Origin of the sequence: Microbispora corallina, assembly GCF_016863035.1 — a bacterium.
Taxonomy (GTDB): Bacteria; Actinomycetota; Actinomycetes; order Streptosporangiales; family Streptosporangiaceae; genus Microbispora; species Microbispora corallina.
Genome location: NZ_BOOC01000048.1, coordinates 1 through 56,449, shown reverse-complemented (window position 1 = coordinate 56,449; position 56,449 = coordinate 1). Strand labels below are relative to the sequence as shown.

Here is a 56,449-nt window from a genome sequence, read left to right as displayed (position 1 = left end):
GCCTCCCGATGGGGACAGACGGCCTGGAACGCCACCTCAGGGGCCGTGAGATCCGCCGGGAACACGGCGCGGAACGCCGGTGGCGCGGTGCGGAACACCGCCACCAGCGTCTGGCACCACATCGGATTCTGACCCTCCGGGTCCCCGGCACGGCCAATCCGTGCCGGGGACCCGGACCCCGCGCGCACCGCGACAGGAGGAACGACATTGAGTCCCACCCGCCCGTCACACGCCGGCCCCGGCTTATGGCGGCTGCTGTGGACCACGGGGCTGGTCCTCGGGCTGCTCGGCGGCACCTGGTTCGGCGCGAGCCCCGCACATGCCGCGTCGGGCATCACACCCGTCGACGCCGGCCACTTCGCGCTGACACCGGTGACCGACCACAGCTCGCAGATCTCCGGCCTGTCCGGAAACTCCGCGCTGACGCCGCAGGATCTCGGCGAGCTCGCGGGCACAGGGGCGACGGGCAAGGCCGGGCTGTGTTACCCGACGCCCTTCAACCCCGGTGTGGACGCCACCGGTTACTGCTGGAACAACCCCACCGACGACGGCGGCCGCGACGCCTGGGCACCGCAGGGCCTGTCGGTCCCGCACGACGCGGCGGGCGACGGCAGCTGGCACGGTCACCGCTGGGAGGTGGTGTCCTGGCACTACGGCGACGGCAACGCCCTGGCCAAGCTGCGGTTCGTCGACCGCGGCGGCAGCACACCACGGTACTTCGACGTGCTGATGGCGACCGCGGGCGGCGGCACGGTCGCCCCACGTGCGGGCCATGCCGACAGCGTCGTGTGGTACGGCGACAACCTGCTGGTCGGCAGCGGCGGCGGGCTGGACGTCTACCGGCTCGGCGACCTCATGCGTGACACGGACGGGCTCGAGGGCTTCACCTATGTTCTGCCGGTCCGTTACACCTACCGGACCACCACCTCGTTCGAGGTCCCCTGCACCTCTGTCACGGGCTCGGCGCCGTGCCTCAACGGCATGAGCTTCGACCGTGCGAACTCCGCGTTGACGACCAGCGAGTACGTTCAGACCGACGCCGCCGGCGGCCGGCTGATCCGCTGGCCGTTCGACATGACCAGCGGCCTGCCGCGGGCGGACGACGGCACCCTCTTCGGCACGGCCACCGCCCGCGCCGCCTGGGCCTCTCCCGTGTGGCACATGCAGGGCGTCGTGTTCGCCGCTGGGTCGTTCTTCATCAGCGGCGCCTGTCCGAGCAGGTTCGACACCGGCTACCGGGAGAGCGCCTGTGTGCACAAGGGTCTGCCCGGCGGGTCGACGTCGGTGCTCACCGCGGTGCCCGACATGACCCAGAACCTCGACTGGGACGGCAGCGGCGGCCGCGTCCAGGGGGTCAACGAGGTCGCCCAGTCCACCCGGCCATACCCGCAGCGGCTGGTGTTCGACTTCGCCCCGACCGCCCGCGACATCGCCACCGTCCGCTTCAGGAACGTCAACAGCGGCGCGTGCCTGCTGCCGGCCGGCGCCGGGCTCGACAACGGTGTGGCCGTGGTACAGCGGGACTGCGACGGAAGCAGCGCGGAGAACTGGTACTGGAATGGTTCCGAGATCCGCAACTTCCAGAGCGACCGCTGCCTGACGGTCAACGGCGGTTTCACGACACGGGGCGCCGGCATCGTGCAGTGGGTCTGCAACGGCAGCCCCGCTCAGTCCTGGATCCGGGTGGCGGGGGGCGCGGGCGGCGGCTCGATGCTGGTCGACGGCAACGCCGGGATGTGCCTGACGATCGACGGCGCACGCACCGACGACGGCGCTCCCGCCACCCAGTGGCCGTGTATCAGGACCAGCACCGCCCACTCCTGGGTCGGCAGCTCCTGAAGGCGGCCGGTCGAGCCGGCCGCAGACGCGGGGGTCGTCCCATGGGGGAGGGCGTCGCTGCGCCGGCCGTGGAAGCCGGCCGTGGAAATCGGCGGATGAGCGCCACGCGCGCCGGCCGACGAGCCCGGGTGCCGGGGCCGATCCTGGCCGAGTCGACGCCGGCCGTGCCGTCCGCGGTGCCGATCTTCACGACGGTCATGTACTCAGAGAGCCTCCGTCACGGGACGGCGGCCGCCGAGGCGGGCGGGAACGGCGGTGAGCGCCGCCACCACGAGCACGGTCGCCAGCACCACGGTGAGCAGTTGCCAGAGCGAGGGAAGAGTGGCCCTGTCACCGTCGCCGCCGGTGATCGCGTTCAGGGCGGCGAACAGGGCGAAGCCTCCTGGGAAGGCGCCCAGGAGGGCGCCGGCGAGCGCGGGGAGCACCTGCGCGGCCGCCAGCGCCGTGCTCACCTCGCCGGGGGTCGCGCCGAGGGCGCGCGCCAGCGCCGACGAACGCCGGTTGTCGAGCACCGTCGCCCAGGTGATGACGACGGCGTTGACCGCCGCCAGGCAGAGCAGGATGACCATCCAGACGAGGAGCACCTGGCGCAGCAGTTCCACCTGGGCGGCGTCATATCCGCCGGCGAGTGGCTGGGTGGAGAGGAAGGCGTTGAGCACCAGGACGACGTAGATCCCGCTGACGGTGATCGCGACACCGGCCACAGCCAGCACGACCCGTCGCGGGCGGCGGGCGGCGACCCGCAGGGCGAGAAGCAGCGGGACGGGCAGTCGCGCCGAGATCGCGATCAGCCAGCCGACGCGGCGGGGCGGGCGCGGCGAGTCGGCCAGTGCCTTGACGGTGCTGGAGCGGGCGGCGCGCACGGCCGGGACAACGGTCGCGACCACCGCGACCGCGAGTGCGACGGCCGTCACCACACCGGCCGTGGAGACGGTCATCGACGGCGTGCCCGCGCCGCCGACGAGGCCGGCACTCGACTCGGTGAGCGACGGGGCCGTCACCGATCCGACCGCCAGCCCGGCCGCGGCCGCGACGACGGCCACGAGGACGTACTCCGCGAGCAGCACCGCGGCGACCAGGCTCGGTGTGCCGCCGACCGCCTTGAGCAGTCCGACGCGTCTGGTCTGATCGGCCATGCGGCCGCCGACCAGCACGGAAAGAGTGGCCACGGCGAGCAGACCGAGCAGCCATGCTCCGATCAGCAGCAGGATCTGCGAGTCTCCGGCCACCTCGGTGGCGTCTTCGAGGATGTCCTGCCAGGCCGTCAGGCGTGGAGCGTCCCTGCCCGCCGGGGGGTTGGCGCCGACGAACGCCCGGGCCTCGTCCGGGTGGGTCAGCTTCAGGTTCATCACGTAGGACAGGGAGCCGGGATCGGAAGTGAGGCTCCGCACATCCGCCTGGGTGAGCCAGACCAGTCCGGGATTGTGCAGCAACCCCGGCGGCAGTCCGGCGGCAATGTCGCCGGAGACCGCGCCGCTCATGCACCCGACGGCGACAAGGCAGGACGTTCCCGGGTAGGGCGCCATGGCGGCGGTGACCGCGACGCCGACGACCCGGAACGACCGGCCGTCCAGGGTGACGGGATCTCCGACGCGTACGCCGAGTGCCGTGGCGAAGGCGGCTTCCACCACCACGCCGCCATCGCCGACCCAGCTGCCCTGTGTCACCTCGGGCTGATCGACCGATGCGGTCGCGGCGTCGCGCCCCACGGCCTGTACGTCCGACACGCGGCCGGAGGCCTCAAGCTTCGCCGGCGCGACCGGGTACGGCCCACTGTGGCCGGCGACGCCGTCACCGCGGGCCAGGTCCTCGAGACCGGGAAGCTGTGCGAGCCGGCCGACGCCGGCGACCACGTCGGGTCCGCTGGTCGCCTCCCGGGTGCTGACGTACGGGTCGCCGGCCGCGTCGCGCAGGACGAGCCCGAGCGTCAACGTCGTGGTCGCCGCCATGATGGCGAGCAGCAGGAGCGCGGTCTCGGTGGGGCGCCGCCGCAGGTCGCGTACGGCGAGGCGGCCAACGAGCAGGACTCGGCCCATCGCTCTCAGTCCTCCAGACCGGCGAGGGCGCCGAGCCGGCCGGTGGTGCCACCGGTCAGCCTGGTCTCGTCCACGAACGCGCCGTCCCGCATCGAGATCAGCCGGTCCGCGGTGGCCGCGATCCGCGTGTCGTGGGTGACGATGACCAGCGTCTGACCGGACTCGTGCAGGCTCTCGAAGAGGTGGAGGACGTCCAGGGTGGCGGCGCTGTCCAGATTGCCGGTCGGCTCGTCGGCGAGGACGACCAGCGGTTCGTTGCTCAACGCCCGGGCGACCGCCACCCGCTGCCGCTGGCCGCCGGACAGCGCGGAGGGCAGGAAACGCGCCCGGCCGGCGAGCCCGACCTGGTCCAGCAGTTCCTCCGCACGCCGTCTGGCGGCCCGCGGCGAGCGTCCGGCCAGCAGCGCCGACAGCTCGACGTTCTCGAGGGCGGTGAGCTCCTCCATCAGGTGGAAGGCCTGGAAGACGAAGCCGACGGCGGTGCGCCGCATCCGGGCCAGGGCCTTCTCGCCGATGTCGTCGATGCGGCGGCCGTTCAGCACCACCTCCCCGCCCGACGGCCGGTCCAGCCCTCCGAGAAGGTGCAGCAGCGTGGACTTCCCGCAGCCGCTGGGCCCCATCACCGCCACCGTCTCTCCCGGGCCGACGTCGAGATCGACCCCGTCGACGGCGCGCACCAGTCCTTCGCCCCTGCCGTAGTCCTTTCGCAACCCGCGGGCGCGCAGCACGGACGTGTCGGCGGCGTTGCTCACGATCCACTCCTTCGGGGGGTCCAGTTCTTCTCACATGCCTCGAGCCAGCGCAGGTCCGCCTGGAGCCGGAGCACGATGCCCTCCAGCAACAGCGCCGCGTCCGAGCGGTCCGGCTCGGCCATGGCGGCGCGCTGGGCGTCACGCAGCCGGCGCAGCAGCTCGCGGCGCTGGGTGTCGACGATGGTGAGCGGGTCGGCCAGCCCGGCAGCCGCGGCCGCGATCAGCTTGAGATGGAACTCCGCGAGGTCGGGTCGCGGCCAGGCCACCTCGGCGATCCACTCCGCCACGCGCTGCTGGCCCTTGGGGGTGAGCGCGTACACCTTGCGATCCGACCGGTCGGCGCCTTCTTCGGAGACCGCCAGCAGGCCGGCTCTTTCCAGCCGCGCCAGCGTGACGTAGACCTGCCCGGCGTTCATCGCGTCGCCGAGGGGGCCGAGCGCGTCACGCAGCCGCGCACGCAGCTGGTAGCCGTGCGACGGCTCCTTGGCCAGCATCGCCAGCACCACTTCCTGCTGCATCGAGGCCCCCTAACCGTTAGCCCACAACATCTAACGGTTAGCCCCTCGCTGTCAAGCCCGGGTGGCACCAGGTGCGGGAACCGCCGCGGCATCCCAACGCCGCGCGCAGCCCGAGAGGCATCAGTTGTCGGCGCCTGCCATTCGGCGCCACAGCGCCACGTACCCGCGCAGCAGCCAGGGGATGAGCAGCCAGAATGCGATGCCGGCGAGCGCGTGCACGGCCCAGGCGCCGGCGAGCGTGGGCCCACCCCACGAATCGCGGTACTCCCCGCTCATCCCGAACAGCGGCCGGACCGGGTACACGACGTTGACCAGCACGCCGAGCCAGCAGTACCCCACCACCATCAGCGACACCGCGTCCAGCGGCACGGCGGCAAGCCCGCGTACGCGCGAGAACGGGGTCGGGTGCGCGAGCAGGAGGGCCGCTGCCCTGCGCTGCGCGGTGCCGTGGTCGAACAGTGACCAGACCGCCAGCGGGAGGGAGAGCAGAAGAAAAAGCGTGTGACGGTACGGCGCGCCTGAAAGCGGGAGCTTCCACCATCGCATGCACGACAGCATACGATCACGCCGCAGACCGTCCGGCGTGGCTACGTGGTCGTGTGCGGCGTTGCCACGGCCGGTGCCGTGGGCCTCGCCCTCGCGCAGGGCTCGACGATAGTCGGATCGTCCAGGTGGTTCGCCGGTTCCACCATTCCTATCGCCTCCGAGCTGGGCTCATAGTTGCCTAACCTGAGCGGTTGCGCCCCGGTGAAGTCCAGTCCCTGCCGATCGGAGGCCAGATGCCGCAACGTTCCAGGCGGCGATCCCCCGCCCTGGTCGCCGCCGTCGCCCCCGGGGCGACGTTCCTGCCCCTTCTCCCGGCCGTCCCCGCCCTCGCGCCGGTCACCCGAGGCGCGAGCTTTGACCGGTTCGTCCGTAACATGCTCGGCGGCATGGACTGCACACCCACGATGATCTCGGAAAACGCGCCCGTCCAGGCGTACACCGCGTGGAGGATCTGATGAGCGATGGCCTGGCGGCGAGCGTCGGCGTGACGGACACCGGCGTGCGCCTGTACGTCAGCCGGGACGGCGAGCGCGTCCTGGACGGGGTGCCGCTCGGGTTCACGGTCGACGGCGTGGAGCTCGGCACCGCGGCCGAGCTCGTGCACGTCGCCGAGCGCACGGTCCGCGACCGGTTCCGCGCCCACTCCGGCAAGGCCGTGGGCGAGCACCGGTACGAGCACCGCGAGGTCGTGCACACCCTCCGCGAGGCCGGCGTCGAATGGCAGGTCGTCCTGCGGGTCGCCCGCGACGGCGTCGCGGTCCGCTACGCGATGCCCGCCCTGGACGGCACCGCCCGCGTCACCGCCGACCGGACCGCCGTCACGCTGCCCGCCGGGTCGCGGAGCTGGGTGCTCGACTACCAGACCTGGTACGAGACGCCCCGCTACGGGGCCGGCACGGCCGAGCTGGCGGGCGGCGCGTACGGGCTGCCGTTCCTCGCCCGGCTCGACGGCGACCTGCACGTCCTGATCACGGAGTCGGGGATCGACGGCCGGTTCGCCGGCGCGCACGTCCGGGCCGGGGAGCCCGAGCCGGACGGCGGGCGGACGCTGCGGTTCACGCTCGCCGACGAGGCCGTGGAGGTCACCCGCGGCCCCGTCAGCCCGTGGCGGGTCGTCCTCGTCGGGACGCCGCCGGAGCTGGTGGCCTCGCTGCTCGTCGACGAGCTGGCGCCGCCCGCATCTCCCGAGCTGGAGGAGGCGGCGTGGGTCCGGCCGGGGCGCGCGGCCTGGTCGTGGTGGTCGGACTTCTACTCCGGCGCGCAGCTCGACAAGCAGAAGCACTTCGTCGACGTCGCCGCCGGTCTCGGCTGGGAGCACCTGCTCATCGACTGCGGATGGGAGGAGACCTGGGTGCCGGAGATCGTCGCGTACGCGAGCCGCCGCGGCGTCCAGGTGCACCTGTGGACCATCTGGCGCGACCTCAACAGCCCCGAGGACCTGCGCAAGCTCGCGCTGTGGCGGTCGTGGGGCGTCGCCGGGATCAAGGTCGACTTCATGGAGTCGGAGTCGAAGGACCGCTACCGCTGGTACGACACCATCCTCACCGAGACCGCGCGGCTCGGCCTCATGGTGAACTTCCACGGCTCGGTCATCCCGCGCGGCTGGGCCCGCACCTGGCCCCAGGTCGTCGGGTACGAGGCGATCCGCGGCGCCGAGTACTACGTCTTCTTCGAGAACCAGGCGCTCACGGCCGCGCACAACGTCATCCAGCCGTTCACCCGCAACGTCGTCGGGGCGGCCGACGCCACGCCGGTGGCCTTCGGCGCCGCGGGCCGCACGACCAGCGACGGCCACGAGCTCGGGCTCTCGGTGGCGTTCGAATGCGGCATCACGCACTTCGCCGACCACGTCGACGCCTACGCGGGCCGCCCGCTCGCGGCCCGGTTCCTGGCCGAACTGGCCCCGTTCTGGGAGGAGACGGCGCTGCTCGCGGGCGACCCCGACAGCCACGCCGTCGTCGCCCGCCGGTCCGGCGACCGCTGGTTCGTGGGATGCGTCGCCACAGGGGAGGCGCGGGCGATCCACGTGCCCCTCGGCGCGCTCGGGGTGGGGCCGGACGCCCAGGTGTGGATCGTCGGCGACGCCTCGACCGCCACCGTCGAGGGCGCGGTGACCGGGCTCGCGGAGACCACGACGACCGCGGGCGACGGAGTGGAGGTCAAGATCGCCCGCGACGGCGGCTTCGTCGCCGTCGTCGCGCCCGCGGGCGCCGACCTGTTCCGGTCCGCGCCCCGGCCGGTTCTCCCCGCGCCCGCCGTGCATCCGGCGGTCGCCGAGGTGGGAGCGGACGGGACCGCGTCGCTGACGACCGACGCCGACGCCCGCCTGCGCCTTCCCGCGGGCTGGACCGCGCACCGCGACGGCGAGACCGGCTGGACGATCCGTCCCGCCGTCTCCCTGGCGCCCGGGCGTCTCGGCGTGGTCACGGTGGAGCGGGACGGCGACGACGGCGTCCCGGTCGTCGCGCACGCGCGCGTCGTACGCCCGCCGACCGGCGGGGAGTACGCGCTCTCGGACCTGCCGATGATCGCGTTCGTCAACGCCGACGGGCCCGTCGAGCGCGACATGTCCAACGGGGGAGGCAACCCGGGCGACGGCCGTCCCATGCGGGTGGCCGGCCGCGGGTTCGAGCGCGGCCTGGGCACGGCGCCGTACTCGGAGGCGCGCTTCCACCTCGGCGGGCACGCGGACACGTTCACGGGCGCCGTCGGCGTGGACGACGAGTCGGCCGGCGCGGCGAAGGTCGCCGTACTGGCCGACGACCGGGAGTTGTTCACCGCCGTCGTACGCGCGGGCGAGCCGGTCACCCCCTTCAGCGTGGACGTCCGCGGCGTGCGCACCCTGTGCCTGCGCGGCGAGGCGGCCACCCCCGACGACACCGGTGTGCACGTCGACTGGGTCGACACCACCGTCCACGTCACGCCCATCAGCCGGTAACACCCCGCCGGCCCGCGCGGGCCGGCGGACAGCACGATTGAAGGAACACCATGAAACGCAAGTGGACGGCCGCCGCCGCGCTGGCCGCGGCGGCGGCGCTCATCACCGGCTGCTCGGGCGGGTCCGGCGGATCCGGCGGATCCGGCGCCGCGCCGGGGGAGAAGGTCACGCTCACCTACGCCAACTGGAGCGAGGACCAGTCTCCGGCGATGGAGCAGATCGCCGCGGAGTTCGAGAAGGCCAACCCGAACATCGACGTCAAGATCCAGACGTTGCCGTGGCCGGAATACTGGTCGACCCTCCAGGTCGGCGCCGCGGGCGGCACCGCGCCCGACGCGTTCTGGATGCTCGCCGACCACTTCCGCGAGTACGCCAAGGGCGGTCAGCTCCTCGACCTGTCGGACACGGTGAAGTCCGCGGGCATCGACATGAGCGTCTACCCCAAGGCCGTCTCCGACTCCTACACCTACGAGGGCAAGATCTTCGCGCTGCCCAAGGACTTCGACACCAACGGCATCTGGTACAACAAGGCGCTGTTCGACGCCGCCAAGGTCTCCTACCCGGACGACACGTGGACCTGGCAGAACGTGCAGGACGCCGCCAAGAAGCTGACCGACAAGGCCAAGGGCGTGTGGGGGATCGCGGCGCCGATCGACGCGCAGGGCGGCTTCTACAACACGATGCTGCAGGCCGGAGCGCAGATCATCAACCCGGAGGGCACCGCCTCCGACTTCGCGAGCCCGGCCGGCGTCGCGGGCCTGAAGTTCTGGACCGACCTGCAGGCCGCGGGCGTCTCGCCGACGCTGAAGCAGCTCTCGGACACCGAGGCCGTCTCGATGTTCGAGAACCAGAAGGTCGCCATGTACCTCTCCGGCGCGTACTGGGCGTTCCGCTTCCACAACAACGCCAACCTCAAGGGCAAGGTGGACGTCGCGCCCCTGCCGCAGGGCGTCAAGCGGGCCACCGTCACCAGCGGCATCGGCAACGCCGGGTACGCGGGCAGCAAGCACCCCGAGGAGCTGAAGAAGTTCCTCGCCTTCCTCGGCGGGACCAAGGCCGCCGAGATCCAGGCGGCCACCGGCACGGTGCTCCCGGCGTACAAGGGGACGCAGCAGCCGTGGCTCGACGCCATGCCCGAGTTCAATCTGAAGGTGTTCATCGACGCCATCGACTACAGCGTGCCCCTGCCCGTCGCCGGGAACGCCGCCGAGTGGCAGGGCCTGGCCGCGCAGTACCTCACTCCGGCCTGGAACGGCGAGAAGCCGGTGGAGCAGGCGGCGAAGGAGTACCAGGACGCCGTGGACAAGGTGCTCGCGAAGCAATGACGTCCGTGACGAGCAAGCCCGTGCGGCGGCCGGCCGGCCGCCGCACAGGCGTGACCGACCCCGGCGGCCGCCGGGCGGGCGTCAGCGAGCCCGGGGGCCGGTGGGCGCTCGTGTTCGTCGCCCCCGCCGTGCTCGGCCTGGCCGCCCTGTACCTGTGGCCGTTCCTGTCCACCTTCACCAAGAGCTTCCAGGACGTCCCGGCGTTCGGGCCCGCCACGTTCGTGGGCCTGGACAACTACCGGGCGCTGCTGAGCGACGAGGAGTTCTGGAAGGCGTTCCGCAACTCCGCCCTCTACACGGCGATCATCCTGCTCGGCATCCCCGTCGCCGTGGTGCTGGCCGCGCTGGTGGAGCAGGTCGGGCGGGGGCGCGCGGTGTACCGGGTGCTGTTCTTCCTGCCGGTGGTCACCCTGCCGGTCGCGATCGGCATGGTGTGGCGGTTCATCTACAACGGCGACTTCGGGCTGCTGAACACGGTGCTGTCGTGGTTCGGCGTCCCCGCGCAGTTCTGGGTGGCCGACGCGCGGTTCACGGTCTACGCCTTCGGCGTCGTCGGCATCTGGATGAGCCTGGGCATCAACATGATCATCCTGGGCGCCGGCCTGCAGGCCATCCCGAAGGCCCTCTACGAGGCGTCGTCCCTGGACGGCGCCGGGCGGATCAGGCAGTTCGTCCACATCACCGTGCCGCTGCTGACACCGAGCATCTTCTTCGTGACGATCCTCAGCGTGATCGCCGCCCTGCAGATGTTCGACCTGATCTTCGTCATGCTGCGCGGCGTGAACAACACCGCCCTGGCCGATTCCAAGACCATCGTCTACCTCTTCTACGAGAAGGCGTTCGTCCAGTTCCACCAGGGATACGGCGCCGCGATCGCGATCGTGCTCCTCCTCGTGATCATGATCGCCACCGCCCTGCAGTTCCGGCTCCAGCGATCGTGGGTGTTCTATGGCTGAGCTCGTGCGGGGACGGGCCCGGAGGCGGCGCGGGGCGGCACCCCGCACCTGGCCGATCCACGTGGTGCTGACCGTCGCGGCCGTCATCATGGTGGTGCCGTTCGCCTGGCAGATCCTCACCATGTTCAAGACGACCGCCGAGGCGACCAGGATCCCGCCGACGGTCCTGCCAGAGGCCTTCAGCACGCGGGCGTTCGCGACGTTCTTCTCGACCGTGCCGTTCTGGTCGATGTTCGCGGTCTCGGTCGGCGCGCTGGTGCTGCGGGTCGCCGGGCAGCTCGCGGTCGCCGCGCTCGCCGGGTACGCCTTCGCCCGTATCCCCTTCCGCGGCCGCAACGCGCTGTTCGGCCTGTTCATCGGCATGCTGATGGTGCCGAGCCAGCTCTTCCTCATCGGCCAGTACGACCTGATGAAGGGCCTGGCGCTGCTGGACACCCTGCCGGCGCTGGCCATCCCCGGGATGTTCTCGGCCTTCGGCACGTTCCTGATGCGCCAGGCCTTCCTGACGATGCCGAAGGACTACGAGGAGGCGGCGCGGCTCGACGGCGCCAACACCCTGCAGGTGTTCTGGTACGTCATGCTGCCGATGGCCAGGCCCACGCTCGCGGCGCTCTCCGTGCTGACCGGTCTGTACTCGTGGAACGACCTGCTCTGGCCGCTCATCGTCTCCCCCTCGGGGGAGAACCGGCCGCTGCCGGTGGGCCTGGCAGGGCTGCAGGGGCAGTTCGGCACCGACTACCCGACGCTCATGGCGGGCGCGTTCGTGTGCTCGATCCCGCTCGTGATCGTCTTCCTGGTGATGCAACGGCAGTTCTTCGCGGGCATCGCGAGCAGCGGACTCAAGGGATGACACAGATGACCACAGGCCACGACCCCCGGCCCGTTCCGGTCCACCTGCGCGCGGGCGGCACGAGTGTCGTCGTCGCCGTCGACGGGGGCCGCCTGCCCCGCATCCTGCACTGGGGGCAGGACCTCGGCGCCCTGGACGAGGACGCCCTGGCCGGCCTGCATCGGGCCGCGCTCCCCGCCATCGGCGACAGCGCCGTCACCTATCCCCAGCCCGTCCCGGTGCTCCCGCAGCTGGCCGAGGGATGGCTCGGACGGCCCGGCCTCACCGGTGACGCCGAGGGCAGCCGCTGGGCGCCGAAGTTCCGGGAGGCCACCTGCGACCTCGACCCCGGCGCGGACGGCGGGCCCGTCCTGCGCGGCACGGCCCACGACCCGGAGTACGGCCTGACCGTCGAGGTCGAGATCCAGGTGCTCGCCGCCGGCGGCCTGGTCCGCCAGCGGGCCCGCGTCACCAACGTGGCCGCGACGCCCTACCGCGTCCAGGGCCTGGAGCTCGCCCTTCCCGTGCCGCCGAGCGCCTCGGAGGTCCTCGACCTGACGGGCCGCTGGTCGCTCGAACGCGTGCCGCAGCGGCGCCCGTTCCACGTGGGCGAATGGGTGCGGGCCTCCCGCGGCGGCAAGCCCGGTCTCGAACACACCCTGCTGCTCGTCGCCGGCGAGGAGGGCTTCGGCTTCCGCCACGGGACGGTGTGGGGGACACACCTGGCCTGGAGCGGCAACCAGGTGCTCGCCGCCGAGCGGACCCCGGCGGACACCCGCCACCTCGCGGCCGGGGAGCTGCTGCTCGCCGACGAGGTCGTGCTCGGGCAGGGCGAGTCGTACCGGAGCCCGTGGCAGTACGGGTCGTGGGGCACCGGGCTCGACGATCTCGCCGCGCGCTTCCACCGGCACCTGCGGGCACGGCCGGGCCACCCCCGCTCGCCGCGCCCGGTCGTGCTGAACACCTGGGAGGCGGTCTACTTCCGGCACGACCTCGCCACCCTGACCGCGCTCGCCGAACGCGGGGCGGAGATCGGCGCCGAGCGGTTCGTGCTGGACGACGGCTGGTTCCTCGGCAGGCGCGACGACACCACCTCGCTCGGCGACTGGAGCGTGGACCCCGCCGTCTGGCCGGACGGCCTGGAGCCGCTGGCCGCGCGCGTCCGCGAGCTCGGCATGGACTTCGGGCTCTGGTTCGAGCCGGAGATGGTCAACCTCGACTCCGAGCTGGCCCGCGCCCACCCCGAGTGGATCTTCGACGCGGGACACGGGCCCGGGCTCCCGTCCCGGCACCAGCACGTGCTCGACCTGGGCCATCCCGACGCGTACGCCTGCCTCTTCGAGCGGATGAGCGGCCTGGTGGGGTCGCTCGGCATCGCCTACATCAAGTGGGACCACAACCGGTACCTGCTCGACGCCGGGCACGGCCCCGACGGGCGCCCGGGAGTGCGCCGCCAGGTCGAGCAGGCCTACCGGCTGATGGCGGAGCTCAAGGCCGCCCACCCGGGACTGGAGATCGAGTCGTGCGCCAGCGGGGGCGGGCGGGTCGACCTCGGCGTGCTGGAGTTCGCCGACCGGGTCTGGCCGAGCGACTGCAACGACCCCCACGAGCGGCTGGAGATCCAGCGCTGGACGGGCCTGCTGGTGCCGCCCGAGATGCAGGGCACGCACATCGGCGCGGGGGAGTCGCACACCACACACCGCGTTCACCCGCTCGACTACCGGGCGGAGAAAGCGCTGTGGGGACACCTCGGGGTCGAGGTCAACCTGCTCGGCGTGGACGACGAGACCCGCGCTGCCCTCGGACGGTGGGTGGCGTTCCACAAGGAGCACCGGGCCCTGCTGCACTCGGGCGAGGTGGTGCACGCGGATCTCGCCGATCCGGCCCTGCGCCTGGAGGGCGTCGTCGCGGCCGACAGGAGCGAGGCGCTCTACGCGTTCAGCGTGACCGAGCGGCCGTCGACCTGGCCGCCGGGACGCGTCCGGCTGCCGGGACTCGACGACGAACGCCTGTACTCCGTCCGGGCCGTGTACCCGGGGTCGCCGCCCCCGGCGGGGGCGGTTCTCCCGCCGTGGCAGCGCGACGGGGTGACCCTCCCCGGCCGGGTGCTGCGGCTGGTCGGCGTCGAAGCGCCCTCGCTGGACGTGGACCGCTCAGTGCTGCTGCGTGCCGTCAGCCCGCCGCCGGCGTCCTGACCGGCCGGGAGGTCACCCCTTGGCGCGGTTGCGGTACTCGGTGGGGCTGGCCTCGTGCAGTCGTTTGAAGTGGCGGGAGAAGTAGAACGGGTCGGTGTAGCCGACCTCGCGGGCGATGCCGGCGACGGTCGCGTCGGTGGTGTCCAGCAGGTTGCGCGCCTGCGCCATCCGCAGGGCCGTGTGGTGCGCGAGCACCCCGCCGCCGGTCGCGCGGCGGAACAGCGCGGTCAGGTGGGACGGCGAGACGCCGACCAGCGCCGCGAGGTCGGCGACCCGCACGTTGCTGTCCAGCCGCTCGGCGAGGTAGGCCATCGCGCGCTGCAGCGGGTCGCCGGGCGCGGGCATGGCGCGGTCGACCACGATCTGCGTGAGGAGCTTCCACGCCGCGCCCGCCGCCCCCATCAGGCTCGCCGGCGAATGGTCGCGTTCGAGGATGGTGACGATCTCGTCGAGCAGCGCGATGGCGCGGTCGAGCCGGCGGACCGGGATCACCGGCCGCGCGGCGCTCACCCCGATCTCCTCGACCAGCTCGGGCACGTCGCCGCCGCGCAGGTGGCACCACCAGATCGTCCAGGGCGCGTCGGCGGACGCGCCGTAGGAGTGGGCGGCGCCGCGCGGGATCACCAGCGCCGCGCTCGGCCCCACATAGTGCCGGACGCCCTCGACGTCCGCCCATCCCGTGCCGGACGCGCACACGATGACGATCGTCTCTCCGGTGCCGTCTGGCCTGCTCATCAGATGGTCCGCGGCGGCCGGGTAGTAGCCGCAGTCGGTGACGAGCAGGCGCCTGGTCACCGGGCGCGCCTGCGCCTCCGTGAGCACGCGGCGCGGGACGACGGTCAGCCGCTGGTCGCGGAACCCTTCCTGCATCGGCATGGGCCAAGTATGGCGACCGATCATCGGATCGTCCATGCGCCGGCGCATGGACGGGCGAGGACGCCGAGGATCAGCCGCCGGGAGTGAGCATGATCTTGATCGACTCGCGGGACGCCATCGCCGCGTAGCCTCGTGCCACGTCCTCCAGCGGCAGGACGGTGTCGAACACCGGGCCGGGATCGAGCGTCCCGGCCGTGATGCGCGCGACCAGGTCGGGGAGGTATCGGCGGACGGGGGCGATCCCCAGGTTCAGGCGCAGATTGTGGATGAGCGGCTGGAACAACGGCAGCGTCGGCGCCGTGTGCGGCACGCCGACCGCGCCGATGGAACCCCCGTCGCGGGCCATGCCGACCGCCATGGCCCAGGACTCCGGCGTGCCGACCGCCTCGACCACGTGCCGGACCCCGAGCCCGCCGGTCTGCTCGCGCACCGCCGCGATGCCCTCCTCGCCCCGCTCGGCGATGACGTCGGTCGCCCCGAACGCCTTGCCGACGGCGGTCCGGTCCGCATGGCGGCTCATCAGGAAGACCCGTTCGGCCCCGAGGATCGTGCCGGCCGCCAGCACGGCGCACAGCCCGACGGCTCCGTCCCCGATCACGGCCACGGCCGACCCTTCGGTGACGCCCGCCATGACCGCCCCGTGCAGGCCGGTGCCCATCACGTCCGAGGCGGCCAGAAGCGCGGGGTACAGAGACGCGTCGACGCCCGCGGGGCCGCCGGGCACCGTCACCAGGGTTCCGTCGGCCCACGGCACGCGCACCGCCTGGCCCTGGCCGCCGTCGGCGCCCGGGGCGCCGAAGGTGCCGCCTCTCTCGCACGAGCTCTGGAGTCCGTCACGGCAGTGCGGGCAGGTGTTGTCCGACCACGTGAACGGCGCGACGACCAGGTCGCCCGGGCGGACGGTGCGGACCTCGGCCCCCACCTCCTCCACGACGCCGATGAACTCGTGGCCCAGCCGGGACCGCTCCGCCCGCTTGACGACGCCCCGGTAGGACCACAGGTCCGAACCGCAGACGGCGGCGCGCACGACGCGCACCACGGCGTCGGTCGGCTCGGACAGCACGGGATCGGGCACGTCCTCGACGACGACGGTGCCGGCGGACAGGTACAGGGCGGCGCGCACGGAGGATTCCCTTCCTGAGGTGGTGGATCAGATGGAGGCGGGCCGGCGGACGTCGACCGCGATTGCGGCCTCGACGTGGGCGGCGACGGCAAGCAGGTCCATGTCGGTGCCCGGCGGGGACGACAACTGGAGTCCGATCGGGAGCCCGTCGGCGCTCCAGCCGCAGGGCAGCACCAGCGCCGGGGCTCCGGTGAGGTTGTACACGCCGGTGAACATGCCCTCCGCGGCCCCCTCCGGCGTGTCCACCGGAGGAGTCGTGGCCGGCGCGACGAAGGGCGCGGCGGGGGTCAGCAGGACGTCGATCCCCGCGTAGACCTCGGCCGCGGCGGGCAGCAGCCGCTCCCGGAGCGCGAGGGCCTTCCGGTAGTCGGCCTCGCCGACCTCGGAGCCCGAGCGCAGCAGCCGCAGGGTCTCCGGACCGTAGTGACCGGGGTCCGCGCCCACCCGTGCGCCGTGCTCCTGCCACGCCTCGTACAGCAGGATGGGGGGGAACGCCGTGTCGAGCTCGTCGAAGACCGAACCGTCCACCTCGACGACCGTGCAGCCGGCACCGCGGAGGGTGTCCACGGCCTGCCTGACCGCCGCGGCGACGTCCGGCTGGACCTCCACGCGGTCCACCTGGCCGGGCAGCACTCCCACCCGGATCCCGGCGCCGGCTCGTGTCACGGGCCGGGCGCCGGTGAGGGCGGAGAAGACCGTGGTCGCGGTCGCGATGTCGCAGGCGAGCAGCCCCACGTGGTCGAGGGTGGGGGCGAGCGGCTCGACCCCGTCGAGCGGCAGGGCGCCGTGGCTCGGCTTGAAGCCGACCGTGGCGCAGTAGTGGGCCGGGAGCCGGATGGAGCCGCCCGTGTCGGTGCCCAGCGCCACCGGGCAGACACCGGCCCCCACCAGCGCGGCCGACCCTCCGCTCGACCCTCCGGCCGTACGCCGCGGGTCGTAGGGGTTCATCGCCTCCCGCACCTCGGGGTGGACCGCGCCCGCCGCGTACTCCAGCAGCGAGGTGGCCGCGAAGACGTCGGCGCCGGCCGCGCGCAGCGCCTGGACGACCGGGGCGTCGGCGGCGGCCGGCTCCGTGCGCATCGACCAGGGGTTGCCGTTGCCGCGCGGGTGCCCGGCGATGTCGATCATGTCCTTGACCGCGACCGGCACACCGTGCAGGGGACCCTCGGGCGCGCGTGACGGCGCGGGGAACAGCGTGACCACGGCGTCCAGCGGCCGGCCGAGCCGCTCGGCCCGTTCGTACGCCGCGAGCAGCCGCAGGTTCGCGACCTCGCAGGTGCGCTCGCCCCGCTCGATGGCCCTGATGAGCTCACCGGTGTAGGTCGTCAACGGCCCCGCCAGGTCGTGCAGCAGGTCGTCGACCTCGGTCTTGCGCCTTCGCACCATCAGGTCGCGGTAGATGCCGCTGTGCGACTTGGCGCTGTTGCGGTTGAAGGTGACGAGCCGGTCGAGCGAGCCCTCCAGGTCGCCCGGGTCGAACCCGTCGAACGCCTCGGGCTTCACCGGCGCCTGCGCGAGCACCTCCCTGGCGATGGCGAGCATGAGCGGGCGCCACTCGGGCGCCTCGAGCGAGTCGGCGATGGACAGGTCGGAGACGGCGCCGGCGTAGAGCATGGCGCCGTAGGCCTCCTTGCCCCAGAGGAAGCCCATGATGTTTCCGGTGGCCTCGGCGTACGGGAGGGCCGCGACGAGCTCGCGGACCCGCGGCGTGATCTCGCCGCCGGCCGGCTCGCCGACCCGGAACGTGCCGACGTTGCCCTGCATGATCCGGCCCGGGGCCAGCACGTCCGCCCCGAAGTTCACGAAGCTCACGAGGAGGCGCTCCGCGCCCACCGCGGCGGCCAGCCGGTCGGCGGTCAGGCCGTTCTGGAAGCTGACCAGGTAGCCGTCGGGCGCCAGGCGATCGCGGACGAGCTCCGCGGCCGCGTCGGTGTGATGGCTCTTCACCGCGATCGCGGCGTGCTGCAGGCGCTCGGGCAGATCCCCGGGGCTGACCGCGCGCGCCGGCACCGTGAAGTTCTCGACGGGCCCCTCGATGGACAGGCCGTGGCGGTTGATGGCGTCGACGTGCGCGGGGTCGGCGTCGCACAGGAGTACGTCGTGGCCGGCGCGAATCATGTGGGCGCCGATCGTGCCGCCGATGGCGCCGGCGCCGATGATCGTCAATTGCATGGGGGAGGCCGCCTGGTTTGGGATCGATTGGGTGGCTTTGCCGTCGGACACTACCTGAACCGATTTGAATGCTCTAGTCTGCATCTGCTGGTGAACTCGGGACAGCAACCTTACGTATGACAGCTGATCGACGCGTAACCTTTACGAAACGTCGTGATTATCGCCTGCGTCGTTGCCGGACCGGGAGAGCCTTCGCCGGACCCAGCAGGCCGTTGACCGCCCCCTTTCGTCCCCCCCCGTGACCCCAGCGCACCACCGCGAAATCCCGTGAAGGATAGGCATGTCTGACCACAGCACTGACGCTTCGGCCCCATCGGCCTCGCAGATCCTCGCCGGCCTCAGGGTCCCCGACTTCAGCCGGCGCCGGATGCTCCAGCTCGGCGCCCTCGGTATCGGGGCGTTCGCGTCCGCGCCGCTGCTGGCCGCCTGCGGATCGACCTCGGACACCTCCACGGGAACCGCCACCGGCGGCGCCGCCAAGAAGGGGGGTGACCTGGTCATCGTCCGTGACCACGACGCCGTGAACATGGACAAGACGATGGTGTTCAGCAACGCCTCCATCTGGACCTACGCCCAGATGTACGAGCCGCTGGTGGCGATGACGGAGGACGGCCTGGGGGTGCGGCCCTGGCTCGCGGAGAGCTACGAGATGTCGCCCGACAACCTGTCGTGCACGCTGAAGCTCAGGAAGGACGTGAAGTTCCACAACGGCCAGGCGATGACGTCGGCGGACGTGAAGTTCTCCATCGACGAGTCGAGCAAGACCAAGGGCGGCTGGGAGTTCATCAACTCCGCGATCAAGGAGGTGACGACGCCGGACGAGTACACCGTCGTCATCACCACCAAGTATCCGTGGGCGCCGTTGCTGGCCGACCTGAGCTGCCCGAACAACGGGATCATCCCCAAGGACTACGCCGGCAAGAGCCGGGACGAGTTCTACGCCGCCCCCATCGGGACCGGCCCGTTCGTGTGGGGCACCTGGCAGAAGGGCAACGCCCTCACGCTGAAGAAGAACCCGTCCTACTGGCAGTCCGGCAAGCCGTACCTGGACTCGGTCACCTGGAAGGTGGTCGCGGACAGCAACGCCCGCGCGATCCAGCTGCAGGGCGGGCAGGCGCACATCAACGAGAGCCCGCCGTTCTCCAGCCTGACCCAGCTCAAGAGCACGCCCAACGTGAAGGTCGACCTCTTCCCGTCCACGAAGACCGACTACATCATGATGAACCAGACCAAGAAGCCGTTCGACGACGTGCACGTGCGCCGGGCCATCTCGTACGCCGTCGACCGGGAGTCGCTGGTCAAGAGCATCCTCTTCGGCAACGGCACCCCGGCCAACTCGTTCCTGATGCCGTCGACGCCGTACTACGACAAGAACACGCCGGGCCTGCAGTACGACATGGCCAAGGCCAAGGCGGAGCTGGCTCAGTCGAGCGTGCCGAACGGCTTCACCACGACGTGGCTGGCCATGTCGGGCGACGCGGTGGACGCGGCGATCGCGCAGGTCCTGCAGGCGTCGCTGAAGGAGCTCGGCATCACCATGAACATCCAGAACGTGGACCCGAGCGCACAGCACGACCTGACGGGCAAGCTGGACTACGAGATCGCGCACTCGTACTGGACCATGGACCTGGCCGACCCCGACGAGCTGGCGCAGTTCGCCCTCGACCCCACGACCGGCGGGCACTCCTTCGACACCGGCATGAACGATCCGGCCCTCATCGACCTGGTGCACAAGGCGCAGAAGGAGTTCGACTCGGCCAAGCGTCAGGCGCTGTACACCGAGCTCCAGGCGAAGGCCGCCGAGTCGGCGTTCCTGGTGTTCCTGTTCTACACGCCGTTCCCGTACGCGAGCGCGGCCACCGTGCAGGGGTTCAAAGTCCTGCCCACCGGCTCCTACCACATGGAAGACGTCTCGCTCTGAGCAGGCCGGCGCGGACCGATTACGTGGAGCGAGAGCGACGATGAGGTATCTCGTTTTCATCTTGAAACGGCTGGTGTCGTTGATCCCGGTGCTGATCGGGATCTCGTTCATCGTGTTCTTCCTGATCCGGCTGATCCCGGGAGACCCGGCGTCGACGCTGCTCGGGGTGCACGCCACCCCGCAGGCGGTCAAGGAACTGCGGGATCAGATGGGGCTGGACAAGCCGCTGCTGAGCCAATATCTGACGTTCCTCGGCCACCTGCTGCGGGGCGACCTCGGGTTCTCCTACGTGTACAGCAGCTCGGTGATGGACCTGATCACGACCAGCCTGCCGGTGACGATCTGGCTGCTCGTCTCGGGCACCCTGTTCACCGTGGTGATCGCCGTGCCGCTGGCCGTCCTGGCGGCGGCGCGGCGCAACGGGCTCGCCGACAACGTCATCCGTGCGGTGCCCGTCGTGGGACTGGGGCTGCCGGCGTTCCTGCTGGGCATCGTGCTCATCCTGGTCTTCGGGCTGAAGCTGGGCTGGTTCCCGGTCGCGGGGTACGGTCTCAGCCTGGCCGACCACGTGCGCGGCATCGTGCTGCCGGGCGTCACGGTCGCCCTGTCCCTCGCGCCGATCGTGATCCGCAGCCTGCGGGCGAGCATGATCGAGGTGCTGAGCAGTGACTACATCGTCACGGCGCGCAGCAAGGGGATCGGCACCGCACGGGTGGTGCTCGGCCATGCCCTGCGCAACGCCGCCGTCTCGTCCGTCACCGTCCTGGGCGTCAACATCGCCTATCTGACGGGATCGACGCTCGTGGTCGAACGGGTCTTCTCCCTCCCCGGCATCGGGCAGCAGATGATCAATTCCATCCTCGGAAGGGACTTCCCCACCGTGCAGGGAATCACTCTGGCGTTCGCGATCATGGTCGTGGTCGTGAACCTGTTGACCGACGTGACGCACGCGGCGCTCGACCCCCGGGTCCAGCTCACATGAGCGCGGTCGCCGCCGCCGGTCCCGCCGTGTCCGCGGCTCCCGGCGGACGCCGCCGGCGCCGCGGGCGGTGGAACGCGCCGCTCGTCGCCGGGCTCGCGCTGTTCGGCCTCATCGTCGTCCTCGCACTCTGCGCGCCCCTGCTGACCAGCCAGGACCCGCTCAAGCAGAACCTCCAGGACGCCTTCCTCGATCCCGGATCGAAGGGCCACCTGCTCGGGACCGACGCGCTCGGCCGCGACGTGCTGGCCCGGCTGCTCTACGGCGCCCGCGTCGACCTGCGGGTCGGGGTGGTGGCGGTCATCTCGCCGCTGATCATCGGCAGCCTGGTCGGGCTGGTCGCCGGGTGGTTCGGCGGATGGGTGGACGCGGTCATCGGGCGCATCGTGGACATGGTGATCGCGTTCCCCTTCCTCGTGCTGGTCATCGCCCTCGTCTTCGCGATGGGGCCGGGGACGACCAGCATCTACGTCGCGGTCACCCTCGTCGGGTGGGTGGCGTACTGCCGCATCGTGCGCGGACAGGTGCTGGTCGCCAAGGAGCAGGAGTACGCCATGGCCGCCCGGGCCAGCGGCCTGCCGACGTGGCGGATCCTGCTGCGGCACCTCCTGCCGAACGTCGTCCTGCAGGCGATCGTCTTCTCGATGAGCGACATCGTGCTCACCCTGCTGGCGATCGTGACACTCGGCTTCCTCGGCCTCGGCGTGCCCCCGCCGACCCCCGACTGGGGAACCATGATCCAGGAAGGTCAGCAGTTCCTCTTGACCAAGTGGTACATATCCGCGATCCCGGGCCTGGCCGTCGTCGTCACCGGCCTCGCACTGGCCCTGATCGCGGACGGCATCGTGGAGAAGGCGAACCAATGACCCCTCCGCTGCTCGAGGTGCGCGACCTGCACGTCGACATCCCCATGCCGCACGCACGGCTGCACGCGGTCCGCGGGGTGTCCCTCACCGTGGGCGCCGCGGAGCCGGTCGGACTGGTCGGCGAGTCGGGCTCGGGCAAGAGCCTGACGCTGCGCGCGCTGCTCGGACTGCTGCCCCGCCCGGCGCGGATCGTCTCGGGGACCGTCCTCATCGACGGCGAGGACGTGACCGGGCTACCGCCCAAACGGCTGCGGCGCAGGCTGACCGACACGATGAGCATGATCTTCCAGGACTCGCTGACCGCGCTGAACCCGGTCATGCGGGTGGGTGACCAGATCGCCGAGGCGCCGTCGCGCAAACTCGGCAAGTCACGCGCCGAGGCCAGGGCGATCGCCGTCGACCTCATGAGAGAGGTCGGCATCGCCGATCCCGAGCGCCGGTACGAGCTGTATCCGCACCAGTTGTCGGGCGGGATGCGCCAGCGCGTCTGCATCGCGATCGCGTTGTCCACCAAGCCCCGGCTCATCCTCGCCGACGAGCCGACCACGGCCCTGGACGTGACGATCCAGGCCCAGGTCCTCGCCGTCCTCCGGCAGCTCAGGCAGGAGGAGCACGTCGGGCTGCTGCTGGTCAGCCACGACCTGGCGGTGGTCAGCCAGACCTGCTCCCGGCTGTACGTGATGTACGCGGGGAAGGTCGTGGAGTCCGGCGACCTGACGGACCTGGTGACCGAGCCCCGCCATCCGTACACCTTCTCCCTGCTCAGGTCGGTCCCCGACCCGGACCGGCGGGTGGCCAGGCTGCTGACCATCCACGGCCGGCCGCCCGACCTCACCGAGCCCGTGACCGGCTGCTCCTTCGCCCCGCGATGCCCGTTCGCCGAGCACGCCTGCCGCGAGGGGGAACCGGCGCTGGAGCCGGTCGGGCCGGGGAGGCACAGCGCCTGCCGGCGCGTGGACACGGCGGATCGGTGGAACGCGATGGTCGAGGAAGAAGCGGGGAGCGCGCGGTGAGCTCGGGTGACGAGATCCTCTCGGTGGAGGGCGTGGCCCGGCACTTCATCCCTCCCGTGTCGGTGACCGACCGGCTCTTCGGGAAGAAGCCGGTGGTGAACCGCGCCGTCGACGGCGTGGACCTGGTGCTGCGCAAGGGGGAGACGCTGGGGCTCGTCGGCGAGTCGGGCTGCGGCAAGTCGACGCTCGCGCGCACCATCGTGGGCCTCTACCGCCCCACGGCGGGCACGATCCGCTACGAGGGCGCGGTCCTGGACGGCAAGCGCACCCGGGCGCAGCAGCGCGCGATCCAGATGGTCTTCCAGGACCCCTACAGCTCGCTGAACCCGCGGATGACCGTCGGGCAGATGCTCTCCGAGCTGCTCCGGTTCCACAAGCTCGTCCCGCGCAACCGGGTGGACGCCCGCAACCGCGAGCTGATGCACCTGGTCGGCCTGCCGGAAAGCGCCCTGGGCCAGCGCCCGCGGCAGTTCTCGGGCGGGCAGCGGCAGCGGGTGGGCATCGCGCGGGCGCTGGCGCTGGAGCCGACCGTGCTCGTGGCGGACGAACCGGTGTCCGCTCTCGACGTGTCGGTCCAGGCCACCATCATCAACCTGCTGGCCGAGCTCAAGGAGACGCTCCACCTGTCGGTCATCTTCGTCTCGCACAACATGGCGGTCGTGAGGCAGATCAGCGAACGCACCGCCGTGATGTACCGGGGCCGGATCGTCGAGACCGGGGAGACCGGGACGCTGTTCGACGACCCGGCGCACCCGTACACGCGGCTGCTCATCGGCTCCGTGCCCCGCCTGGCCGTCGCGGGGGGCCCGGCACGGACGGCGGAGACGACCGGCGACCTCGGTCCCGTGAGGGAGGAGGTCGCCCGGTCGGCCGCGCGGGACGAGACCCAGCCGTGCCGCTTCGCCGACCGGTGCCCGTCCGTCGTCGCCGCGTGCGCGGTCGAGCCGCCGCTGCTCCCCGATCCCCGCGATCCCGCCAGGCGGGCCGCCTGCGTGCACATCTCCCAGCACACCGAAGGGGTGATCGCGTGAGCGGTCCAGTCGTCGTCGACCGCGAGCGGAGCGAGGCCGGCCTCCCCGCGGCCGTGGACGTACCCGCCCGCCGCGGCTCCGCCCTGTCCGTGCTCCAGAGGAGCGTGCCGCTGTGAAGATCTTCATCTCCTCCGACATGGAGGGGACCGCCGGCGTCGTCGACTGGGACCAGTGCGTCGCCGGCGGGTCGCAGTACCCCTACTACACCGAGTTGCTGACCGGGGAGATCAACGCCGCAATCGAGGGCGCCATGCAGGCGGGCGCCACGGAGTTCCTGGTGAACGACGCGCACTCGAAGATGGCGAACCTGAAACCGGACGCCCTCGCCGGACGCGCCGGCTACCTGTCGGGCCGCTACAAGCCCATGTACATGATGCAGGGGCTCGACGCGAGCTACGACGCCGTCTTCCTGGTGTCGTACCACGGCTCGATGGGCAGCAGGGGGTCGGTCCTGTCGCACACCTACTTCCCCATGGCGTTCGCCGAGGTCACGGTCAACGGAGTGGTCGCCGGCGAGGCGGGCGTCAACGCGCTCGTCGCGGCCGCGTACGGCGTGCCGATCGTGCTGGTGACGGGCGACGCGACGACGGCCGAGGAGACCGAGCGGTTCTGCCCCGGCATCAGGACCGCGGTCGTGAAGCGGTCGGTGTCCAGGTTCTCCGCCGAGGCGCTGCACCCGGAGGCGGCGAGGGACCTGATCCGCGAGCGGGCGCGCGAGGCCGTCGAGGGACTGCCCGGCGCGGCGCCGCCACCCGTCGGCGTCCCCGTGACGCTGGGTCTGTCCTTCCGCAGCAGCGACTACTGCGAGCTGGCCGCGAGGATCGCCGGCGTCGAGCGCACCGGGGACCTGTCGGCGGTCATCGTCGGAGACGACCCGCTGTGGATCTACCAGACCTTCATCACCGTCGTCCTGCTCTGCCGGGGGCTGGTCGAATGAGAATCGTCAGCGTGCTGACCCGCCCGGTCCGCACCGGCTTCTTCGCCGACGACCAGGCGGCCATCAGGGCGGGGGCCGAGCACGACGGCTTCGCCTACTCGGGTGTCCCGGTGACACCGGGCTTCTCCGCGATCCGGCAGGCCGGCGAGGCGCTGTCGGTCCTGCTGCTCCTGGAGGACGGCTCGGTGGCCCACGGCGACTGCGCCGCTGTGCAGTACAGCGGCGCCGGCGGGCGCGACCCGCTGTTCCGCGCCGAGGAGGCCGCCCGGGTCGTCGACGAGCATCTGGCACCGATGCTGGTGGGCGCGGAGCTCGGCTCGTTCCGCGAGCTCGCCGGACGGGTCGACGCCTGCCGCACGGCCTCGGGTCCGCTGCACACGGCCGTCCGGTACGGCGTGACGCAGGCGCTGCTCGACGCCGTCGCCCTGAGCCGCCGGCTCACCATGGCCGAGGTCGTGCGCGACGAGTACGCGACGGGCGTGGACCTCGAACCGGTGCCGATGTTCGCGCAGACCGGCGACGACCGCTACGCCAACGCCGAAAAGATGATCCTCAAACGGGTGGACGTGCTGCCGCACGGGCTGATCAACAACGTCGACGCCAAGCTGGGCCGCCGGGGCGAGCTCCTCGAGGACTACCTGCGGTGGCTGGTGGCGAGGATCGCCGCGCTGCGGCCCGACGCCGCCTACGTGCCGCGGCTGCACGTCGACACCTACGGCACCGTGGGCCTGGCCTTCGGCGGGGACGTCGAGGCGGTCGCCGGCTACCTCGCCCGTCTGGGCGAGATCGCCGGCCCGCACGAGCTGGTCGTGGAGCACCCGATCGACGCCGGTGGCCGGGAGGCCCAGATCGAGGCGTACGTGCGGCTCCGGTCCGCACTTCGGCGGACGGGGTCACCGGTGAAGATCGCGGTCGACGAGTGGTGCAACACGCTGGAGGACATCGAGATGTTCGTCGATCACGGCGCCGCCGACGTGATCCACGTCAAGACGCCCGATCTCGGCGGCATCGGCGACGCCATCGAGGCGCTGCTGCTGGTCCGCGACCGCGGCCTCATGGCCTACTGCGGCGGGACGTGCAACGAGACGGACCGCTCGGCGCAGGTCAGCGCCCACGTGGCGATGGCCTGCGGCGCGAGCCAGGTGCTGGCCAAACCCGGAATGGGAGTGGACGAGGGACTGATGATCGTGGGGAACGAGATGGCACGGGTGGCGGCGATCGCCGCGGCGCGACGGGAGATGGTCCTGCCGTGATGCCGCTGGAGGACGTGAGGATCATCGCGGTCGAGCAGTACGGCGCCGGGCCGTTCGGGAGCGTGCACCTGGCGGACCTCGGAGCCGAGGTCATCAAGATCGAGGACCCGTCCACCGGGGGGGACGTCGGGAGGTACGTCGTTCCCGAGCAGCACGGCGAGGACAGCCTGTTCTTCGAGACGTTCAACCGCAACAAGCGCAGCCTGAGCCTCGACATCTCGGCGCCGGAGGGTCGTGCGGTGTTCGAGGACCTGGTCAGGGTCAGCGACGTGGTGCACTCGAACCTGAGGGGGGACGTCCCGGCCAAGCTGAGGATCCGCTACGACGACCTGAAGCATCTCAACCCCGCGATCGTGTGCAGCTCGCTCAGCGGGTTCGGGATGACGGGGCCGCGCAGCGCCGAACCCGGGTACGACTACGTGCTGCAGGGCATGGCCGGCTGGATGGACCTCACCGGCGAGCCCGGGGGACCGCCCACCAAGTCGGGGCTCTCGCTGGTGGACTACTCGGGCGGGCTGGTGGCGGCGGCGTCGATCCTGGCGGCGCTGCACGCCGCGCGCCGCGACGGCGTCGGCGCCGACTGCGACGTCAGCCTGTTCGACACGGCGATCTCGATGCTGACCTACCCCGCCGCCTGGCAGCTCAACGGCGACTTCGAGCCCCGGCGGACCCACCACTCCGCCCATCCGTCGCTCGTCCCCTTCCAGGCCTTCCCCACGGGGGACGGCTGGATCGTGGTCGCCTGTCCGAAGGAGAAGTTCTTCCGCCGCCTCGCCGAGGCCCTCGGGCACCCGGAGTGGCCGGACGACCCGCGCTACCGGGACTTCGCCGCCCGGCGGCGGAACGCGGACGCCCTGCTGGCCGAGCTTGAGGCGGTGTTCGCCACCGCGCCGAGCGAGCACTGGCTGGACCTGCTGCGGTCGGCCGGGGTGCCCTGCGGCCCCGTGAACACCGTGGCGGAGGCGCTGCGGGACCCCCACACGGCCGCCCGCGGCATGGTCGTCGAAACCGACCACCCCCATTTCGGCACCGTACGGCAGGTCGCGAGCCCGCTGAGGGTGGGCGCGCAGCGACCTCGGCACACCCGTGCGCCCCGCCGGGACGAGGACGCCGACTACGTCCTGGGCGAGCTGCTCGGGTACGACGCGGAGCGCGTCGAACGACTGCGCGGCGCCGCCGCGGCGCGGTGAGGGCGCCCCTGATGACCACGCCGCCCCGAGGTCCGTGACCCGCCTCGCACAGCCGCACGTACCCCCTGAGCGGCCGGGACGCTCAGACCGGCTCGCCGGACGGAGCCGCCAGCAACTCGGCCACCAGGTTCTTCGGCTCTATCTCCACCAGGCTCAGCGCCGTCTCGGTGCGCTGCACGCCCTCGATCTGCCAGATGCGGTCCATGAGCAGTTGCCGCAGGTGCATGTGGTCGCGCACCCGGAGCCGGGCCAGCATGTCGATCGCGCCGGTGACGATGTCGAGCCCCTCCAGCTCGGGGATGAGCGCGAGCTCCTCGACGAGGTCCCGCTGCTGGTAACCCTGCACGGCCGTGATCGTCAGGTACACCGTCATCGGGTATCCCGCCGCGCTCCAGTCCAGACGGACGCCGTACCCGCGGATGACGCCGAGACGTTCCAGCCGGGCGATGCGCTCGCCGACGGCGGGGGCGGACATCCCGAGCTCGCGGGCGAGCGCGCGCTGCGAGCGCCTGGAGTCCTGGCTGAGCAGGACGAGTATCTGCTTGTCCACGTCGTCGAGTGGAACAGGGGGCGACTGGGCCGGCTTTTCGGCGAGATCACGCAGCGGAGCGGTCGAGGTGCTCGGTGCGGGAGAGCGGCGGCGAGGGGGCATGGCGGGAAGGCTACCCGGCCGGAGGAGTGCGGAGAGCGGATCCACCGAAGTCGGCCCTATGACGGCTGCCACATCTCGCGAGGGCCGGGGAGGCGGGGAAGCAGCCGGATGCAACTGGAGTTCAGGGCTGGTATTTGAGCGACAAATGGTTAGTATGTGAGCCAACTCCCCTTACAGTTGACGGCCGTCAAGGTCGACTGAGGTTTCACTTCGCATCGCGAGAAACGGAGCGTGAGGACCGGTGCGGGTCTTCGACAGCAACTGGATGCAGATCGCCGACTACCTCCTACGCGACGATCGCATCGTGCTCCCGGTCGGGTCGACCGAGCAGCATGGGTACCTCTCGCTCGGGACGGACGCGGTGCTGGCCGAGCGGGTGTCGGTGGAGGCGGCCGAGCCGCTCGGGGTGCCGGTCCTGCCGGTCCTACCGTTCGGCATGGCGCCGTACTTCGTGGAGTATCCGGGCAGCATGAGCCTGCGCATGAGCACCTACATCGAGGTGATCCGCGACCTGCTGGACTGCCTGGCCTACCAGGGGTTCCGGCGGATCGCGGTGATCAACGGCCACGGCGGCAACGCTCCCGTCGCCGGCCTCATCCGCGAATGGGTGTGCGCGCCACGCGCCGAACGGGTGGAGGTGCTGTTCCACAGCTGGTACAACGCGCCGAAGACGGCGGAGGCCGCGTCCAGGTTCGACGACGACCAGTTCCACGGCTCCTGGCTGGAGAACTTCGCCTGGACCAGGGTCGACGGCGCCGAGATCCCCGGCGGCAGCGCGCCGGTCCTGCCGAGGTCGCTGGCCGACAACGTGACCGCGCGCGAGATGAGGGAGCTGTCCCCGGACGGCAGCCTGGGCGGGGCCTACCAGCGCAGCGACGAGGACATGCGGGTCGTGTGGGACGCCGGTGTCGCCGAGGTCCGCGAGCTGCTCGAGAAGGGATGGCTCGACCAGTGACGGCGGTCAGGGACAGGGTCGCCGTCGTCACCGGCACGGCCCACGGCATCGGGGCGGCCATCGCCGCCGCGCTCGAGGCGGACGGGGCCCGGGTGCACGGCGTCGACAAGGACACGGTGGACGTCACGGACTCGTCCGCGGTCAACGCCTTCTTCGCCGAGATCGGCGACGTCGACATCCTGGTCAACAACGCCGGCGGGGTGGTCGGCCAGGTCCACCACCCTCTGGAGGAGGTCGGCGACGAGGACTGGTCCGCCGTGGTCGCGGCCAATCTGACCAGCACCTTCCTGTGCACCAGGGCGGCGGTGCCGGCGATGAAGCGGCGCGGCTTCGGCCGCATCGTCAACATCTCGTCGGGCGCGGGCCGCAGCGTCAGCCTCACCGGAATCCAGGCCTACGCCAGCGCGAAGGCCGGGCAGATCGGCTTCACCCGTCAGATGGCGCACGAGCTGGGGCGGTTCGGCATCACGGTCAACTGCATCGCGCCGGGGTTCGTCCTGTCCAATCCCACGACGATCAAGCAGTGGGAGAGCTACGGCGAGCAGGGGCAGGCCGAGCTCGTCGAAGGCATCGCGGTGCGCCGGCTCGGCCGGCCGGAGGACATCGCGCACGGCGTCCGGTTCTTCGTCTCCGAATCCTCCTCCTGGATCACCGGTCAGACCCTCTCGATTGATGGTGGACATGCTCTCTTTTGATTCGACCGACGCCGCCTACCTCGACGAGCTCGCCGAGTATGTCGCGGTGCCCAGTGTCAGCCGGGACGCCGACGAGCAGACCATGCGGACCGCGGCCCAATGGCTCGCGGCCCAGTTGTCCTTCGCCAACGGACGGGTCGTCGCCACGGCGGGTCACCCCGTCGTCCGGGGCGAGTGGCTCGGGGCGCCGGGCGCTCCCACCATCCTCGTGTACGGCCACTACGACGTGCAGCCGACCGGCGATCTCGCCGAGTGGCGCACGCCGCCGTTCGAGCTGCGCGTCGACGGCGACGTGATCCGCGGGCGCGGGGTCACCGACGACAAGGGCCCGGTCTTCATCGTGCTCAAGGTGGCGCAGGCGTTCATCGAGCAGGAGGGCGCGCTGCCGCTGAACGTGAAGTTCCTCTTCGAGGGGGAGGAGGAGATCGGCAGCCCGCACCTTCCCGCATACCTGCGGGAGCACGCGGACGAACTCGCGGCCGACCTGGTCATCTCGGCCGACGGGGCGATGTGGCGGCCGAGCGAGCCCTCGTTGTCGATCGCGTCCAAGGGCCTGGTGACGCTCGATGTCGAGGTCAGCGGCGCCGGCACCGACCTGCACTCCGGGCGTTACGGCGGCACCGTCGCCAACCCGGTGCACGCCCTGAGCGAGATCCTGGCCGGCCTGCACACGGCCGACGGCCGGGTCGCGGTCGACGGCTTCTACGACGGCATCCCCGAGCTGAGCGGCGAGCGCCGCGCCGCCATCGCGGCGGTGCCGTTCGACGAGGACCGCTACAGGGACGACCTCGGTCTCGAGGCCCTCTTCGGCGAGGCCGGCTACAGCACGCTGGAGCGGCTGTGGGAGCGTCCCACCCTCGAGATCAACGGCGTCCTTGCCGGAGGCAAGTACACGGTGATCCCGCACGTCGCGACCGCCCACATCTCCTGCCGTCTCGTGCCGGGCCAGCGCCCGGAACGGGTGCTCCAGGCGATCGTGGACCACGTGCTCGCCCAGAAGATCCCCGGCGTCCGCGTCGCCGTACGGGCCGACGAGGGCGGGGTGCCCGCGTACACGATCCCCGCGGACCACCCGTCGATCCGCGCCGCCACCGAGGCGCTCGCGCACGTCTACCCCGGCCAGGACGTCCTGCTGGCCGTCATCGCGGGGACGCTGCCCGCGACGGCCCTGTTCGAGGAGGTCCTCGGCGCGAAGACGCTGTTCTTCTCCTTCTCCACCGCCGACGAGAACCTGCACGCGCCCAACGAGTTCATGCGGATCTCCCGCCTGCGCGAGGGGATGCGCGCCTGGGAGCACCTGTGGCGGCTGCTCGCCGACGGGCCGCACCGGCTGGCGCAGGTCCGGACGGACGTCACGCGATGACCACCGGGTACGAGTCGTACGGGTACCTCACTCCCGGCGTCGACTTCCCGGCCTTCGACCTGGCGCCCGAGTTCGGCCGCGTGCCGCCGTACGCGGACGGGCTGAGCGAGCCGGAACGGGAACGGGCCGCGCGGCTGCTGCGGGACAACGTCGTGATCAGCCTGCACGACCATCCCGTCCGGTTCCCCGCGGACATGAGGCGGACACCGGAGTACAACCGGACCGGACGCCAGCACACGGCGTTCGCCGGCCTCCTCGCCTCGGGCATGACCGTCGTGTTCGACAACATGATGGACGGCACGGCCTGCGTGACGGGCAACGCGCCGTGGCGCTGGCTCGACGTCGTCACCGACCTCGGCATGCGCCAGGCCGACGTCGCCCACCAGAGCGACGTGATCGTGATCCGGACGATGGGCGACATCGAGCACGCGCACGCGTCGGGCAAGGTCGGGCTGCTGTTCGGGCTGGAGGCGGCGACGCCGATCGAGAACGAGCTCGACCGTCTCGACGTCCTGTACGGCCTCGGCCTCCGGCAGATCGGCATCGCCTACTCCGAGGCCAACGCCCTGGGCAGCGGCCTGAACGAGACCACGGACGGCGGCCTCACCGACTTCGGCAGGCGCGCCGTCGCCAGGATGAACAAGCTGGGCCTGGCGATCGACATCTCGCACTCCTCGGACCGGACCGGCGTGGACGTCTGCGCCGCGAGCGAGCGCCCCGTGTTCATGACGCACGCCGGGGCGCGCGCCGTGTGGGACACGCCGCGGATGAAGCCGGACGACGTCCTGCGCGCGGTCGCCGAGACGGGCGGAGTCATCGGGATGTCGGCGGCGCCCCACACGACGCTGTCCGCGGCCCATCCCCGGCACACCATCCTGTCGGTGATGGACCACTTCAGGTACTGCGCGGACCTCGTCGGCATCGAGCACGTCGCGTTCGGGCCCGACACCCTCTACGGCGACCACGTCGGGCTGCACGACGTCTTCGGGCACCTGCTCAAGGTGGGCGCCGCGGCCCCGGGGGGTCCGTCCTTCGAGAAGGTCGAGTACGTCGACGGGCTGGAGAACCCGACCGAGAACTTCGGCAACATCTGCGGACTGCTCGTGCGGGAGGGGCTGTCCGACAGCGAGATCACGGCCGTGCTCGGCGGCAACATCCTTCGCGCGCTCGGGCGGATCTGGACCTAGGAAGCCGCCCCCCGCGTTTCCCCCTCGCGCACGAGAAGACACAGGAAAGAGGACCAGTGGATCCCGACGACCAGTCCCCGGCGACCACCGGCGCGGACGACCGGCTCGCCCGGCTGAGCGACGAGTTCTTCCAGGTGAAGCACACGGCCGACCCCTTCAGCGCCACCCTGCTCGGCGTCTCGGGCTTCGACGGCCTGGTGCCCGACTGCAGCCGCGCCGGATCGGCCACCGACGCCGCGAAGATCGCGGACATCGAACGGCGGCTGGCGGAGATCGACCCCGCAGGCCTGAACCCGGCCGACCGCATCAACCACGCGGTGCTCGGCCGGCTCGCCTGGGGCGTGCGGTCCGATCTGGAGCACGGGCTGTGGGAGACGGCCGCGTCCGCAGACGGCTACTCCTCACCGCAGGCGATGATGTTCATGTCGGTGCCGGCGGCGTCCCTCACCGACGCGGCGGCGGTCGACCAGTATCTCGGGCGGCTGACCGCACTGCCCGCGTTCGTCGACGCGATCCTCGACCGCTATCGGGCGGCCCTGGCGGACGGGCGGGTCCCGACCCGGGTCGGCGTGGGCCAGGCCGTCGACCAGCTCACCGGTCACCTGGCGCTGAGTCTGGCCGACGACACGCTGCTCAGCCCCCGGCTGCCGGGCGACGTCGACGAGGACGGCGTCAGGGCGCGGGCCGCCCGCGTCGTCGAGGAGTCCGTCCGTCCCGCGCTCCGGCGGCTGCTCGCCGGCCTCCGGGACGAGCTGCTGCCCGTGGCCCGGCCCGACGACCGGGTCGGCGTCCGATTCGTCCCCGGTGGCGAGGAAGGCTACCGGGCCGCGGTACGACGGCACACCACCACCGACCTGTCTCCCGAGGAGATCCACCGCATAGGGCTGGACTGCCTCGCCGACCTGCGGCAGGAATGGGCCGAGCTGGGCGGCAAGGTGCTCGGCACGAGCGACGTGGGGGAGGTCCTGACGCGGCTGCGGGACGATCCCTCGCTCCGGTTCGACTCGGCGGCCCAGATCGTCGACGTGGTCACCGACGCGCTCCGCCGGGCGGAGGAGGCCCGGGACGACTGGTTCCCCTCGTACGACATCGCCGACTGCGTCATCGAGGAGATCAACCCGATCGAGGCGGGCAACGCCGCGCTCGCCCACTACCGGCCGCCGGCCGGCGACGGCTCCCGTCCGGGCGCCCACTGCGTTCTCACGGCCGACCCGCGGGAACGGTTCGTCTACGAGTACGAGGCGCTGGCCTTCCACGAGAGCACGCCCGGCCACCACCTGCAGATCGCCTCGGCGCAGACGCTGACGGAACTCCCCGCGTACCGGCGCTTCCTGGACGCCGAGGTGTGCGGCTACGTCGAAGGGTGGGGCCTGTACAGCGAACGGCTGGCCGACGAGATGGGGCTGTACACCTCGGACGTCGCCCGGCTGGGCATGCTCTCCTTCGACGCGCTGCGCGCCTGCCGGCTGGTGGTCGACACCGGCATGCACCACCTCGGCTGGTCGCGCCAGGAGGCCATGCGGTTCATGTGGGACAACACCGCCACCACCCGAGCCAACGTCCGCAACGAGATCGACCGCTACATCGCGTGGCCCGGCCAGGCCCTGGCGTACATGATCGGGCGGCGTGAGATCCGCCGGCTGCGCGACCTGGCGGAGACCCGGCTCGGATCCCGGTTCGACATCCGCGCCTTCCACGGGACGGTGCTCGGCAACGGCGCGGTCCCGCTCGGCGTGCTGGACCAGATCGTGGCCGCCTGGATCGACTCCGCGGCGGCCTGAGCCGGCACGCCGACGCCTGCCCAGTGAGGAGTGCACATGTTCGTAGAGATCAACGGAGCGCGGCTCAACGTCGAGGTCCTCGGCGAGGAGGGCGCCCCCGTGCTCATCGCCCACCACGGCGGCGGGGGCATCGGCTCGCTGGCGGAGCCCAAAGGCACCTTCGGCCCGCTGTCCGACCTGTTCCGCGTCGTCGTGTTCGACGCCCGCGGCTGCGGCCTGAGCGAGGGCGTCCCGCCGTATTCGCACGCCCAGTGGGCCGCCGACGTCGACGCCCTGCGGGAGTGGGCCGGAGCCGACTCGATCGTGGTCGCCGGCGGCTCCTACGGCGGGTTCATCGCCATGGAGTACGCGATCGCCTATCCCGACCGGGTGCGGGCGATGATCCTGCGGGACACCTCGCCCGACTGGACCAACCTGAAGCTCGCCCATGAGAACGCCCGCAAGCAGACCCGGGTCGAGCTCGACTGGGACAACTACGAGCGGTACTGGACCGGTGCCATCCGCGACGACGCCGACCTGAAGGCCCGCTGGGCCGAGCTGATCCCCCTGTACGACTTCGAGTACGACCCGGTGGAGACGGCGGCCCGGGTCGAGGCCGGCATCTACCGTCACGAGGCGCACAACTGGTGCTTCCAGCACAACGCGCCGGTCTACGACGTCAAGCCGCGGCTTCCGTCCGTCACCTGCCCCACCCTCGTCACCGTGGGCCGCCACGACTGGGTGACCCCCGTGTCGTCGTCGGAGACCATCGCCTCCCTCATCCCCGATGCCAGGCTGGTGGTCTTCGAGAAGTCCGGGCACTCCCCGCAGTTCGAGGAGGCGGAGCTGTTCCAGCGGACGATGCGCGACTTCCTCGCCGACGCGCTCCCGGACCTCGGGGCGGCGGCCCGATGATCGAGCGGCGGACCCTCCACATCCCCGGGCTGGGCCCCGAAGGGCTGGACATCCCGTACTTCGACGTCCGCGGACGCGGGGACGGGCCGCGGCTCACCGTGCTGTCGGGCGTGCACGGCGCCGAGTACGCCTCGATCGCGGCCGTCCGCGAGTTCGTCCGGGACCTCGACGTGGCCGCCGTCCGCGGCCGGATCGTCGTGGTCCCGGTCGTGAACGTGCCGGGGTTCTGGGCCAGGATGCCGTTCGTCGTCCCGGCCGACGGCAGGAACCTGAACCGGACCTTCCCCGGCGACCCCGGCGGGTCGTTCACGGAGGTGCTCGCGCACCACGTCTTCACCGAGTTCGTCCTCGGTTCCGACTACCTCGTCGACATGCACGCGGGCGACCTGCCGGAGTCGCTGGAGCCGTTCACCATGTACGAGGAGTCCCCGGTCGAGGCGGCCTCGCTGGAGCTCGCCCTGGCGTACGGTGCCGGTCACGTCGTCCGGCAGCCCGCGGTGGCGCGGACCGTCGCGGGCAGCACCTGCGCGGCCGCGGCGGACGCGGGCATCCCGGCCGTCATCGCCGAGTCGGGCCAGAACGGCCTGCTCGACCGGGCCGCCGTCGACCGGCACCTTGCCGGGCTGACCAACGTCGCCCGATCGGCCGGAGTGCTGGACGGGGAGCCGTGGCCGGTGCGCGACGTCCGGCGGCACGAGGGATGGCACTGGCTGCGCACCGACCGTGCGGGCTGGTGGGAACCCGCCGTGACGGTGGGGCAGCCCGTGCCGGTCGGCGGGCTGCTGGGAACGATGAGCGACGTGTGGGGTGACGTCTTCGCCGAGGTGCGGGCGCCCGAGGCGGGCACCCCGCTGTTCCTCACGAGCAGTCCGGCGGTCCCGGCCGACGGACTCCTGCTCGGCCTGGCCCGCGACTGAACGCATCCCGCCCACCCGCTCGACGATCCCGGAAGACAAAGGACACCTCGACATGGACGAGAACGCAACCGCCTCTCCCTCGCCTCGGACGCCGACGGTGAGCTGGGAGGGCCGGTATCTGGAGGACTTCGTCGTCGGCGACGTCTACCGGCACCCCCTCGGCCGTACGGTGACCGAGGTGGACAATTCGTGGCTCACCCTGCTGACGCAGAACACGGCGGCGATCCACTTCGACCGGCACTACGCCGGGCGCACGCAGTGGGGCAGGCCCCTGGTCGACTCGACCTTCACGCTGGCGCTCGTCACCGGCCAGAGCGTGCACGACGTGTCGATGAACGTGATGGCCAACCTGGGCTGGGACCGGGTGCGCCTGCCCAACCCGGTGTTCGAGGGCGACACCATCTACTCGCAGTCGGAAGTGCTGGCGGTGCGAGAGTCGGCCTCCCGTCCCGACGTGGGGGTGGTGGAGGTGCGCACCGTCGGGTTCAACCAGGACGGGGTGATCGTGATCACCTTCGAGCGCACCCTCCTGGTCTACCGGAGGGGCCACGGCCCGGCGCGCGCCGAGGTCGGACCCCGGTGGGACGAGCGGTCGCTGAAGGCCGCCGGTCTCGACACGCCCCCCGGCACCCCATGACCGAGGCGTACGGGACGACGGCGCGCACCCTGCTCTTCGTGCCCGCGACCCGGCCCGACCGCTTCGCGAAGGCCGCCGCCAGCGGCGCGGACGCGGTCATCCTCGACCTCGAGGACGGCGTGGCCCCGCAGGACAAGACGCGGGCGCGGGCGGCGGCGACCGCGCACGTGTCCGTCCACCGGGCCCTGGTCAGGGTCAACGGGATCGGCACCCCGTGGCACGAGGGCGACCTGTCGGCGCTCGCCGGCGCCGGAGGGCTGGCCGGAGTGGTCGTGCCCAAGACGGAGTCGGCGGACCACGTCGCCGCGGTGGCCGCCGTGCTCGGGCCGCGGGTGCCGGTCTTCGCGTTGCTGGAGTCCGCCCGGGGCGTACGGGACGCGGATCTCGTCGCGCAGGCGCCGGGCGTGGCGCGACTGCTGTTCGGCGATCTCGACTTCTGCCTGGACACGGGCATTCCCCGGGGGGACGAGCAGGCGCTGCTGTTCGCCCGCAGCAAGGTCGTCCTCGCGGCGCGGGCCGCCGGGCTGCCCGGACCGGTCGACGGGGTCGAGCCCGAGATCGACGACGTGGCGGTCACCCTGGCGGCCGCCCGCCGGGCGGCGGCCCTCGGGTTCACCGGCAAGCTGTGTGTGCACCCGCGCCAGGTCGGTCCGGTCCACAGCGCGTTCGCGCCCTCGGACGGGGAGCTGGCGTGGGCGCGGCGGGTGCTCGACATGGCGGAGGGGACCGGGGGCGCCGCGGTCCGAGTCGACGGCGAGATGGTCGACACACCTCGTCTCGAGCTCGCCCGGCGCATCGTCGCCCGCGCGGGGAAGAGGCCGCCGGGCGGCGGATCGTGACGAGGCGTCCCGGCCGGGTCCGCGCTCGGGGGTTGGACGGCGGACGGGCGGCACTTATGCTCCCGAGTGCGGACGGCGGCGGGCTCCGCGAGGCCTGAGCTGAGGGAGCCTGATGCGAGCGGTATGGATAACCAGGCACGGCGCACCCGAGGTTCTGGCGGTACGGGAGACGGCCGACCCCGAGCCGGGACCCGGTGAGATCCGCGTCCGGGTCAAGGCCGCCGGGCTGAGCTTCTCCGACGTGATGGCCCGCCAGGGGTTGTACCCGGACGCGCCCAGGCCGCCGTGCGTGGTCGGCTACGAGATCGCCGGCGTCGTCGACAAGCACGGCCCATCGACGACCGCCGAGACCGCGCCCGCGGTCGGCGCGCGCGTCATGGCGCTGGTGCGTTTCGGCGGGCACGCCGACGTCGCCTGCCTTCCGGCCGGGCAGGCGGTGGAGATACCCGACGAGCTGGGATTCGAGCAGGCCGCGGCCATCCCCGTCAACTACCTCACCGCGTACCACATGGTGGTCCGGGTCGCGGGCGTACGGCCGGGCGAGCGGGTGCTGGTGCACATGGCGGCCGGCGGTGTCGGAATCGCCGTCCTGCAGGTGTGCGGGACGATCGGCGGCGTCGTCACCTACGGCACCGCCTCCGCCGCCAAACATGACGTTCTGCGCGCGGAGGGCTGCACTCATCCGATCGACTACTGCCGCGACGACTATGTCCGGCGGGTGCGCGAGCTGACGGGAGGCCAGGGCGTGGACGTCGTGCTCGATCCCCTGGGCGGCCGCGACTGGAAGAAGGGACTGTCCCTACTGCGCCCGGCGGGCCGGCTCGTCGCCTACGGCTTCGCCAATCTGGCCGGTGGCGAGCGCCGCAGCCTCGGCCGCCTGCTGCGACAGGCGACCGGCGTGCCGCTGTTCACCCCTCTGGGGCTGATGGATCGCAATCACACGATCAGCGGCGTCAACCTCGGCCATCTGTGGGATCAGGGGACGCTGGTGCGCGAAGGCCTCCAGACCCTGGTCGCCCTGGCACGTACGGGGCAGATCACCCCCCGCGTCGACATGGTCGTCCCGTTCGCGGACGCGGCCGACGCCCATCGTCGTATCACCCAGCGCCGCAACGTCGGCAAGGTGGTCCTGATCCCCTGACCCGGAGGCGGCCGCCGACCGCGAGACGACCGCCCACACGAGCCCGCACCGGCGCCATTGGGGGCGCCGCCCCCTTGTGGGATAGTCGTTCTCGTCATGCGCGCCTCAGTTTCGTTACGGCTCGCGCGGTCGGCCGCGTTCTCGGTCGTCTGCGTGCTGCTGGCCGTGGGCGCGCATCGTTTCGCCGGTGGTGCCGGGCCGACGCCGCGGGTGCTGCTGGTGGGCGGGCTGGCGGTTCTGGCTGGGGCGGCGGCGGTGGCGGGCCGGGAGCGGTCGCCGTCGGTCGTCGTCGCGTTGGTGGTGGCCGCGCAGGTCTTCTTGCATGAGTTGCTGGGGCCGGCCGGGCCGCCCGCGGCGGCGGTGGTGGTGCCCGGGGCTCATGGGCACGGTCATCCGTTGAGTGTGCGGGCCGGGATGCTGGTGGCGCATCTGACCGCGGCGTTGATCACCGGGTGGTGGCTGTCGCGCGGCGAGGCGGCGCTGTGGTCGATCCTGCGCCGGATCGGGGCGGGCGCGTGGGGGTGGCTGGCGCCGCTGCTGGCGCTGCTGCACGCCGGGTCGCTCGTGCCGGGACGCCCCCGCGTCTTCCCTTGTGTTGCGGCCGGGGCGCCTGGGCGTGCCGTCATGCTCCGGCATGCGGTGGTCCGGCGGGGGCCGCCTCGTCTTTCGTCGTTGTGATGTTTTTCAGGCTCTTGTGAGCTTTCCCGCGCGCGGCCGCGTACCCCCGATCGGGACGCCGTCCGTGCCGGTCCGCTGACGCCTGCCGGTCCCGGTCCGCCCTTTGCCGAGGGCGGCCGGGCGGTCCGGCGTGGCCGGCGTGGCCGGATGGGTGTCCGCGCGTTTTGTGGCTTTCACGTTCGACGACGGGAGAAACCCCTCATGGCACTGTCTGCCATCACACGCCGCGCCGCCACCGTGACCGCTGGTGCGCTCGCGCTGACGCTCGGCTTGGCCCTGCCGGCTCTGGCTCATGTCACGATCAACCCGGGGACCGCGGAGAAGGGCGGCTGGACGAAGATCGCTTTCCGGGTCCCGAACGAGCGGGACGACGCCGCGACGACCAAGGTCGAGGTCGATTTCCCGACCGATCATCCGTTGCCGTTCGTGTCGGTGCGGCCGGTGCCGGGGTGGGAGGTGAAGCTGACGCAGGGCAAGCTGCCCAAGCCGGTGGTCGACGACGACGGTGACAAGGTGACCGAGTCGGTGCTGAAGATCACCTGGTCGGGTGGGAAGATCGATCCTGGTCAGTTCCAGGAGTTCGAGGCGTCGGTCGGTCCGCTGCCGACAAACGTGGACTCCTTGCAGTTCCCGACCACGCAGACCTACTCCAGTGGTGAGACGGTCACGTGGGCCGACGCGCCGAAGGCGGACGGGTCGGAGGCCGAGCATCCGGTGCCGACGCTCCAGCTGGTCGCGGCGAGCGGGGACGACGCCGCCGGCGGCCACCACGACGGTGGCACACCCATGCCGGCGGGGTCGGCTGACCCCTCGGTGGCGGCCGTCAGGGAGGACGCGCACTCCTCGGCGAGCGACTCCGACGGCACGGCCCGGCTCCTGGCCGGGATCGGCATCGTCGTCGGCATCGCCGGGACGGCCGTGGGCGTGGCCGGGCTGCGCCGCTCCCGCGCCTGACCCCGGTGGGGCGCGGGGACGCGGCCGGAGCGGCCGTGGCCCCCGCGCCTGAATTCCGCCGTCCAGAGAAAGCCCGGGGGCTGCCACGCGAGGCCCCCGGGCTCCTCGCGCATTCGGAGATCCGATGAAAATCAGAGCGTTTCTTCTGCTCGGCCTGGCATGCACGCTTCTGGCGGTGTGGGGCACACCCGTGTCGGCGCACGACAGCCTGAGAAGCAGCACGCCGGCCAAGAACGCCGTCGTCTCCGGCCTCGATCACATCGAGCTGGAGTTCAGCGCCCACGTCAGCTTTCCTGTCGTGATCCTGCACGACGCCGCCGGACACCGCTTCGAATCGGGCACTCCCAGAACCGACGGGCCCACGGTGACCGAGGCCGTGGCCGGCCCGCTTCCCTCGGGCAGCTACACCGTCGCCTGGCGCGTCGTCTCCTCCGACGGCCATCCCGTCGAGGGTGAGATCCCGTTCACCGTCCGCTCCTCGTCGACATCCCCGGGTCGCGCGGCGCCCTCCGCCGGCGCGCGGGCGACGGCGGCCGCCGACAGCGGCGGGCAGAGTGGCATCCCCGGATGGGTATGGGCGGTTCTCGCGGGGCTGGTCGTCCTCGGGGCGGCCGCGCTGCTGAGCGGGAGGGGAAACAAGCGCGCCGAAAAGGACGAGCCGTCCTGACCCACATGAGTCCGCCGTGCTCCCTGCTTGGGCGCTCAGCCGCGTGTGGTGACGTGCATGGCGACCGGCCGGTAGACCAGGCCGTCGGCCCAGGTCACCGACTCGGGTGACGCGGTGAGGCGCAGGGTGGGGCGCTGGGTGACCAGTGCTCTGATCGCCTCCGTGAGCTCGACCCGGGCGAGGCTGGCGGCCAGGCACCGGTGCGGGCCGTAGCCGAAGGCCACGTGCGGGTTCGGCGGGTGGTCGGTGAACCGGTGGATGTCGAACCGTTCGGGATCGGGGAACGCCTGCGGGTCGTGGTTGGCCGCGTTCAGGTTCGGCATCACGACCGTCCCGGCGGGCAGCCGGCCGCCGGGGAGGTCGGTGTCCTCCGTGACACGGCGCATGAAGGCGCTGGCGGGGGGTCCGTCGAAGCGGAGGATCTCCTCGACGGCGGTGGCCACGAGGTTCGGGTCGGCGACCAGCTCGGCCCACTGGGCGGGGTGCAGGAGCAGCCGGAAGACGCCGCGGGCGATCATCGAGGCGGTGGTCTCGTGGCCGGCCGTGATGAGAGCGAACACGGTGTGGACCAGCTCGCCCTCCGACAGCCGGTCGTCCTGGTCCCTGGCCTGGATGAGCAGGTCGATGAGGTCCTCGCCGGGCTCCGCGCGATGCTGGGCGACGAGCTCGGTGGCATAGGCCATGAACTCGACGTTGCTCTGGTACCGCGCCTGCTCCGTGGCCGTGGAGGTGGTCAGGAACATGTCCGTCCAACGGACGAACCGGGCGTAGTCGTCCTTGGGCACGCCGAGCAACTCGCAGATGACCTGGCCCGGAAGCTGCAACGCGTACCCCTCGACCAGGTCGAACTCGTCACCGAGGCCGTCGAGCAGGTCCTGGGCGAGTCTCGCGATCCGGGGGCGCCACGGTTCGATCCGGCGCGGGGTGAAGGTGCCGTGCATGATCCGGCGGTAGCGGGTGTGCTCCGGCGGGTCCTGGTTGATCAGGGCGTTCGGGTCGTCGTCGATGCCGATTCCGCTCACCAGCCGCGGCAGTCCGGGCAGGCGCAGATTGCGGCTGGAGGTGGGGGAGGCCAGCAGGGCGCGGACGTCCTCATATCCGACGGCCAGCGGGACGCGGTCGCCGCTCGGCATCGTCGCCGGCTCCAGCGGCCCCGACTCGCGCCTGCGGGCGAACTCCGGGGACGGCGTGGCGAGTGGTCCCGGCACGATGTCCGGCCAGGTTTCGCCCGGATTCAGCTCGGCGGTCATCGAAACCCCTTTCGACGGGGCCGGGGGACGATCCACGCGAAACGTATGTAAGGGCGGGCCGCCCGTCAACAGACGGGTTCCGCCCTCGTGGCCGGCACCGAGCCGTCAGCCGCGCAGGCGGGCGAGCGACTGTGGTGTCAGGTGCCGGGCCCGCCTGCCCTCATGCTGGGTTGCAGCCTCGGCGCCTGGATCGGCCTCCACCTCGCCCTGAGCCACCCCGAACAGGTCAGATCCAGGAGATCCTCCGCCGCGTCCCGCGGGACGCCTGACCCCTCCGGCCCACAGGGGCTTCACGGCAGGACGAGGGGGTGTGCGTCACAGGAGCGGATGCGGACCTCGGCTCAGCCGCACATACCCGCCACGCGCTCCTCGCGCACGATCTGGTCCACGCTCTTGGTCTGGTACTCCTTCTGCTGATCGGCGTCGGGGACGAATCGCCAGACGCCGCGCTCGTACTGGAAGTCGTACACGAACGTGGCGATGCTTCTGGCAGCCGTGACGCGTGCGTGGTCCCCGGTCACCGATACCGCCGAGATCTGGATACGTATCCCCTGCGCGATGGAGGGGCAGAGCCTGAAGCGCCGGACATAGTCGCGGCGCGAGACCAGACGCTGAGCCTCGCTCGTCCAGCGGTCCCAGAAAGGGCCGTACTGGCCGGAGGTGTACAGGTCGAACACCTTCTGCGCGGCCAGCCGGGCACCGGCCCGCGTCTTGGGCTGCGCCGGCCTGCGGGTGGGCGCCGCGTTCGTCTTCACCACGAGAGGGCTGGCGGTCGCGACTGGCGCGGTCGCCGGGCTCCCCGTCTTCCGCACGAGCAGGACGGCGAGGACGGCGGCGATCAGCACCGCGATGGCTGCGATCACGAGAGCGACGAGGGCGATGGTGCGTTCGCTGCCGCGGCCGCGGCGCCGCTGGGCCGGCCGCTCGTCGTACAGTGGCGGGTAGGACACGGGAGTCTCCAGGTGCTGGGGGGCTCCTGGGTGACGCCTGAGGGTTCACCGGCGGTTACCGGCTGGCCGGATCCGGACGCGGTCGCGGGGACCGGAACGGCCTGATCATCGCGCTCATGACCAGGCCGTCCGTTTCCGGGAGGTGTCAGCAGGACCCCGTGGTCAGCCGCATCGCGTCGGCGGCCGTGTAGCCGCCCCCGGTGTCGTCGAGGACGATCCGCAGGCTGGTGGAACTACCGGTGTTCAGCGTGCCGAGGAACTGCCAGCCGTTCACCAGGTCCTGGTTGATCAGCGAGGTGAAGGTGGCGGAACCGCTCGTGCCCCGGAAGCCCTGGTAGTGCGCCTGGGTGTTGGTGGCGTGGTCGTCGGGGATGTACGCGCACACGCTGTAGGTCTTGTTGACCGGCAGTCCGGAGAACGTCCAGGTCGCCTTCGACTGGGCGGTCGTGCCGTTGCCGTTGGTCCATTTCTCGTAACCCAGGTCACCGTGCCCGAAGCTGTTGTACCAGTCCTTGGCCAGGGTGAACTGCGCCAGCGGGGATCCGGGCCCCACGGTCAGCGAGGGGTAGACCGGCCCCAGGACCGTGGCCGGGCACGGCGTGTGGACGAAGGAGATCGTGTCGGCGGTGACGTACGCGTCGCCGCTCGCGGGGCTCTGGTCGGTGAGGATGACGCCGATGTTGCCGGCGGCGGTGGCCCGGTACGTGCCGAGACCGGCGAGATTGTTGGTGTAGGCGGTGAGATTCAGGCTCACCGTCGGCGCTCCTGCGGCGGCCGAGACGGTGTACATGGCCTGGTAGGAGTTGGCGTGGTTGCCGGGCACGAAGGCGAAGAGCTTGTAGCAGGCGTTGGGGATCACCGAGGCGTTCCAGGTGGCCGAGCCGCTCGGCGTCATGCCGTTGGTGTACGTGTAGTACTGGTTGCCCTGCTGCCCGTTGCCGGCTGAGGCGTACCAGCCGTCGATCGTCCCCGGGTACGGATCGCCGTGGAGGAAGGCGCCGCCGTTGGCGAAGTCGATCGTCTCCGAGGCGCGGACCGCCCCCGAGCAGTCACCTCGTGGCACGTAGCGCATCGCGTCCGCGGCGACCTGCGCGCCGGCCGGCCCCTGGTCGGTGAGCTTCACCGGTAACAGCCCGTCGTCCCTGGCCTGGAAGACGCCGAGCTCGACCCATCCGTTCGTGGTGTCGTTCTCGTCCACCGGCACCAGGCTGGAGCCGAAGTGCTGGTCGTACACGGTGTAGAGGGCGGCGTGGCTGTTGGACCACTGGTCGGGGACGTAGGCGTCGACCTGGTAGCACGTGTACGCCGTGAGCCGGGGGTGCCAGCTGACGGTCGAGTCCTCGGCGCCCGGGTGGGTGTTGGTCCACAGCATCTGGCCGACGTAGCCGTGGCCGGCATCGGTGTACCAGCCGTGGTCGGTGCCGGGGTAGTCCGCGCCGGCCAGGTCGACGTCACTCCGGCCGTCGCCGGGGTACGCGACGGTGGGCGGCAGGGGATCCGCCGGATGACCCTCGTAGGAGACCACGCCGGGGTTCGGCTCAGGCGGCATGGCCGCTCCCGGCTCGGGTCCGTCGGCGATGTGGACGAAGCCGCCCGGCCAGGGGAAGTCGTAGCGCGCCAGGCCGTAGCTGTCGTCGCTGTACCCCTGGTGCCACGCCATGTGGACGACCGAGTATCGGGCGTTCTCCCGCATGTTGTACTGCTCGACCGTGATGGATCCGTCGGGGTAGACGTCGGTGACGTACCCCACATGGCCGGTGGGGCTGTTGGGGATGGCGCCGTGTGCCCAGTCGGCGGCCGCCAGCCCGTCCTTCGGGTCGTCGGCGCCGTTCGGCCACCAGGCGATCGCCCCGGGAGTCGGGATGTCGTCCACGACGTACCCCATGCTCTGCGCCTGCTGTTTCCACGCGTCGGCGTTCAACGCCTTGCCGTCGCCCACGTACGCGCCGGTCGCCCAGAAGTGGAACTGGTCCACGGGGCTGATGTCGGCGGCCGCCGCGTCCGGAGGCGCCGTCGAGTTCGACAGGTTCTCGTACACCTTCCACGCGCCGAAGGAGTCGCACTGGCCGTAGTACTCGTGCCAGGGGTCCTGGGCGGTGGTGTTCGGATTCCCCGTCGGGTACGGGTAGTCGTTGCCGGCGTGCCGGGCGTGCCCGGTCACCCAGGGGGCGTCGGCCCTGGCCGGTTCGCCGTGCGGGATCACCAGCAGGGACAGGAGCACGGTGAGCGCGGCCAGCCATCCGGTACGGCGCAGGTGGGCCGCGCCGGCCAGGATCAGCGGCCGCGACGTGGTCATCCTCAAGTCTTCTCCTCACGGTTCCATCGGGATTTCCCTGGAACGCGGGCATCGTGATCTGGCGCGGCCCCACCACACCAGAGGGAAGGCCGCGAAACGACAGAAGAGCGACAGAACGGAGACAGGGGAAGAAGTGAATCGATAGAATCCTGCCGATCAAGCCGCTCCTCGCCGCGTTCAGGCAGGGAAGACGCCGATGGCGAACAACGTGATCGACCCGTCCCCGGAGGACGAGGACCTCGGGCACCGATTACGGCGGCTGCGCAGGTCCGCCGGCATGAGCCAGCAACGGCTGGCGCGCGAGCTGGGGCTCAGCGCGCACAGCAGCATCGTCTACTACGAGAGCGGCAGGCGCATCCCTCCGGCGGACATCGTCGACGCGTACGAGCGGGTCTTCGCCCTGGCACCCGGGACGCTGCACCGCAGCCGCCTGCGGGCCCTGGCCGCGCGGGCCGATCTCGCCTCCGAGAACCCCCGGCCTTCCACGCCCGGGCGGGCGCCGACCGCCGACCAGCCCGAGCCGGCCCGATCTCCGGAGACCGTCTCCGCGCCCGGGCGGGTCTCGTCACCGGAGGCCGTTCCCGATGCGGCTTCCCCACCGGAGACCGCGCCCGAGCCGGCTCAACGGGGCCGTCCGACGCGCCGGACGCTCCTGGCCCTGGTGAACGTCGCCCTGCTCGCCATGACGACGGCGGCGACGGTGACGCCTCCGTCCTCCGGCGCCACGCTCGACCCCACCTGGACGAGCTCCACCCAGAACGTCACCGACCGGGCGGAACGATCCGACCCCGAGCCGATGGACGGCGACGACCCGCGGGCGCGCGGCTGCTACCCGGACGCGCTCACCCTGCAGACGACGCCGCTCACCACGCCGGACGGGCACCCCTTCGGCACGCTGCGGTTGCGGGAGTCGCGGCACTGCGGAACGGTCTGGGGCTCGGCCTACTACCGCAACCCCGACCTCTACACCGTCCGCATCACCGTCCACCGGCCCAGCGACGGCGCGACGGTGCGCAGCGACTGGAGCAACGACACCCCACCCGGCAGCTACAGCGACATGCTCTCCACCGGCAACGGCTGCGCGTGGGTCGAGGCCATCGTCATCACCCCCGGTGGCACCTCCAGGCCCGCGGCCTCCGCCTGCCGCACCTGAAGTACCGCCCTACTGCGCATAACGCCCAGGTAACGTCCCTCGCTCAACCTTCCCATCTCTCCCAAAATTCGTTATAACAACCTAACGATGTAACGACGCCCGGTCGGCGGCGGCGTACAGCGGGGAGGAGGCGACCCCCTTGAGAAATGTCGGAGCGATCTCACTCGGTGCCGTGTTGGCACTCGCGCTGGCCGGATGCGGCGGCGGCTCGGAAGATTCCGGAGCGGCCGGCGGCCCGCAGACGATCTCATTCCTTACCCACTGGGGACCCGAGCAGGTGACGGCGCTCAAGGCCGCCGCCGCCGCGTTCCACACGAAGAACCCGGATGTCACCGTCGACATCCGCGCCGTTCCCTTCGCCAATCTGCTCAGCACGCTGAGGACGCAGGGCGCGAGCCCCAACGGCCCCACCATCGCGGGCATCTACGACCTCTGGCTTCCCGAGCTGGTGCGGGACGGCCTCGCCGCCCCGGCCCCCGCGGGCGTGGCCGCGGACGTCAAGGCCGGCTGGCCGGGGAACACGGTCGACGACGTCACCAAGCAGGGGCAGGTCCGCGGATACCCGAACGAGGTCGACCTCTACGCGCTCAACTACAACAAGAAGCTGTTCGCGGACGCGGGCATCACGGCTCCGCCCAAGACCTGGGACGAGCTGGTCGCCGACGCCGCCAAGCTGACCAGGCGCGACGGCGGCAAGGTGACGCAGCAGGGCTTCGGCGTGATCACGAGCTGGGCCTCCGGCGCCGTCCACCCCTGGTTGTCGCTGGTGAACTCCAACGGCGGCGGGCTCCTCGACGGGAGCACCCCCAAGCTGGACGACCCGAAGGTGGTGGCCGCGGCTCAGCTCTACGCGGACCTGGTCAAGAGCGGGGCCACCCAGCCGTCCATGAGCGGCGCCAACGCCAACACGACCGGGCCCTACCTCGACAACTTCGTCAACGGCAAGACCGGCATGATCATCATGGCGAACTGGTGGCAGAGCGCGCTCAAGCAGGCGATGGGCGACCGGTACTCCGACGTCGGCGTGGCGCCGGTGCCGGTCGGCCCGGACGGCACGGCGTCCTCGGGCGTGTCCTACTCCTGGCTGACGATGGTGAACGGCAAGGCCTCACCGGCCAAGCAGGACGCGGCCTGGAAGTTCCTCCAGTTCCTCAACGGAGCCGAGAGCGGCAAGGGCGGATCGTCCGCGATGGGCGACATCCTGATGTCGATGGGCATCCTGCCCAGCAGGACCGGTGACCTCACGGCGCACAAGGCCGACCTGTCCGACCCGTTCATCGCGGCGTACGTCGCCGAGCTGCCGAACGCCAAGCCCTTCCCGACCGTGCTGGGCGGTGAGGCCATGAGCCAGGCCGTGCAGAAGCACATCGAGAACGTCGTGTTCGGCAAGGAGACCGCGCAGCAGGCGATGACCGCGGCGCAGAAGGAGGTCACCGACATCCTCACCAAGGCCGGCGCATGACGGTCCAGGCGTCCCGCACCGCCATCCGGGCGACCACCGGATGGCGGGCCCGGGCTCGGGGGTCCACCAGGTGGGGGGCGGCGATCGCCTTCCTCTCGCCGGCGATGGCGGTCATCGTCCTGTTCGTCGCCGTGCCGATCGCCCTGACGTTCTGGATCAGCCTGCACGACTGGTCGATGTACACGCCGCTGTCGCAGATGACGTGGCGCGGGCTCGGCAACTACACCGACCTGCTGCACAGCGACGACTTCCTGAACGCGCTCGGCAACACCCTGGTGTACGTCGCGCTCGTGCTGGTGACGACCGTCCCCCTGGCCCTCGGGCTCGGGATGCTGCTCTACTTCCCGAAGACCGCGGGCAAGGCGGCGGCGCGGGCCGCCCTCTTCTCGACCTACGTGATTCCCACGGTGGCCATCGCGATCGTCTGGGGAGCGCTCTACGCGCCCGACTACGGCCCGATCTCGCAGGCGCTGACCGCCGTCGGGATCGACCCGCCCGCCTGGCTGAGCGACCCCGGGACGGCGCTGTTCTCCCTTGTCGTCTTCCACGTCTGGCAGATGACCGGCTACTACACGATCCTGGTCGTCGCGGGGCTCACCCAGATCCCCGGTGACGTGTACGAGGCGGCCCGCATCGACGGCGCCGGCTTCTGGCGGCAGACGTTCAGCGTCACGCTGCCCCTGCTCCGCCGTACGACGACCTTCATCGTGCTGATCGCCGCGATCAACGCGATCCAGGTCTTCGACCCCGTCTACATCCTCACCCAGGGCGGGCCCGCCGAGAGCACCACGGTCCTGTCGTACGCGATCCAGCGGGCGGCGTTCCAGAACGGCATGGCGGGCCAGGCGAGCGCGATGGCCTTCAGCCTGCTGCTCGTGCTGGTGGCCGTCGCGGGGGTCGTCCTCGCCGCGATGCGCCGGCGGTCGGCGCCGGAGGGACGGTCATGAGGCGGACGGCGCGCGCGGGGACGGCTGTCGCGCTCGGGCTGGTCATCCTGGTGCCGCTGTTCCCGCTGTACTGGATGGTGATCTCCGCGCTGAAGGGCCCGGAGGAGCTGCAGAAGGCGCCGCCGACCTGGTTCCCGTCCCACCTGACGTTCTCCGCGTTCGGCGAGGTCTTCCGGGCCGTCCCCTTCGGCGGCGCCTTCGTCAACAGCGTCCTGATCGCGGGGGTCTCCACGCTGTCGGTCCTGGTGACCAGCGTGATGGCCGGCTTCGTGTTCGCGAAGTACCGCTTCCGGGGCCGCGACCTGCTGTTCTGGTCGGTCGTCGCCACGATGTTCCTGCCGCCGATCGTGACCCTGGTGCCGTTGTACTGGCTGGTCTCGACGATGGGCCTGGCCGACTCCTACCTGGGCGTGATGCTGCCCTGGCTGGCGAATGCCTTCGGCATCTTCCTGATGCGGCAGTTCATCGCGGACGTCCCCGAGGAGCTGATCGAGGCCGCACGCCTGGACGGCGCGTCGGAGGCGCGCATCGTCTGGCAGATCGTCACGCCGCTGCTGCGTCCCGCGCTGGTCAGCCTCGCGATCTTCGCGTTCGTCTTCTACTGGAACAACTTCCTGTGGCCGCTGTCGATCCTGCAGTCGGACGACAAGTTCCCCGTCGTCCTCGCGCTGAGCCGCCTGCTGTCGTACAGCACGAGCGTGCAATATCAGAACGTGGTCATGGCCGGGGCTCTGATCGCCAGCGTGCCCACGATCGTGGTGTTCCTGCTCGCCCAGCGCGTGTTCGTGCAGAGCATCTCCCGGACGGGGGTGAAGGGATGACGGCGTTCGTCGGCATCGACGTCGGCGGCACCTCCGTACGGGTCCTGGCCGAGACGCCGGACGGGCGCGGCGAGCTCGTCACGGCCCCGGTGGCCGGGTCCTACGACGCCTTCCTCGACCAGGTGGCCGGGCTCTGCGCCGGAGTCGCACGACCGGCGGGAGTCGGGGTCGGGCTGCCGGGGACCTCCGGTGAGAGCGGGCCGCTGTTCGTCCCCGCGCTGCCCTGGCTGGAGGGCCGGCCGCTGCGGGAGGACCTGGAGACCCGCCTCGGCGCGCCGGTGCGGCTCGGCCTGGACGGCCACCTCACCTTGCTCGCCGAGGCCGCCGAGGGCGCGGCCAAGGGGGCCGGGTCGGCGGTGCTGCTGGCCGTCGGGACGGGCATCGGCGGCGCCCTCCTGATCGACGGCCGGATCTGGCGCGGGGTCCACGGCAGCGCCGGATCGTGGGGCTGGCTGCCGGCGGACGCGCCGGACGACCGGATCCACGGCCCGTTCGAGCAGGCCGCCTCCGGCTCGGCCCTGCGCGACGGTCCCGCCCTGGTGGCGGCGGCCCGCGAGGGCGACGAGCGGGCGCGTGACGCGCTCGACGCGTACGCCGCCCGTCTCGCCCGGGGGGTCGCGGCGGTTGCGAGCACGATCGATCCCGAGATCATTCTCATCGGCGGCGGGCTCGCCGACGCGATGGACGTCCTCAGCCCTCCGCTGCAGCGTCACGTCGCGAGGTTCGCCTCACCCGACGGCGGCCGGGTGCCGGTGCGGCCCGCCGCCCTGGGGTCCCGGGCGGGCGTCGTGGGAGCACTCCTCATCGCCAGAACGGAGAAATGGTGATCGTCAAGGGGCTGGACCCCACCTCGGGAGTCCCTCTCTACCTGCAGGTCGAGCGGAGCCTGCAGCAACGCGTCGACGACGGCGAGTGGGTGCCGGGCCAGCGGCTGCCGACCGAGGAGGAGCTGGGCAGGGCGTACGGCGTCAGCCGCGTCACGGTCCGGCAGGCGGTCGCCCGGCTGGCCGACCGCGGGGTGCTGGTCAGGGAACAGGGCCGGGGCACCTTCGTCCGCGACACGCGCCTGACCGCGGGCGCGCGGTGGGTCACGTCCTTCACCACCGAGCTCGCGCAACTCGGCCACAGCGCGGGCTCGCGCGTCCTCGGCCAGGCGATCGTCACTGCGGGGGAGGAGGGCCTGCCGCCCGAGATGCAGCTGGCCGCCGACGCCCGGATGCTGCGGCTGCGCAGGCTCAGGACCGACGGGTCCCGGCCCGTGGGCGTGCAGACCGCGCTCCTCCCGCTCGACCGGTTCCCCGGCCTCGCCGACATCGACTTCACCGACCGGTCGCTCTACCAGACCCTCAACGAGCGCTACGGACTGGTCCCGCGCGAGGCCGTCGAGACCTTCACGGTCGGCGGCGTGCTCGACGAGGACGCCGCGACCCTCGGAGTGGCCGCGGGCGCCCACGCGTTCTACGTCGAACGCCTCACCTTCGACGCCCATGGTCCGTTCGAACACGTACGCAGCGTCATGCGCGGTGACCGGTACCGCGTGCGGCTGGCGTTGCGGACCCCATGAAAGGAACGCCCGTGAGTTACACCCGAACCCTGATGACCATCCTTGACCGGCTCGCCTCCACACAGGAGGAGGTGCTGGCGACCGTGGCCGAGCGCTGCGCGGACGCCGTCGAGAACGGCGGCCTCATCCACCTGTTCGGCAGCGGCCACTCGGTGATCCCCACCTTGGACGCCTTCCCCAGGTACGGCAGTTTCGCGGGCATCCACCCGCTCACCGACCCCCGGCTGATGTGGCACAACGTGCTGGGGCCGGGCGGGGTGCGCGAACTGCTCTGGCTGGAGCGCACCGAGGGGTACATCAAGCAGTACCTGGACCACGAGCCACTGGCCCCCGGCGACGTGATGGTGGTCTACAGCCACGGCGGCAGGAACGCGGCGCCCGTCGAGGCGGCCATGTACGGCGCCAAGCGCGGCCTGTTCACCGTCGCGGTCACGTCGGTGGCCAACCTCGAACGCCCGGCCGAGCACTCCAGCGGCCAGCGGATCGCGGAGGTCTGCGACGTCACGATCGACACCGGCGTGCCCGTCCAGGACGCCATCATCGAGGTGGACGGCTGGGACCGTCCGGTAGGGGGCGCCTCGACGGTGGTGGCCAGCGTGGTCAGCCACGAGATCGTCACCCGTACGGCCGCCGTGCTCGCCGGCCGGGGCGTCGTGGTGCCGACGTTCGTCTCCCCGACGGTGCCCGGGGCCACCGTGTCGTCGAACGACGAGGTGTTCGCCGACCACCAGCGCCGCCTGCACGCCGCCGCGGGGCGCGACCAGCGGTGAGGTGACGGCCGGACGACCGAGGGCCTGATCGCCGTTCGCCGGCGATCAGGCCCTTCCGCATCAGTCGATGCGGACGATGTCCCGGCGGCGTGTGCCCGGTAACGTCCGAGGGCTGATCGGCTGATATGGCGGTATGCGCCTGCCACCGCCGTTCCGCCGTCGCCCCACCGCGGCCACCCGAGTCCCCGCGCTGCGCGCGCCTCGTCCCGCGGCCTGGTGGATCGTGCCGGCCGCGCTGGCCGTGGCGGCGACGGTGTACGGAGTGGCGTGGTGGCTGCTGGCGGGGCTGCCCGCGGCGCCGACCGCCCAGCAGGCGGCCGAGGCCGCCGCACGCAGTGAGATCATCCGCACCGCGCTCGCCGCCGGAGCCGGATCGGGCGCGGCGATCACGCTCATGCTGGCCTTCCGCCGGCAGCGGCATCAGGAACTCGACGCGCACGTCACTGCGGACCTGGCCGAGCGCAACGCGGAGCTGGCCGTCCAGGTCGCGCGGCAGAACGAGCGCGATGCGACCGAGCGGCGTATCACCGAGCTGTACACCAAGGCGGCCGAGCAACTCGGCCACGACAAGGCCGCGGTCCGGCTGGCCGGGTTGTACGCGCTGGAACGCCTCGCCCAGGACAACCCCGGGCACCGCCAGACCGTCGTCAACGTCGTCTGCGCCTACCTGCGCATGCCCTACACCCTGCCCCGGCTCCCCGACCCCGGCCGCGCCCGCCGCGACGTCTTCCGCCGCTACCGCACCACGGGGAAGACCTCCACCCCCGCGGCGGCGGTCCCCGCTGCCGGTGCCGATCCCGAGGGTGAGCGGCAGGTGCGCCTGACCGCGCAACGCGTCCTCGCCGACCACCTCCGGGATGAGCGCCCGTTCGGCGAACGGGAGACCGTGCCGGCAGGTGAACGACACTGGACGGGCATCCGCGTCGACCTGACCGGAGCACTGCTGATCGACCTGGACTTCTCGCGCTGCACCACCACGGAGGCGGTGTTCCGCGACGCGAGCTTCTCCGGGGACGCCGATTTCGCCTACGCGACCTTCTCCGGAGACGCCGCGTTCCAACGGGCGACCTTCTCCGGGGGCGCCAGATTCGACCGGGCGGTCTTCGCCGGGTCCGCCGGTTTCGGGCAGGCGACCTTCTCCGCCGACGCCTGGTTCGACGGGACGACCTTCTCCGCGATCGCCTGGTTCGAAGGGGCCACCTTCACTGACACGGCCTGGTTCATCGATGCGACCTTCTCCCCGGACACGGAGTTCGCAGGGGCGACGTTCGCCGAGGAGGCCATGCTCACCGGCTCCCGGGTGGTGGGGAAGCCGGACCCGCATTGGGAGGCGGAGCGCCGTTGGCCGGCGGGCTGGACGGTGGTGCGCGACCCGGACGGGGACGGGTTTCTGGAATCGCAGCCGTAGAAGGGCGATCCAGGCTGGTGTCCGTCCCGCCTGCCGTCCCGGCTAGAGACCCGTGTCGAGAACCGTGGCGGCGCGGTGGACGTCGGCGTTGACAGCGTCGCGGAGCTGGGCCGGCGTCAGGCCGGCGGCGAGATGCCTGCCCAGGCTCTGGAACTGGATCTGCCACAGACCGATGAGGGCGATCGCGGCGATGCGGGGCTCGGGCGCGTCCTGCGCGACGCCTGCCCGTTCGGCCAGCGCCTGGGCGGCGGCGGCGATGAGCCTGTCGGCGGCTTCGCGCTGGTAGGCCTGCAGCGCGGGCGTGGAGCGCAGCAGGGCGCCGAAGCGCAGGATCAGCTCGGCGGCGTGGCCCTGGTCGTCCTGCGCGGACATCCAGGAGGTCAGGGCCGTCAGCTCGCCGGACAGGATCGCCAGCGCGGCCTGCAGCGGCGGCAGCGTGGGGTCGGCCAGAGTGCGGAGGGAGGCCGCCGTACTCTCCCACAGGTCGAGGATCAGCGATTCCTTGGTGGGGAAGTAGTTGTAGACCGTCTTCTCCGTCACGCCGCACGCCTCGGCTATCTCCGTGACGCGTACGGCGTCGAAGCCGCGCTCGAGGAACATCCGGGTCGCGGTGTCGGACAGCCGGCGGCGCAGCAACCGCTTCTTGCGCTCCCGCGGCCGTTCGTCCTCGGGTATGTGCTGATCGCGCAGCATCGGCCAGTCCACCGCACGCATGCTCACGATCCCAGACTATTACAGTCCCTGAACTTTTCGAGTAGCATCTTTTTCAGTGACTGAAAAAAGCGCTGGAGGAGGTCTGGGCATGTCCGAGATCCGCATCGTCTGCGACTACCCGCACGCCGTGGCGAAGGTGTGGCGTGCCGTGACCGATCCCGAGCTCATCCGGCGGTGGACCGCGACCGGCGCCGGCGCCCGGGCGGAGGGATTCTCCCCGGTCGTCGGCACCCGGTTCCGGTTCGTCGCCAAGCCCAGACCCGGGTGGAACGGCGTCGTGCACTGCGAGGTGCTGGAGGTGGACGAGCCCTCCCTGCTGCGCTACTCCTGGGCCGGCGGCGACGGGAAAGGCGACACCACCGAGGTCGTCTACCGGGTGCGGCCCCACGACGGCGGCACCCGGTTCGTCTACGAGCACACGGGCTTCACCGGCGTTGGCGGCGCCTTCATGGCCCGTTTCCTGGGCCGCGTCCGCCGCAGGATGCTCACCGTCGGCCTGCCCGCCGTGCTCGACGACCTCGACGCGCCCCGCGGCGCCGGCCCCTCTGCGCCCAGGACATGAGCGCCTGGTCGTTCAGGCGGGGCCGGCCGCCGCTTCCCGGCGCTCGTGGGCGGCGGCGAGGATGAGATACGCACTGGCCGTCCAGGTGTAGGCGCGGTCGCGCAGGCCGGTGCCGCTGCCGGCGTCGAAGTTCTCCGCGAACCCCGACTTCTCGCACAGGGCGCGGAAGCGGGCGCTGATCTCGTCGGCCAGGTCGGCGTAGCCGGCGCGGCGGAGCCCGTCCTCGACGAGGACGGTCGAGGGCGCCCAGATCGGGCCGCGCCAGTATCCGTCGTCCTGGTAGTGCTCCGACGTGGGCAGCTCCGTGGCGAGCCCGAACGCGGTCAGGTGCGTCTCGATCCGGGCGGCCAGGACGTCGCGGACGGACGCGGGCAGCTCCTCTCCCAGGACGATGGGCATGAGGTCGAGCAGGCTGGAGCTGGACCACGTCCGTCCGGAGTGCACGCCCCGGGCGACGAAGCGGTCGCCGTCCCACAGCTCGGCGATGAGCGCGTCACGCATCCGGCCCGCCGCCTCCGACCAGCGGTCCGACGCCTCGGGACGGCCCAGTTCGCCGGCCAGGCGGGCGAGCTCGCGCATCTGGAGGATGAGGAAGGCCGCCAGGTCGGCGCTCTCGACGAGGCGCTCGGGGTCGAAGGTGGTGGCGTTGTCCCAGCCGCTGTCGTTGCCGTGCTGGTAGTGGGCGAGCTCGCGGCCGGGGACGCGTCGGGCGGTGAGCCAGAAGCCGGTCCACCGCTCCAGCAGCCGGTAGACCTCGGCGGGCTCGCGCTCGTGCAGCGGGCGCAGCAGTCCCAGGGCCCACCCGTGGATCGGCGGCTTGACGAAGTTGTGGAGCACCTCGGAGTGGGTCACGGAGTCGGGCAGCGCGCCCGCCGCGTCCTGGTGGTCGAAGGGCAGCCGGAACTGGTCCCATGCCAGCTCGGGCAGGCCGCCGGCGAGAGCGATGGCGTTGAAGCAGTGGTCCCAGCTCCACACCTTGTCCATCCAGTGCTTCGACATCAGCACCGCCGGCCGGGTGACGAACCCCGCCGCGCGTACGGTGGCCGACCACAGGACGTAGGCGGCCAGCTCCGCCGCCGGGGTGCGGTCGCTGCGCCAGGGCGCCACCGCGTCCCGGAACGCCTCGAACCCGGCCCGCGCGGCCGCAGCCACCTGCTCGAAGTCGTCTCCACCGGTGTAAGGGGCGCGGGCGGTCTCGTACTCCTCGACCGCGATCTCCCACGGCTCGCCGTCGCCGGGCAGCACGACGCCGCGCTCGGCCTCGCCGAGCGCCTGCGCTCCCAGCGGCTCGGCCCGGCCGGCGAGCAGGGTGATCCGGTAACGGCGTCCCGTCTGGTACACCGTGAAGACCCACGAGCCGTCCCCGGGATCCTGGTAGAAGTACGGGCCGCTGAACGGCGTGAGGACCGGGTCGGCCGCCACCAGGCGGAGGCCGAGGCCCTGGCCGCGCACGCGCGCGGTGTCGGGATTCTCGTAGGCGAGGTCGATCCGGCCGGCGTCGTGGGCCCAGGTGAGCCGGTGCGGTGCGGCGGTGACGGTCGTCTCGGCGCGGACGCCCTCCACGGTGGGGATCAGCCGCAGGATCGGGTGCATGCCGGTCTGGTGCGACACCAGGTGGACGTCCTGCGCGTACTTCTTCTCCCCGATCACCGGAGAGAAGTCGAACCACGATCCGCGGAAGCTGAACGGGATCTCCTGCGGGGAGAACACCGGGCCTGCGGCGACGGTCATGAAGTGGGAGTCCCTTCGAACAAGAGGGTGAGGAGGACAGGCGGAGACGGCCGGTCGGTGCCCGGCCACGCCCGGGTCTAGTGCTTGACCGCGCCCGCCGTGACACCGGCGGCGACGTAGCGCTGGGCGACGACGAGCAGGACGGTGGCGGGGATGGACGCGATGA

51 protein-coding genes (1 of these 51 cut by a window edge) are annotated in these 56,449 nt (G+C 71.7%); 38 read left to right on the top strand and 13 right to left on the bottom strand.

Annotated features, from left to right (window positions below; genetic code table 11):
• Positions 1–132: the end of an RHS repeat domain-containing protein gene (locus tag Mco01_RS34235; protein WP_204060970.1), read on the top strand. Its footprint begins 6,414 nt before the window's first position; 132 of the gene's 6,546 nt are visible here — the last part of the coding sequence; its start codon lies off the left edge, out of view; it ends in the stop codon at positions 130–132.
• A gap of 75 nt (positions 133–207) precedes the next feature.
• Positions 208–1,839 carry an RICIN domain-containing protein gene (locus Mco01_RS34230; protein ID WP_204060969.1) on the top strand — a complete coding sequence of 544 codons (1,632 nt, stop codon included), beginning with the start codon at positions 208–210 and terminating at the stop codon, positions 1,837–1,839.
• A 203-nt stretch (positions 1,840–2,042) separates the two neighbouring features.
• Here Mco01_RS34230 and Mco01_RS34225 read toward each other — a convergent pair whose 3' ends face one another.
• The 4 genes from Mco01_RS34225 to Mco01_RS34210 form a co-directional block, all read right to left on the bottom strand.
• Complete coding sequence (locus tag Mco01_RS34225) at positions 2,043–3,875, bottom strand: FtsX-like permease family protein (RefSeq protein WP_204060968.1); 1,833 nt, start codon at positions 3,873–3,875, stop codon at positions 2,043–2,045.
• Positions 3,876–3,880: 5 nt separating this feature from the next.
• The gene (locus tag Mco01_RS34220; RefSeq protein ID WP_204060967.1) at positions 3,881–4,627 is read right to left on the bottom strand and encodes an ABC transporter ATP-binding protein; all 747 of its coding nucleotides are present in this window, start codon (positions 4,625–4,627) and stop codon (positions 3,881–3,883) included.
• Positions 4,624–5,145: a PadR family transcriptional regulator gene (locus Mco01_RS34215; RefSeq protein ID WP_204060966.1), complete on the bottom strand. Its 522-nt coding sequence runs from the start codon at positions 5,143–5,145 to the stop codon at positions 4,624–4,626. Before Mco01_RS34215 ends, Mco01_RS34220 begins: the two co-directional genes overlap by 4 nt.
• Positions 5,146–5,265: 120 nt before the next feature.
• Positions 5,266–5,691, bottom strand: coding sequence for a hypothetical protein (locus Mco01_RS34210; RefSeq protein ID WP_204060965.1), 426 nt, complete (start codon positions 5,689–5,691; stop codon positions 5,266–5,268).
• A gap of 233 nt (positions 5,692–5,924) precedes the next feature.
• Between Mco01_RS34210 and Mco01_RS34205 the strand changes: the two genes are divergently transcribed.
• From Mco01_RS34205 to Mco01_RS34180, 6 genes are read left to right on the top strand one after another with little or no spacing between them, the layout of a single operon-like run.
• Complete coding sequence (locus tag Mco01_RS34205; protein WP_204060964.1) at positions 5,925–6,146, top strand: hypothetical protein; 222 nt, start codon at positions 5,925–5,927, stop codon at positions 6,144–6,146.
• A complete protein-coding gene (locus tag Mco01_RS34200) occupies positions 6,146–8,629 on the top strand; it encodes an NPCBM/NEW2 domain-containing protein (protein ID WP_204060963.1) in 2,484 nt (827 codons plus the stop codon). Before Mco01_RS34205 ends, Mco01_RS34200 begins: the two co-directional genes overlap by 1 nt.
• A gap of 50 nt (positions 8,630–8,679) precedes the next feature.
• Entirely contained in the window at positions 8,680–9,954 is a 1,275-nt protein-coding gene (locus Mco01_RS34195; protein WP_204060962.1) for an ABC transporter substrate-binding protein, read from the top strand.
• Positions 9,951–10,910, top strand: coding sequence for a carbohydrate ABC transporter permease (locus Mco01_RS34190; RefSeq protein WP_204060961.1), 960 nt, complete (start codon positions 9,951–9,953; stop codon positions 10,908–10,910). The genes Mco01_RS34195 and Mco01_RS34190 overlap by 4 nt, the downstream gene beginning before the upstream one ends.
• Positions 10,903–11,760, top strand: coding sequence for a carbohydrate ABC transporter permease (locus Mco01_RS34185; protein ID WP_204060960.1), 858 nt, complete (start codon positions 10,903–10,905; stop codon positions 11,758–11,760). The genes Mco01_RS34190 and Mco01_RS34185 overlap by 8 nt, the downstream gene beginning before the upstream one ends.
• 5 nt (positions 11,761–11,765) lie before the next feature.
• On the top strand, positions 11,766–13,934 hold the full coding sequence (locus Mco01_RS34180; protein WP_204060959.1) for an alpha-galactosidase: 2,169 nt from the start codon (positions 11,766–11,768) through the stop codon (positions 13,932–13,934).
• A 12-nt stretch (positions 13,935–13,946) separates the two neighbouring features.
• Here the strand turns inward: Mco01_RS34180 and Mco01_RS34175 are convergent, their stop codons facing one another.
• The 3 genes from Mco01_RS34175 to Mco01_RS34165 all read right to left on the bottom strand — a co-directional run bounded on the left by Mco01_RS34175 (position 13,947) and on the right by Mco01_RS34165 (position 18,105).
• Positions 13,947–14,810, bottom strand: coding sequence for an AraC family transcriptional regulator (locus tag Mco01_RS34175; protein WP_204060958.1), 864 nt, complete (start codon positions 14,808–14,810; stop codon positions 13,947–13,949).
• A gap of 70 nt (positions 14,811–14,880) precedes the next feature.
• On the bottom strand, positions 14,881–15,933 hold the full coding sequence (locus Mco01_RS34170) for an alcohol dehydrogenase catalytic domain-containing protein (RefSeq protein WP_204060957.1): 1,053 nt from the start codon (positions 15,931–15,933) through the stop codon (positions 14,881–14,883).
• Between the two features lie 27 nt (positions 15,934–15,960).
• A complete protein-coding gene (locus Mco01_RS34165; RefSeq protein WP_204060956.1) occupies positions 15,961–18,105 on the bottom strand; it encodes an amidase family protein in 2,145 nt (714 codons plus the stop codon).
• 280 nt (positions 18,106–18,385) lie between these two features.
• Between Mco01_RS34165 and Mco01_RS34160 the strand changes: the two genes are divergently transcribed.
• The 8 genes from Mco01_RS34160 to Mco01_RS34125 all read left to right on the top strand — a co-directional run bounded on the left by Mco01_RS34160 (position 18,386) and on the right by Mco01_RS34125 (position 27,295).
• A complete protein-coding gene (locus tag Mco01_RS34160) occupies positions 18,386–20,026 on the top strand; it encodes an ABC transporter substrate-binding protein (RefSeq protein ID WP_204060955.1) in 1,641 nt (546 codons plus the stop codon).
• Positions 20,027–20,066: 40 nt separating this feature from the next.
• Positions 20,067–21,008 carry an ABC transporter permease gene (locus Mco01_RS34155; RefSeq protein WP_204060954.1) on the top strand — a complete coding sequence of 314 codons (942 nt, stop codon included), beginning with the start codon at positions 20,067–20,069 and terminating at the stop codon, positions 21,006–21,008.
• A complete protein-coding gene (locus Mco01_RS34150; RefSeq protein WP_204060953.1) occupies positions 21,005–21,871 on the top strand; it encodes an ABC transporter permease in 867 nt (288 codons plus the stop codon). The genes Mco01_RS34155 and Mco01_RS34150 overlap by 4 nt, the downstream gene beginning before the upstream one ends.
• Positions 21,868–22,884, top strand: coding sequence for an ABC transporter ATP-binding protein (locus Mco01_RS34145; RefSeq protein WP_204060952.1), 1,017 nt, complete (start codon positions 21,868–21,870; stop codon positions 22,882–22,884). The genes Mco01_RS34150 and Mco01_RS34145 overlap by 4 nt, the downstream gene beginning before the upstream one ends.
• Complete coding sequence (locus tag Mco01_RS34140; RefSeq protein ID WP_204060951.1) at positions 22,881–23,915, top strand: oligopeptide/dipeptide ABC transporter ATP-binding protein; 1,035 nt, start codon at positions 22,881–22,883, stop codon at positions 23,913–23,915. Before Mco01_RS34145 ends, Mco01_RS34140 begins: the two co-directional genes overlap by 4 nt.
• Before the next feature lie 112 nt (positions 23,916–24,027).
• Positions 24,028–24,852: a M55 family metallopeptidase gene (locus Mco01_RS34135; RefSeq protein WP_204060950.1), complete on the top strand. Its 825-nt coding sequence runs from the start codon at positions 24,028–24,030 to the stop codon at positions 24,850–24,852.
• Complete coding sequence (locus Mco01_RS34130; protein ID WP_204060949.1) at positions 24,849–26,105, top strand: methylaspartate ammonia-lyase; 1,257 nt, start codon at positions 24,849–24,851, stop codon at positions 26,103–26,105. Before Mco01_RS34135 ends, Mco01_RS34130 begins: the two co-directional genes overlap by 4 nt.
• Positions 26,105–27,295 (top strand): CaiB/BaiF CoA transferase family protein, encoded by a 1,191-nt coding sequence (locus Mco01_RS34125; RefSeq protein ID WP_239104124.1) that lies wholly within the window; start codon positions 26,105–26,107, stop codon positions 27,293–27,295. Before Mco01_RS34130 ends, Mco01_RS34125 begins: the two co-directional genes overlap by 1 nt.
• Before the next feature lie 82 nt (positions 27,296–27,377).
• Here the strand turns inward: Mco01_RS34125 and Mco01_RS34120 are convergent, their stop codons facing one another.
• Positions 27,378–27,845, bottom strand: a complete 468-nt coding sequence (locus Mco01_RS34120) for an Lrp/AsnC family transcriptional regulator (protein WP_051457797.1) — start codon at positions 27,843–27,845, stop codon at positions 27,378–27,380.
• A gap of 343 nt (positions 27,846–28,188) precedes the next feature.
• Between Mco01_RS34120 and Mco01_RS34115 the strand changes: the two genes are divergently transcribed.
• The 13 genes from Mco01_RS34115 (at position 28,189) to Mco01_RS34055 (ending at position 40,655) form a co-directional block, all read left to right on the top strand.
• The gene (locus tag Mco01_RS34115) at positions 28,189–28,902 is read left to right on the top strand and encodes a creatininase family protein (RefSeq protein WP_204060947.1); all 714 of its coding nucleotides are present in this window, start codon (positions 28,189–28,191) and stop codon (positions 28,900–28,902) included.
• Positions 28,899–29,597 carry an SDR family NAD(P)-dependent oxidoreductase gene (locus Mco01_RS34110; protein ID WP_204060946.1) on the top strand — a complete coding sequence of 233 codons (699 nt, stop codon included), beginning with the start codon at positions 28,899–28,901 and terminating at the stop codon, positions 29,595–29,597. Before Mco01_RS34115 ends, Mco01_RS34110 begins: the two co-directional genes overlap by 4 nt.
• The gene (locus tag Mco01_RS34105; RefSeq protein WP_204060945.1) at positions 29,584–30,960 is read left to right on the top strand and encodes a dipeptidase; all 1,377 of its coding nucleotides are present in this window, start codon (positions 29,584–29,586) and stop codon (positions 30,958–30,960) included. Before Mco01_RS34110 ends, Mco01_RS34105 begins: the two co-directional genes overlap by 14 nt.
• The gene (locus Mco01_RS34100; RefSeq protein WP_204060944.1) at positions 30,957–32,147 is read left to right on the top strand and encodes a dipeptidase; all 1,191 of its coding nucleotides are present in this window, start codon (positions 30,957–30,959) and stop codon (positions 32,145–32,147) included. Before Mco01_RS34105 ends, Mco01_RS34100 begins: the two co-directional genes overlap by 4 nt.
• A gap of 56 nt (positions 32,148–32,203) precedes the next feature.
• Positions 32,204–33,928 (top strand): DUF885 domain-containing protein, encoded by a 1,725-nt coding sequence (locus Mco01_RS34095; RefSeq protein WP_204060943.1) that lies wholly within the window; start codon positions 32,204–32,206, stop codon positions 33,926–33,928.
• A 36-nt stretch (positions 33,929–33,964) separates the two neighbouring features.
• A complete protein-coding gene (locus Mco01_RS34090; protein WP_204060942.1) occupies positions 33,965–34,822 on the top strand; it encodes an alpha/beta fold hydrolase in 858 nt (285 codons plus the stop codon).
• Positions 34,819–35,739: a succinylglutamate desuccinylase/aspartoacylase family protein gene (locus tag Mco01_RS34085; RefSeq protein ID WP_204060941.1), complete on the top strand. Its 921-nt coding sequence runs from the start codon at positions 34,819–34,821 to the stop codon at positions 35,737–35,739. The genes Mco01_RS34090 and Mco01_RS34085 overlap by 4 nt, the downstream gene beginning before the upstream one ends.
• 52 nt (positions 35,740–35,791) lie before the next feature.
• Positions 35,792–36,376: a MaoC family dehydratase gene (locus tag Mco01_RS34080; protein ID WP_204060940.1), complete on the top strand. Its 585-nt coding sequence runs from the start codon at positions 35,792–35,794 to the stop codon at positions 36,374–36,376.
• The gene (locus Mco01_RS34075; protein ID WP_204060939.1) at positions 36,373–37,215 is read left to right on the top strand and encodes an HpcH/HpaI aldolase/citrate lyase family protein; all 843 of its coding nucleotides are present in this window, start codon (positions 36,373–36,375) and stop codon (positions 37,213–37,215) included. Before Mco01_RS34080 ends, Mco01_RS34075 begins: the two co-directional genes overlap by 4 nt.
• 112 nt (positions 37,216–37,327) lie before the next feature.
• Positions 37,328–38,356, top strand: coding sequence for a synaptic vesicle VAT-1 family membrane protein (locus Mco01_RS34070; protein ID WP_204060938.1), 1,029 nt, complete (start codon positions 37,328–37,330; stop codon positions 38,354–38,356).
• A gap of 96 nt (positions 38,357–38,452) precedes the next feature.
• Positions 38,453–39,034, top strand: a complete 582-nt coding sequence (locus Mco01_RS34065) for an MFS transporter (protein WP_204060937.1) — start codon at positions 38,453–38,455, stop codon at positions 39,032–39,034.
• A 201-nt stretch (positions 39,035–39,235) separates the two neighbouring features.
• Positions 39,236–39,988 carry a YcnI family protein gene (locus tag Mco01_RS34060; RefSeq protein WP_204060936.1) on the top strand — a complete coding sequence of 251 codons (753 nt, stop codon included), beginning with the start codon at positions 39,236–39,238 and terminating at the stop codon, positions 39,986–39,988.
• 124 nt (positions 39,989–40,112) lie between these two features.
• A complete protein-coding gene (locus tag Mco01_RS34055; RefSeq protein ID WP_204060935.1) occupies positions 40,113–40,655 on the top strand; it encodes a copper resistance CopC family protein in 543 nt (180 codons plus the stop codon).
• 35 nt (positions 40,656–40,690) lie between these two features.
• Here Mco01_RS34055 and Mco01_RS34050 read toward each other — a convergent pair whose 3' ends face one another.
• From Mco01_RS34050 to Mco01_RS34040, 3 genes are all read right to left on the bottom strand, one after another.
• Positions 40,691–41,905, bottom strand: a complete 1,215-nt coding sequence (locus tag Mco01_RS34050) for a cytochrome P450 (RefSeq protein ID WP_204060934.1) — start codon at positions 41,903–41,905, stop codon at positions 40,691–40,693.
• Positions 41,906–42,246: 341 nt separating this feature from the next.
• Positions 42,247–42,855: a hypothetical protein gene (locus tag Mco01_RS34045; protein WP_204060933.1), complete on the bottom strand. Its 609-nt coding sequence runs from the start codon at positions 42,853–42,855 to the stop codon at positions 42,247–42,249.
• 145 nt (positions 42,856–43,000) lie between these two features.
• Positions 43,001–45,151, bottom strand: a complete 2,151-nt coding sequence (locus Mco01_RS34040) for a golvesin C-terminal-like domain-containing protein (protein WP_204060932.1) — start codon at positions 45,149–45,151, stop codon at positions 43,001–43,003.
• 196 nt (positions 45,152–45,347) lie between these two features.
• Here Mco01_RS34040 and Mco01_RS34035 point away from each other — a divergent pair, with 196 nt between their 5' ends.
• From Mco01_RS34035 to Mco01_RS34000, 8 genes are all read left to right on the top strand, one after another.
• Positions 45,348–46,304: a helix-turn-helix domain-containing protein gene (locus Mco01_RS34035; protein ID WP_204060931.1), complete on the top strand. Its 957-nt coding sequence runs from the start codon at positions 45,348–45,350 to the stop codon at positions 46,302–46,304.
• Positions 46,305–46,476: 172 nt separating this feature from the next.
• Positions 46,477–47,766, top strand: coding sequence for an ABC transporter substrate-binding protein (locus tag Mco01_RS34030; protein ID WP_204060930.1), 1,290 nt, complete (start codon positions 46,477–46,479; stop codon positions 47,764–47,766).
• Positions 47,763–48,713, top strand: a complete 951-nt coding sequence (locus Mco01_RS34025; protein WP_204060929.1) for a carbohydrate ABC transporter permease — start codon at positions 47,763–47,765, stop codon at positions 48,711–48,713. The genes Mco01_RS34030 and Mco01_RS34025 overlap by 4 nt, the downstream gene beginning before the upstream one ends.
• Positions 48,710–49,534, top strand: coding sequence for a carbohydrate ABC transporter permease (locus Mco01_RS34020; protein WP_204060928.1), 825 nt, complete (start codon positions 48,710–48,712; stop codon positions 49,532–49,534). Before Mco01_RS34025 ends, Mco01_RS34020 begins: the two co-directional genes overlap by 4 nt.
• Positions 49,531–50,361 (top strand): ROK family protein, encoded by an 831-nt coding sequence (locus Mco01_RS34015; protein WP_204060927.1) that lies wholly within the window; start codon positions 49,531–49,533, stop codon positions 50,359–50,361. Before Mco01_RS34020 ends, Mco01_RS34015 begins: the two co-directional genes overlap by 4 nt.
• Entirely contained in the window at positions 50,355–51,098 is a 744-nt protein-coding gene (locus Mco01_RS34010; RefSeq protein WP_204060926.1) for a GntR family transcriptional regulator, read from the top strand. Before Mco01_RS34015 ends, Mco01_RS34010 begins: the two co-directional genes overlap by 7 nt.
• A gap of 11 nt (positions 51,099–51,109) precedes the next feature.
• Positions 51,110–51,868: a sugar isomerase domain-containing protein gene (locus Mco01_RS34005; RefSeq protein ID WP_204060925.1), complete on the top strand. Its 759-nt coding sequence runs from the start codon at positions 51,110–51,112 to the stop codon at positions 51,866–51,868.
• Positions 51,869–52,001: 133 nt separating this feature from the next.
• On the top strand, positions 52,002–53,276 hold the full coding sequence (locus tag Mco01_RS34000; RefSeq protein ID WP_204060924.1) for a pentapeptide repeat-containing protein: 1,275 nt from the start codon (positions 52,002–52,004) through the stop codon (positions 53,274–53,276).
• Between the two features lie 42 nt (positions 53,277–53,318).
• On the opposite strand, the gene Mco01_RS33995 is transcribed toward Mco01_RS34000, so the two are convergent.
• Positions 53,319–53,990: a TetR/AcrR family transcriptional regulator gene (locus Mco01_RS33995; RefSeq protein ID WP_239104123.1), complete on the bottom strand. Its 672-nt coding sequence runs from the start codon at positions 53,988–53,990 to the stop codon at positions 53,319–53,321.
• Positions 53,991–54,078: 88 nt separating this feature from the next.
• On the opposite strand from Mco01_RS33995, the gene Mco01_RS33990 reads away from it, so the two are divergent.
• Positions 54,079–54,552: an SRPBCC family protein gene (locus Mco01_RS33990; RefSeq protein ID WP_204060922.1), complete on the top strand. Its 474-nt coding sequence runs from the start codon at positions 54,079–54,081 to the stop codon at positions 54,550–54,552.
• Positions 54,553–54,564: 12 nt separating this feature from the next.
• On the opposite strand, the gene Mco01_RS33985 is transcribed toward Mco01_RS33990, so the two are convergent.
• On the bottom strand, positions 54,565–56,283 hold the full coding sequence (locus tag Mco01_RS33985; protein WP_204060921.1) for an amylo-alpha-1,6-glucosidase: 1,719 nt from the start codon (positions 56,281–56,283) through the stop codon (positions 54,565–54,567).
• Between the last annotated feature and the right edge of the window lie 166 nt (positions 56,284–56,449).

Excerpts from the sequence above, each read along its gene's own strand:
- Mco01_RS34225 (WP_204060968.1), bottom strand. The coding sequence starts at position 3,875 with ATGGGCCGAGTCCTGCTCGTTGGCCGCCTCGCCGTACGCGACCTGCGG.
- Mco01_RS34215 (WP_204060966.1), bottom strand. The coding sequence starts at position 5,145 with ATGCAGCAGGAAGTGGTGCTGGCGATGCTGGCCAAGGAGCCGTCGCAC.
- Mco01_RS34210 (WP_204060965.1), bottom strand. The coding sequence starts at position 5,691 with ATGCGATGGTGGAAGCTCCCGCTTTCAGGCGCGCCGTACCGTCACACG.
- Mco01_RS34205 (WP_204060964.1), top strand. The coding sequence starts at position 5,925 with ATGCCGCAACGTTCCAGGCGGCGATCCCCCGCCCTGGTCGCCGCCGTC.
- Mco01_RS34200 (WP_204060963.1), top strand. The coding sequence starts at position 6,146 with ATGAGCGATGGCCTGGCGGCGAGCGTCGGCGTGACGGACACCGGCGTG.
- Mco01_RS34195 (WP_204060962.1), top strand. The coding sequence starts at position 8,680 with ATGAAACGCAAGTGGACGGCCGCCGCCGCGCTGGCCGCGGCGGCGGCG.
- Mco01_RS34190 (WP_204060961.1), top strand. The coding sequence starts at position 9,951 with ATGACGTCCGTGACGAGCAAGCCCGTGCGGCGGCCGGCCGGCCGCCGC.
- Mco01_RS34185 (WP_204060960.1), top strand. The coding sequence starts at position 10,903 with ATGGCTGAGCTCGTGCGGGGACGGGCCCGGAGGCGGCGCGGGGCGGCA.
- Mco01_RS34180 (WP_204060959.1), top strand. The coding sequence starts at position 11,766 with ATGACCACAGGCCACGACCCCCGGCCCGTTCCGGTCCACCTGCGCGCG.
- Mco01_RS34175 (WP_204060958.1), bottom strand. The coding sequence starts at position 14,810 with ATGCCGATGCAGGAAGGGTTCCGCGACCAGCGGCTGACCGTCGTCCCG.
- Mco01_RS34165 (WP_204060956.1), bottom strand. The coding sequence starts at position 18,105 with ATGCAATTGACGATCATCGGCGCCGGCGCCATCGGCGGCACGATCGGC.
- Mco01_RS34160 (WP_204060955.1), top strand. The coding sequence starts at position 18,386 with ATGTCTGACCACAGCACTGACGCTTCGGCCCCATCGGCCTCGCAGATC.
- Mco01_RS34155 (WP_204060954.1), top strand. The coding sequence starts at position 20,067 with ATGAGGTATCTCGTTTTCATCTTGAAACGGCTGGTGTCGTTGATCCCG.
- Mco01_RS34150 (WP_204060953.1), top strand. The coding sequence starts at position 21,005 with ATGAGCGCGGTCGCCGCCGCCGGTCCCGCCGTGTCCGCGGCTCCCGGC.
- Mco01_RS34145 (WP_204060952.1), top strand. The coding sequence starts at position 21,868 with ATGACCCCTCCGCTGCTCGAGGTGCGCGACCTGCACGTCGACATCCCC.
- Mco01_RS34130 (WP_204060949.1), top strand. The coding sequence starts at position 24,849 with ATGAGAATCGTCAGCGTGCTGACCCGCCCGGTCCGCACCGGCTTCTTC.
- Mco01_RS34125 (WP_239104124.1), top strand. The coding sequence starts at position 26,105 with ATGCCGCTGGAGGACGTGAGGATCATCGCGGTCGAGCAGTACGGCGCC.
- Mco01_RS34105 (WP_204060945.1), top strand. The coding sequence starts at position 29,584 with ATGCTCTCTTTTGATTCGACCGACGCCGCCTACCTCGACGAGCTCGCC.
- Mco01_RS34100 (WP_204060944.1), top strand. The coding sequence starts at position 30,957 with ATGACCACCGGGTACGAGTCGTACGGGTACCTCACTCCCGGCGTCGAC.
- Mco01_RS34090 (WP_204060942.1), top strand. The coding sequence starts at position 33,965 with ATGTTCGTAGAGATCAACGGAGCGCGGCTCAACGTCGAGGTCCTCGGC.
- Mco01_RS34085 (WP_204060941.1), top strand. The coding sequence starts at position 34,819 with ATGATCGAGCGGCGGACCCTCCACATCCCCGGGCTGGGCCCCGAAGGG.
- Mco01_RS34080 (WP_204060940.1), top strand. The coding sequence starts at position 35,792 with ATGGACGAGAACGCAACCGCCTCTCCCTCGCCTCGGACGCCGACGGTG.
- Mco01_RS34075 (WP_204060939.1), top strand. The coding sequence starts at position 36,373 with ATGACCGAGGCGTACGGGACGACGGCGCGCACCCTGCTCTTCGTGCCC.
- Mco01_RS34070 (WP_204060938.1), top strand. The coding sequence starts at position 37,328 with ATGCGAGCGGTATGGATAACCAGGCACGGCGCACCCGAGGTTCTGGCG.
- Mco01_RS34065 (WP_204060937.1), top strand. The coding sequence starts at position 38,453 with ATGCGCGCCTCAGTTTCGTTACGGCTCGCGCGGTCGGCCGCGTTCTCG.
- Mco01_RS34060 (WP_204060936.1), top strand. The coding sequence starts at position 39,236 with ATGGCACTGTCTGCCATCACACGCCGCGCCGCCACCGTGACCGCTGGT.
- Mco01_RS34055 (WP_204060935.1), top strand. The coding sequence starts at position 40,113 with ATGAAAATCAGAGCGTTTCTTCTGCTCGGCCTGGCATGCACGCTTCTG.
- Mco01_RS34050 (WP_204060934.1), bottom strand. The coding sequence starts at position 41,905 with ATGACCGCCGAGCTGAATCCGGGCGAAACCTGGCCGGACATCGTGCCG.
- Mco01_RS34040 (WP_204060932.1), bottom strand. The coding sequence starts at position 45,151 with ATGACCACGTCGCGGCCGCTGATCCTGGCCGGCGCGGCCCACCTGCGC.
- Mco01_RS34035 (WP_204060931.1), top strand. The coding sequence starts at position 45,348 with ATGGCGAACAACGTGATCGACCCGTCCCCGGAGGACGAGGACCTCGGG.
- Mco01_RS34025 (WP_204060929.1), top strand. The coding sequence starts at position 47,763 with ATGACGGTCCAGGCGTCCCGCACCGCCATCCGGGCGACCACCGGATGG.
- Mco01_RS34020 (WP_204060928.1), top strand. The coding sequence starts at position 48,710 with ATGAGGCGGACGGCGCGCGCGGGGACGGCTGTCGCGCTCGGGCTGGTC.
- Mco01_RS34015 (WP_204060927.1), top strand. The coding sequence starts at position 49,531 with ATGACGGCGTTCGTCGGCATCGACGTCGGCGGCACCTCCGTACGGGTC.
- Mco01_RS34010 (WP_204060926.1), top strand. The coding sequence starts at position 50,355 with ATGGTGATCGTCAAGGGGCTGGACCCCACCTCGGGAGTCCCTCTCTAC.
- Mco01_RS34000 (WP_204060924.1), top strand. The coding sequence starts at position 52,002 with ATGCGCCTGCCACCGCCGTTCCGCCGTCGCCCCACCGCGGCCACCCGA.
- Mco01_RS33995 (WP_239104123.1), bottom strand. The coding sequence starts at position 53,990 with ATGCGTGCGGTGGACTGGCCGATGCTGCGCGATCAGCACATACCCGAG.
- Mco01_RS33990 (WP_204060922.1), top strand. The coding sequence starts at position 54,079 with ATGTCCGAGATCCGCATCGTCTGCGACTACCCGCACGCCGTGGCGAAG.
- Mco01_RS33985 (WP_204060921.1), bottom strand. The coding sequence starts at position 56,283 with ATGACCGTCGCCGCAGGCCCGGTGTTCTCCCCGCAGGAGATCCCGTTC.